A 57671-nucleotide genomic window follows, 5' to 3' on the forward strand; every position below is an offset into this window, starting at 1 on the left:
CCTGCTTCTCGCCGGGCGAGGCGAAGTGCACCTACGGCACCGGCAGCTTCCTGGTGATGAACACCGGCACCGACGTCGTACGCTCCGAACACGGGCTGCTGACGACCGTCGCGTACAAGATCGGGGACCAGCCCACCATCTACGCGCTGGAGGGCCCGATCGCCGTCACCGGGTCGCTGGTGCAGTGGTTCCGCGACCGGCTGGGCCTGATCCACAGCGCCCCCGAGATCGAGACGCTGGCCCGCACCGTCGAGGACAACGGCGGCTGCTACATCGTCCCCGCGTTCTCGGGACTGTTCGCACCGCACTGGCGCAGCGACGCCCGTGGCGTGATCGTCGGCCTCACGTCGTACATCACCAAGGGCCACCTGGCCCGTGCCGTCCTGGAGGCCACCGGCTGGCAGACCCGGGAGGTCGTCGACGCCATGAACGCCGACTCCGCGCTCGCCCTGAAGCAGCTCAAGGTCGACGGCGGCATGACGTCCGACCACCTGCTGATGCAGATCCTGGCCGATGTGCTCGACGTTCCCGTCGTACGGCCCCTCGTCGCCGAGACGGTGTCCCTCGGCGCCGCCTACGCGGCCGGTCTGGCGGCCGGCTACTGGCCGGACCTCCAGGTCCTGCGTCGCAACTGGCACCGGGCCGCGCAGTGGCTGCCGGACATGGACGCCGAGCGGCGGGAGTGGGAGTACGAGTGCTGGAAGCGGGCCGTCGAGCGGTCGCTGGGGTGGATCCAGCCGCCCAAGCGCCCGTGACCCGCAGGGCCGACGGGTCTGCCCAGCGGGTCCGCCACCGTCCGCGGACCCGCTGGGTGTCCGACCCCCGGGCCGGTCGTGGTGCCGCCCCTCAGCGGGTGACCAGCAGACCCCGGCCGCGCAGCACGCGCCGCTCCAGCGGGCTGAAGATCAGCAGGTCGATGGCGATACCGACGAGCAGGATCAGGAAGATGGCCAGGAAGACCTGGGACATGCTGCTGTTGTTGCGGCCGTTCTCCAGCAACTGGCCCAGGCCGACACCGAGATCGGGCGAGGACGCGATGATCTCCGCCGCCATCAGCGAACGCCACGAGAACGCCCAGCCCTGCTTCAGACCCGCCAGATAGCCGGGCAGCGCCGCCGGCATCACCACGTGCCGGGCCTCGCGCAGACCGGTCGCGCCCAGGGTCCGCCCGGCCCGCAGGAACAGCGGCGGGATCTGGTCGATGCCCGCGACGAGGCCGTTGGCGATCGAGGGGACCGCGCCGAGCAGGATCACCGCGTACATCATCGAGTTGTTCAGCCCCAGCCACAGCACGGCCGGCGGCACCCAGGCCACCGACGGCAGCGACTGGAGTCCGGACAGGATCGGCCCGATCGCCGCGCGCACGAACCTCACCCGCGCCACCAGCAGACCGAGCGGCGTACCGATCGCGAGCGCCAGCAGGAAGCCGAGCAGTCCGCGTGAGACGGATGTCCAGATGTAGTCGAGCAGCGTGCCCTGGAGCCAGGCATCGCGCACCTCGCCCCAGACGTCGGACGGCGAGGGCAGCTTGTACGCGGGGACGACCTCCGCCCACACGAGCACCTGCCAGACCACCAGCACCAGCGCGACCGCGGTGACGGGCGGCAGCACCTTGCGGGTCAGGGTCTCGCGCAGCGACGCACGGCGGACCTGTACCGAGTCCAGGGCGTCGAGCCCGGCCTCCAGCCCGGCCAGGTCCTCGCCGCCGTTCTTCCTCGCGTCGACCTTGATGTCGCCCGTGATGTCGTCGTGGGCATCGCCCTTGACGTCGACGCCCTTGTCAGTGCCGGCCATGGCGGCGGATCTCCCCACGCAGTTCTTCGGTGATCTCGGCGGACAGTTCGGCCACCGCCGCGTCCTCGATGCGACGCGGCTGCGGAATGCCGACCGTCCATTCCCGGGCGATACGGCCCGGGCGCGAGGACAGCAGGACGACGCGCTGCGCCAGCCGTACCGCCTCGCGCACGTTGTGCGTCACGAACAGCACCGACACGCCCGTCTCCCGCCAGATGCGGGTGAGTTCGTCGTGCAGCACGTCCCGCGTGATCGCGTCGAGCGCGGCGAACGGCTCGTCCATCAGCAGCAGCCGGCTGTCCTGGGCGAGCGCCCGCGCCAGCGCGACCCGCTGCCGCATACCGCCCGACAGCTCGTGCACCCGCTTGCCGTACGAGCCCTTCAGCCGGACCAGTTCGAGCAGTTCCTCGGCCCGCGCGCGCCGCTCGGGCTTGGCGACCCCGCTGAGTTTCAGGGCCAGTTCGATGTTCTTGCCCGCGGTCAGCCACGGGAACAGGGCGTGCTCCTGGAACATCAGGGCGGGCCTGCCGTCCGTGCCGATCGAACCGGCGGACGGCAGGTCCAGCCCCGCGACCAGGTTGAGCAGGGTGGACTTGCCGCAGCCCGAGGCCCCCAGGAGGGTGACGAACTCACCCGGCGCGACATCGAGGGTGATGTCGTCGAGGACGAGTTGCTGCCCGGCGGGGCCGGCGAAGGACTTCGAGACGTGCTCGATCCGGGCGGCGAACTGCACCGCCGTGGTGTCCTCGGCGACCTTCGCGGTCGTGGCCGTGGTGGCCATGGTCGTCACCTCCTGGGAATCTCGGGACCGTGCTTACTTGACGCCGAGACCGGCGTCGTCGACCTCGTCCTGGCCCTCGGCCTTCAGGACCTTGTTGAGCGGCGCGAGGTCGTAGATGCCCTTCAGGTCGGGCTGTTCCAGCAGGCCGGCCTTGACCGCGTGCTCCGCTTCGGTGTCGAGGGTCGCGGCCAGCGGGTCGTCGAGGAAGGTGACCGACTTCCAGGCCGGGTCGAGGACCTCGGCGGGCAGTGCCTTGCCGGAGAGCTCCTCCAGGGCCTTGTTGGCGGAGGCCTTGGCCTTGTCCGGGTTGGCGTTGATCCACTTGTTGGTCTTCACCGAACCGCGCAGCACGGCCTCGACGACGTCCGGGTGGTCCTTCAGGAAGCTCTGCGACACGATGATGTTCGTGATCACGAACTTCTTGTCGGGCCACAGGTCGCCCTCGTCGAGGAGTACCTTGCCGCCCTCGGCGACCAGCTTGGACGCGGTCGGCTCCGGCACCCACGCGCCGTCGATCGAGCCGGACTTGTAGGCGTCCGGGGTCACCTTGTTGTCGGTGCGGACGACGGAGACGTCGCCCTTGCCGCTCTCGGCGTCGACCTTCCAGCCCTGCTCGGAGATCCAGTTGAGCAGCGCCACGTCCTGGGTGTTGCCGAGCTGCGGGGTGGCGATCTTCTTGCCCTTGACGTCCTTGAGGGACTTGATCTTCTCCGGGTTGACGACGAGCTTCACGCCGCCGGAGGCGGAACCGGAGATGATCCGCAGGTTCTTGCCGGCCGCCTTGGTGTAGCCGTTGATGGCGGGGGAGGGACCGATCCAGCCGATGTCGATGGAGCCGGAGTTCAGTGCCTCGATCTCCGACGGGCCGGCGTTGAAGGTCGACGTCTTGATCTTGGTGCCGCCGAGCTCCTTCTGGAGCAGACCCTCCTGGACGCCGACCAGTGCGGTGGCGTGGGTGAGGTTGGGGAAGTAGCCGATCTTCACCTCGTCGACGGAGAGCTTCTCGGCGTCCGCCGCGACCTCGGCCTGCTTGCCGTCGTCGGTGGACTCGGCGCCGTAGCCGCAGGCGGTCAGCAGCAGGGGGAGCGCCGCGATGACGGCGAAGGTGCGCAGGGTGTTGAGCGGTCTTGCGGCAGACACGGAGGTGTCCTCTCGGGGAGAGCGGTCAGGAAAGGTGAGCAAGGGCTGCGGCACGGGCGTCGCACCCGTCGGCGTGCACCGGCACACCACTCGCCCGCCATCCGGTAGGGACAGCAGGGAGCGCAGCGGTGTGGGGGGATACGTGGGGGGGTCCGCGGAGAGTCTCAGACGCGGCGACAGATGGCGCTGGACGTGCGCCCGAAGTCGATGTGGCGACGCGAGGTCAGTAGCGGCAGCAACTGGACCGCGTGATCGCGCGTGCTCATGCCCACCCCACCCCCACCGATTCCTAGTTTTCCTACCTGGTTGATGGGGATCGTGGCAGAAGGTTGCTCTCACCCCAAGGGGTTGTTCATATATTGGACGCCACGATCTCACTGATTGGGAAACGTGAGCTCAGGGCCCGGAGCAGGGTGCGGGCAACCGCGTCATTCTGCCGGAAAGCGGGCGCATTGGTGCGAGGTCTGGCGAAAGCGGCGACGGCTCTGCTGTTCGTCGGCGCGCCGAGGGCGATGCGCCGAGGGTGGTCGCCGCCCAGGGACGGGTCGATGACGTGGCCGTCCGTGGGGGAGACGGCGAGCAGGCCGGAGCGGTGGGTGTGGGTGGGATCGGCGATGACCTCCTCGGACAGGGCGCCGGCCCGGTGCAGTTCGCGCAGCAGCGGATCCTCGGTACGGTCGAGCGAGGGGGTGGGCAGATACGCCTCGATCAGGGCCGTGGCGTGGACGGTGTGACCGGGGACGGTGGTACCGGTCGCGGTGAAGGTGCCCGTGCCCTCGTCGGTGCCGATTCGGACACCCGCGCCCAGGAAGTGGACGATCCCGGCCCGGGACAGGGCCAGCAGCTGGCGCAGCCGGAAACCGGGCGGGCCCGAGGCCAGGAAGCTGAAGAACCCGTGCCACCAGCCGTCCAGGTGCTCGGCGACGGACCGCGCGGTCAGCCGTCCCCCGGCGACCAGGCCGGGGAGCTGCCCGTATACCGAGAGCAGGGCGAGAAACGCCCCGAGATCGGCGCTGAACTCCGGGTCCTCGCGACGGGCCACGTCCCGGGCGATGTGGTCGCGCAGGTGGTCCTGGAAGGCGTCGGGCGTGGCGAGGGCCAGGCCGTCCAGAGGGTGGTCCAGCGTCTCGAAGTCCAGGCGGTCCGCCGGATCGGGCACGGCCGCGGCGACGAGGGCGGCCATCTCCTCGCCGTACCAGTCCAGACGGTCGTAGGCCGCCACGAAGCCGGACCAGGGCAGGGCGGTGCGCTCGGGGTGGGCGTGGAAGAGCTCGTGGTAGTGGCCGAAGCCGATCTCCTTGGCCATCAGCGGCCATACGTCGCGCCGCAGATCCAGCGGTCGTCCCTCGGCGAGCAGCGCGTCGACCTGAGCGGGCCCGAAGTGACGCGGCAGCGGCGGCCGCGGGCCCTGGAGCCGGTAGCGCGTCTTGGAGTGGTACGGCACGCCCCGCCGCGATCCGACGTGGAGCACGGGTTCGCGACCGGACGGGAGGTAGGTGAGGCTGCCGTCGGCCTCGGTGCGGAAGGTGCCGCCGCGGCCCTCGGTGAGCAGGGACATCAGGTCGATGAAGGCGAGCCCGAAGCCGCGCAGGATGACGTCCTCGCCGGGCCGCAGCGCGGACAGGTCGGCGTCGGCGGAGAACTCCGGCGGGAGGTGGAACCGGCCGTGGCGGCGGGCGAAGCCGGCGTGTGTACCGTGCTCGGCGGCGGGCGTGGAGCCGAGGTGCCCCTGCGCCAGGATCACCAGGTCCGCGGTGAGCGGGGTCGCGCGGTCGGCCAGGTGCACGTGCTGCGGGCCGTCCGGGGGACCGGTGACGGAGGTCGCCGTGGTGCGGTGCCACTCGACCGTGACGGTGGGCGGCAGCTGGGCCAGCGCCCTGCGGAAAACCCAGTCCAGATAGGCGCTCTGGGCTCGGCGGGTGGGGAAGTCGGCGCCGTCGAGCGTGCGCAGTTCGGCGAGCACCTCCGGGTCGGCGGGCTCGGCGAAGGGTGCGTGGCGGGGGCCCTTGCCCGAGAACTGTGCGGCCCACTCGGCGAGGGAGGGCCCCGGTCGCACGGGGCCCTCGATGGTGGACGACTCGTCGGTGAACATGGTGACGTCCTCGGCCATGGAGTTCATCCGCAGCAGCGCTGACTGCTCCCGCCGCCAGACGCGCCCCGGGCCGGGCGGGTGCGGGTCGACCAGATGGATGCGCAACTCCCGTGTGTCGTCCCACAGTTCGGGGGCGTTGGCGGCGATGCGCTCCAGAAGGCCCGTGGCGCGCGGGCCCGCGCCGACGACGACCAGTACGGCCGTGGCAGGGATGTCGCTCATCGGTCACCGCCGGTCACCGGACGGGCGTCGGCGGCCGTCGCGGCGCTCAACCTGAGTCGCACGGTGGTGAGTCGGCCGCGCAGCCGCTGGAGGGGCGTGGGCGGCAGGGTGCGGGAGTCGCCGCGCGCGTAGTGCCGCTCGACGTAGAACTGCCCGACGCCGAGCACCGTGGTGACCGCGATGTACCACAGGGTGGCGACCATCAGCAGCGGGATGATCTGGTACGTCTGGTTGTAGATCAGCTGCACCGAGTACAGCAGGTCGTGCACGGCGAGCACACTGACGATGCTGGTGCCCTTGAGCGTGCCGATCAGCATGTTCCCGGCCGTCGGCACGATCGAGCGCATCGCCTGCGGTACGACGATCCGGCGCAGGGTGCGGCGTCTGCTCAGCCCGAGCGCCTGGGCGGCCTCGGTCTGCCCGGAGTCCACGGAGAGGATGCCGCCGCGCACCACCTCGGCCGCGTAGGCGGTCTCGTGCAGGGTCAGTCCGATGACGGCGGTGAGGGTCGGCCCGAGCAGATTGACCGTCTTGACGGTGAGGAACTGCGGGCCGAACGGGACGCCGAGGCCGAGCGTCGGGTACAGCGCGCCGATGTTGAACCAGAACAGCAGCTGCACCAGCAGCGGTGTGGACCTGAAGATCCACACGTAGCCCCAACTCAGCGTGCGCAGCACGGGGTTGGCGGACAGCCGCATGACCGCGAGCAGCGTGCCGAGCAGGAAGCCGAGCACCATCACCACGGCCGTCAGCCACAGGGACAGCAGCAGTCCGTCGAGCACGGCGGACGTGGTGAAGTACCGGCCCACCACGTCCCACTGGAAGGCGTCGTTGCGGATCACGGAATTCAGCACCATCGCGAAGACGAGCAGCGCGACGGCCGCGGTCAGCCAGCGGCCGGCGTGCCGGCGCGGCACGATCCGCGGCGGATCCTCTTCGGAGGCGCCGGGTGGCCGAAGGGATTTCGGGGCCGGGGCAGGGGTGGACGTGACATCGGACGGCGTGACCATGGGGAGGCTCTCCGAGGGGAGGGACGGCATACGTGGATGACCACCCGGCGGCACTCGTGGGCGCACGCGGCGCGGGTACGGTGCGGTCGGGCGGGGCGTCGTCACGGAGCCGCGTCCCTCAACGCGGCCGGAGGGCCCGCCGCACAGGGCGGGGCCGGTCCGTCATCGATCGTATGTGCCCACAGCGCGGATGTGTCAACAACGGGTGAGAGGCGCTGGTCGAGGCGTTCCGGCATCCGGGCCCTGCTTGACGGGAAGCACGATGTACTGCTCAATTAATCGCATGAATGCCCAGCGGCGCTTGGTCTCGCGCGGTCACATCGACTTCTGTCGGGTGTGGTCCGCGGCGTGTTGCGTCTGACTCGGCAGCGGGCCGTCTGACCGGCCCTTCCCTCCCTCGGTGACCCCGTCGCGGGCCGAGCTCTCTTCTCACGCGCGCTGCCGCAGCACTGCCTTCTCGTCCTCACCGACGCCCGGCGTCGTCACTCCCGTACCGAACCCCATCGGCCCTCGCCCGATGGACCGTCATTCATGCCTGTGCGCACGGCAGTCGAATCATGCCTGCCCGCGCTCCGCATTGCCCGAAAGGTCACCTCCATGCCCGTGGAGTTCCTCGGCATCGCCGCCACCAACGACGGCTCCGAAACCACGCCGCGCTCCGGCGCCGCCTTCGACAAGGACTACACGCTCCGGCTCGCCCGGGCGCACGAGGACCACGGCTGGGACCGGGTGCTGTTCGCCTACGGCTCCGGCTCGCCGGACCCCGCACCGGCCGCCGCGTACATCGCGAGCAGGCTGGACCGGCTGCAGATCCTGCTCGCCCACCGCCCCAACGTCTCCTACCCGACCTTCGCCGCAAAGACGTTCGCCACCCTGGACCGGATCAGCGACGGCCGGCTGACCGTGCACTTCATCACCGGCGGCAACGACCACGAACAGGGCCGCGAGGGCGACACCCTCACCAAGGACGAGCGCTACGCCCGCACCCTCGAGTACATCCGCATCGTCAAGAAGATCTGGACCACCCACGAGCCCTTCGACCACGAGGGCGAGCACTACCGCTTCCACGACTTCGTCAGCGACGTCCTCCCCGTCCAACAGCCCCGCCCCGGCGTCTCGTTCGGCGGCTCGTCGCCCGCCGCGTACGCCGCAGGCGGCGCCGAGGCCGACATCTACTGCCTGTGGGGCGAGCCGCTGGCGAAGACCGCCGAGCAGATCGAGCACGTGAAGGCCGCCGCGAAGGCCGCGGGCCGCACCGACGTCCCCCGCATCCAGGTCGCCTTCCGCCCGATCATCGCCCCCACCGAGGAACTGGCCTGGGAGAAGGCCCATCGCACGGTCGGCGCGATCAAGGCACGCAAGGAGAAGGGCGAGGCGATCACCAAGCGGCACAACGGGCACGCCCGGCCGCAGAACACCGGCTCGCAGCGGCTGCTCGCCATCGCCGAGGCCGGCGAGCGCTACGACCGCGCCCTGTGGACCCCGACCGCCGCGGCGACCGGCGGCGCCGGCAACTCCAACGCCCTGGTCGGGACCCCCGAGACCGTGGCGCAGGCACTCCTCGACTACTACGACCTCGGCGTCGACATCCTCTCCGCACGCGGCTACGACCTGTTGGGCGACGCCATCGACTTCGGCCGGCAGGTGATCCCGATCGTCCGCGAGGAGGTCGCCAAGCGCGACGCCCAGCGCGCCGCACGCGGGACGCAGACCCTCACGGCGGTGAACGGATGACCTCCGCACCGGAGTTGACGGTCGTCGAGGTGCCCGTCTCCGACACCCGAGTCGAGCCATTGCTGCGCGAACTCGGCGACGAGTACTCCAGACGCTACGGCAAGGACGCCCACGCCGAACTCGCCCGCTATCCCGACGAGGAGTTCACCGCACCGCACGGCGGTGTCCTGCTGCTGCTCATCGAGGACGGGGAGCCGGTCGCCGGCGGCGCGTTCCGGCGGTACGACGAATCGACCGCCGAACTCAAGCGGATCTGGACCCACTCCGCCCACCGCAGGCGCGGCCTCGCCCGCCGTGTCGTCGCCGAGCTGGAGCGCGAGGCGGGCGCCTGCGGCTACCGGCGCCTCTATCTGACCACCGGCCCCCGCCAGCCGGAGGCCCGCGGCCTCTACCTGGCGGCCGGCTACACCGCCCTGTTCGACACCGAGGCCGACCCGGAAACCATCGGCCCGCTGCCCTTCGAGAAGCACCTCGTCGAACCGGAACACACGGGAAAGGCCTCCACCCTGTGAACACCCGCACGATCAGCGGCCGCCTGCGCGGCGCCGCCGCCCTCGCGCTGCTGCCCCTGCTCGCGCTGACCGCCTGCGGCTCCGGCGACACCGGCGGCACGGCGGCGGTGGGCGCCCAGGCGTCTCCCGTGCCGACCGACGACCCGGTCGCCGCCGTGCGCAAGGTGGACTCCGCCGCGGCCCTGCTGCCCGCCGAAGTGCGCGAGGCGGGCAAACTCAAGGTCGGCAGTTCGATCGGGTTCCCGCCCGGGGCGTACTACCCGAACGGCACCGACAAGGCGCCCGCCGGCCAGGACATCGACCTCGCCGACGCCGTCGCCAAGGTGCTCGGCGTCGAACTGGAGCGTCAGGACGCCTCCTTCGAGACGATCCTGCCCGCCCTGGGCAGCGGCAAGTACGATTTCGGCACCGGCAACTTCGGCGTGACCGCCGAGCGCCTGAAGACCATCGACTTCGTCACCTACATCAACGACGGCCAGGGCTTCGCGGTGAAGCAGGGCAACACCGAACTGAAGGGGAAGGTCACCGATCTCACCCAGCTGTGCGGGCTGACCATCGGCACCGGCGCCGGCACCACCTTCGAGGCGACCCTCACCGCGCAGAAGGGGGTGTGCGCGAAGGCCGGCAAGAAGCCGTACGACGTGAAGGTCTACTCGGAGAACGCGGCCACGCTCACCGCACTCCAGCAGGGCCGTATCGACGTGATCATGTCGACCATCAACGGCCTGCGTTACCAGGCGGCCCAGCCCGCGTCGCAGACCGCCTTCCTCGGCGAGTTCCACCGCCTCGACGTCGGCTTCGCCTTCAAGAAGGGCTCCCCGCTCACCAAGGCGTTCCAGGCGGCCGTCGACGAACTGATCAAGGACGGCACCTACACCCGGATCCTCAAGAAGTGGGGCACCTCCGCCTCCGCGATCGACGCCTCGCGGATCAACCCGCCCGAGCACACATGAGTGCCGTCATGGTCGACGTCCACGGTGTCCACAAGACCTTCGGCCCCCTCGAAGTGCTGCGCGGCGTCGACCTGAGAGTCCGCGAGGGCGAGGTCACGGTGATCCTCGGCCCGTCCGGCTCCGGGAAGTCCACGCTGCTGCGCACCATCAACCACCTGGAGAAGGTCGACCGCGGCTGGATCAGCGTCGACGGCGAACTCATCGGCTACCGCCGCTCGGGGAACAAGCTGCACGAGCTGAAGGAGAAGGAGGTGGCGAAGCAGCGCACCAACATCGGCTTCGTCTTCCAGAACTTCCACCTCTTCCCCCATCTCACCGTGCTGGAGAACCTCGTCGAGGCACCCGTCTCCGCGCTGCGCCGCCCCCGCGGGCAGGCGGAGGAGACGGCACGCCGGCTGCTCGCCCGGGTCGGCCTGGCGGACAAGGCCGACGTGTATCCGCGCCGGCTCTCCGGCGGGCAGCAGCAGCGGGTGGCCATCGCCCGCGCGCTCGCCCTCGAACCGAAGGTGCTGCTGTTCGACGAACCCACCTCGGCCCTGGACCCGGAGCTCGTAGGTGAAGTCCTCGACGTCATAAAGGACTTGGCCGGCACGGGCACCACCATGATCGTCGTGACCCATGAGATCGGCTTCGCCCGCGAGGTCGCCGACTCCGTGGTGTTCATGGACGGCGGCGTAGTGGTGGAGCAAGGGCCGCCCGCGGACGTTCTGGACAACCCGCGCCAGGAGCGCACCCGCGCCTTCCTGTCGAAGGTTCTCTGATGTGCGGCCGCACCGTGCTCTTCCTCCGCGCGGCAGCCGATGCCCACTCCACCCGTGTGCAGTCTCCCCACCGATGAAGAGGACCGCCATGTCCGCCCCACCCGTGCCGACGCCCCGTCTCCGGACCCGCCTCGACGAGAGCGCCTACGACCGTCGCAGACTGCGCCAGTGGCTCGCCGGGGAAGCCAGAGCGGACGGAGTCAGCCGCCGCCGGCTGCTCACCCTGCTCGCCGCCGCGGGCGCCGCGACGGTGCTCCCCGCGCCGGGTCCGGCCCGCGCGGCCGACACCCCGATCGTCAAACCGCTTCCGGCCGACTGGTTCATCCAGCGCGGCACCAACGCCGAGACCCGCTGGGAGGCCCTGCGCGGAACCGGCCACCACACGCCCAACGAACTGTTCTTCGTACGCAACCACACCACCACCCCGATCCTGGACGCCCACGACTGGCGGCTGCGGCTGTGGGGCAGCGGACTGCGGGGCGCACCCGGCGAGGACAGGCCGGTCGAGTTCGGCTACGACGACCTGCGCGCCCTGCCCGCGGTCACCCGGACCGCGTTCGTGGAGTGCGCCGGAAACGGCCGCAGCCACTACACGACCCAGCAGGGCGAGACGGTCACCGGCACCGCCTGGACGCTGGGCGCGATCGGCGTCGCCCGCTGGCGCGGCGTGCGTCTGGCCGACGTACTGCGTAGGGCGGGGCTGTCCCCGTACGCCGTGGACGTGCAGCCGCGCGGCCTGGACGCCGAGTACGTCAGCGGCGGCGAGAACCTCGGCAGGGTGCGCCGGCCGCTGCCCCTGGCCAAGGCCCTGGACGACGTCCTCCTCGCCTACGAGATGAACGGCGAGCCACTGCCGCACGACCACGGACACCCCGTGCGGGTGCTCGTGCCGTCGTGGGTGGGGATCTCGTCGATCAAGTGGGTCGGCGACATCGAGGTGTCCGCGCAACCGCTGTTCTCCCCCTGGAACACCACCTTCTACCGGCTGTTCGGCCCCGGCCACCCCGAGGAGGGCAGCGCGCCGCTGACCCGGCAGACGCTCAAGAGCGCCTTCGAGCTGGCGAGCGGCGCCACCTTCACCGCGGGGGAGGGCCGGTTGCTGCACGGCCGGTCCTGGTCGGGCGCGGGCGCGATCGCCCGGGTCGACGTCAGCACCGACGGCGGAACGAGCTGGCGCCGGGCCCGGCTGCACGACCGGCCCCGCGCCGACACCTGGACCCGCTGGTCAGTCGCCTGGAAACCCGACACCCCCGGCGCCACCCACCTCCTGGCCCGAGCCACCGACACGGCCGGCCGCCGCCAGCCGGACGTCGCCGTACCCAACACCCAGGGCTATCTGTTCGACGCGGTGGTCCGGCATCCGGTGACGGTGACCTGAATCCGAACACCCCGCCCCGTCACACGGGCGCCCCTTCGCATGAGCAGGCTCACCGGCGAACTGCCGCAGCCCACCCGGTACTTCTGAAAGGTCCTCCCATGGCCACCATCCTCTCCGTCTCCGGCAGTCCCTCCGCCACCTCCCGCACGGCCCGGCTGCTGCGTCACCTGGACGACCGGCTCACCGCCCACGGGCACGACGTGATCCCGCTCGACGTCCGCACGCTCCCGGCCGAGGCCCTGCTGCACGCCGACTTCCGGCACCCGGCGATCGTCGGGGCCACCGCCCTGTTCGAGGGCGCCGACGGCATCGTGATCGGCACCCCGGTCTACAAGGCCGCCTACTCCGGCCTGTTGAAGTCGCTCCTCGACCTGCTGCCGCAGTACGCGCTGGCGGGCAAGACCGTCCTGCCGCTGGCCACCGGCGGCACCACCGCGCACGTCCTGGCCATCGACTACGCCCTGCGCCCCGTACTGAACTCCATGGGCCCCGCCCACATCACGCCGGGCTGGTTCACCCTCGACAAGGACATCAGCGTCGGCGACGACGGCAGCCTGGCCCTCGCGCCGGGCCCCGCCGAGGCCCTGGCCCAGGTCACCGACCAGTTCTCGCTCGCGCTCGGTGGCCGTCCGACCCTGCTGGCGGCCACCGGCTGAGCGCCGACGCCGCCTGAACCCTCTCGGCGCTCGATTCCGCGGACCCGCACCGCCCTCGGCACGACGCACGACCTCGATCGGAGACCCCCATGACCCTCACCTTTCACTGGTTCCTGCCCACCAACGGCGACAGCCGCGACGTCGTCGGTGGTGGCCACGGCAGTCCGGCCACCGTGTCCGGGCGGGACCGGCCGCCGACGGTGGCCTACTTGAGCCAGATCGCCCGCGCCGCCGAGGACCTGGGGTTCGTGGGCGCGCTCACCCCCACCGGCGCCTGGTGCGAGGACGCCTGGCTGACCACCGCGATGGTCAGCCAGAACACCGAGCGGCTGAAGTTCCTGGTCGCCTTCCGGCCCGGCTTCGTCTCACCGACCCTCGCCGCGCAGATGGCGTCCACCTTCCAGCGGCAGAGCGGCGGACGGCTGCTGCTGAACGTGGTGACGGGCGGGGAGAGCCAGGAGCAGCGGGCCTACGGCGACTTCCTCGACAAGGACGACCGCTATCGCCGTACCGGTGAATTCCTCCAGGTCGTAAGGGGGTTGTGGGAGGGGCAGACCGTCGATCTGGTCGGTGAGCACCTCCAGGTCGAGGGGGCGAAGCTGGCCCGGGTGCCGGACCCGGTCCCCGAGGTCTACTTCGGGGGTTCCTCGCCCATCGCCGGGAAGATCGCCGCCCGGCATGCCGACGTCTATCTCACCTGGGGCGAGCCGCCGGCCGCCGTCGCCGAGAAGATCGCCTGGATCCGGGGGCTGGCCGAGAAGGAGGGCCGCAGCGTCCGCTTCGGCATCCGGCTGCACGTCATCACCCGGGACACCGGCGAGCAGGCGTGGGCGGAGGCCCGGCGGCTGCTGGACGGCTTCGACCCCGAGACCGTACGAGCCGTGCAGGCCGGGCTCGCCCGCAGCGAGTCCGAGGGGCAGCGGCGCATGCTCGCGCTGCACGGTGGCGGCTCCGACGGACTGGAGATCCACCCGAACCTCTGGGCGGGCATCGGGCTGGTGCGGGGCGGCGCGGGCACGGCACTGGTCGGCAGCCACGACGAGGTCGCCGAGCGGATCGCCGAGTACCACCGGCTCGGCATCGACGAGTTCGTGCTCTCCGGCTACCCGCACCTGGAGGAGGCGTACTGGTTCGGCGAGGGCGTCCTGCCCAGGCTCCGGACGCAGGACCTGTGGCAGCACCCCTTCGACACGCGGGCGATCTCCTCGGCCCAGGTCCCCTTCGCCGGTGCCGCAACCGCGCGATGACCCACACCGGGCGGGGCCGGACGCTGTCGCGAACTCGCCAGACAGGCGTACGAATCAGCCAGAGCGGACAAGTATCCCTAGCTTTCCTATCGAATTACTAGGGAAGTGTTGACCCCCGCTGACGGAGCGAGTGAGGATGACGCCATGACGATCGCCCCTCCGGCCCCGGCCGCTCCGTTCGGTGACCCCGGGCGGGACGCCCTTGTCCCGTCGGCGGACGGGCCGGCCGACTGGCTGCACATCGCCCGCGAACTCGCGGACGACCTCGCCACGGACGCGGCCCTGCGCGAGGAGGCCGGCAAGCCCCCGCTCGACGAGGTGGCACGGCTGCGCGAGTCGGGTCTGCTGACGCTGCTGGTGCCGGCCGTGCACGGCGGGGCGGGCGCGGACTGGCGTGCCGCGTACGCCGTCGTACGGACCGTCGCCGCGGCCGACGGGGCCGTCGGTCATCTCCTGGGCAGCCACTACTTCCTGTCGTACAGCGCCCGGTTCTTCGCCGCGCCCGACCGTGCCGCACGCGTCGAGCGGGCGTCCGCCGCTGGCCAGTGGTACTGGGGCGGCGGCATCGCCTCGCAGGAGCCGCCGCTGATGCTGACCCCGGCGGCGCACGGCTACCTGCTGGACGGTCATCAGCGCTACGGCTCCGGAGTCGGTGTCGCCGACCGGCTGCTGGTCCGCGCCGCTGTGCCCGGCACCGGCGAACCCCTCGCCGTCCTCGTCGACCCGGCCCACCCCGGACTGGTGAGCGGCTCAGGCGGTGACACCTTCGGCCAGCGGCTCGCCGCCGCGGGTGCCGTCACCTTCGACTCGGTGCCGGTCGGGCGTCAGGACGTACTCGGCTCCCTGTCCTCCGACGACGGAGCCCTGTCGCCCTTCGCGGGCCTCGCCGCGCCCACCGCACGACTGGTCTCCGCCCAGTTCTGTCTCGGCGTCGCGGAGGGGCTGCTCGGCGAGGTCCGCGAGCACGGACGGACCGCGCACTCGCCCTGGCCCTCGCTCGCACCCCAGCCCTGGCAGGGCAACCCGCCGCAGGATCCGTACGTCCTCACCGCCTACGGCGAACTCGCCGTCGCAGCCCGCGCCGCGTCCGCCCTCGCCGACCAGGCGGTGGACGCCCTCACCCGCGGCCTCGACCGGGGCGAGGACCTCGACGACGAGGAGTGCGCGGAGATCGCCGTCCTCGCCAGCGCGGCCGAGGCCGCCGCGTCCAGGGCCGCGCAGGAGATCACCAGCCGTGCGCTGGAGGCCGTCGGCGCGCCCGCAGCCCTCACCCGGCACGGGCTCGACCGCTTCTGGCGCGACACGCGCACCCACACCCTGCGCGAGCCGGTCGCCCACAGGCTGCGCGAGGTGGGGGACTACTTCCTGAACGGCGCGCATCCGCCGTTCAGCCTCCCCGCCTGACCCGGGCGGCCTGCCGGTGAGGACCGCCGCGGGCGTGAGGGATAATCTCAGCATGCGGATCTCGGCCAGAGCGGACTATGCGGTGCGGGCGGCGTTGGAGCTGGCCGCGGCAGGAGACGACACGTCACTGAAGGCCGAAGCCATCGCCGAGGCGCAAGGCATCCCGCACAAGTTCCTGGAGGGCATCCTCGGCGATCTGCGCCGGGGCGGCCTCGTGGTCAGCCAGCGCGGCGGCAAGGGCGGTTACCGGCTGGCCCGGCCGGCGGAGTCGATCGCCATCGCCGAGGTGATCCGCGTGGCCGACGGCCCCCTGGTCTCGGTGCGCGGCGTCCGCCCGCCCGACCTCTCCTACATCGGTCCCGCGGAGTCCCTGCTGCCCCTGTGGATCGCCGTACGCGCCAACGTCCGCAAGATCCTCGGCGAGGTCACCCTGGCGCACGTCGCCGCGGCGAAGCTGCCCGACGACGTGCTGAGCCTCGCGGACGACCCCGAGGCGTGGACGAACCCCTGACCCGCGGTCCTCAGCCGGCCGGCTTCTCCCACACCGACACGTGCTTGCCGCTCTCGGCGGTGAACGGCTCGCGCGTCCAGTCGCCCCACCGGTCCCGCAGCCTGAGGCCGGCCAGCCGGGCCATCAGGTCCAGTTCGGCCGGCCACACATAGCGGAACGGGATGGACCAGTACTCGGCACGGCCGTCGGTGATGGTGACGTAGTTCGAGCTCATCGCCTGCGTGGCGACGTCATAGGTGTCGAACGCCCAGTCCGTGTCACTGATGTGGAACGGTACGGCGGTCTGGCCGGGCGGCAGCCGCCGCAGGTCGGGCACGACCACCTCGATCACGAAGCAGCCGCCGGGCCGCAGATGGGCGGCGGCGTTGGCGAAGCAGTCGACCTGGGCGTCCTGGGTGGTCAGATTGCCGATCGTGTTGAAGACGAGGTACGCGAGGGCGAACTCGCCCGGCACCCGGGTCGTCGCGAAGTCCCCGATCGTCACCCCGACGGCGTCACCGCCGGGCTTCGCGCGCAGCCGCTCCACCATCGCCCGTGACATGTCGACGCCGTGGACCGGGACTCCGCGGGCGGTCAGCGGCAGCGCGATCCGGCCGGTGCCGACGCCGAGTTCGAGCGCCGGGCCGTCGCCCGCGAGTTCGGTCAGCAGGTCCACCGCCGGGTCCACCACGTCCGCGCGGAACATGTCCGCCGCCGAATCGTCGTACCCGGCCGCGATGTTCTCTCCGAAGTAGCCGTCGTCATCGCTCACGCCGGGACGGTACTGCCGGCGGTCGCACCGGGGCACCCGAATTTCCGGGCGCCCCGGTGCTCACGTCCTCACGTCCTCACGTCCTCACGTCCTCACGCGAGCGTGACCTTGACCGGCAGCTTCTTGATGCCGTTGACGAAGTTGGAGCGCACCCGCGGCACTTCGCCGGCCAGCTCGATGTCGGCGAGGCGCGGGATCAGCTCCTCGAACATGATGCGGATCTCGGTGCGGGCGAGCAGGTTGCCCAGGCACAGGTGCGGGCTGCCCTTGCCGAAGGTGACGTGGTCGTTGTCGGCTCGGGCGACGTCGAAGTCGTACGGATTGCCGAAGACCTCCTCGTCGCGGTTGCCGGAGGCGAACCACATGACGACCTTGTCGCCCTCCTTGAGCTGTTTGCCGCCGAGCTCGACGTCCCGGGTGGCGGTGCGCCGGAAGTGGTAGACGGGGGAGGCCCAGCGCAGGAACTCCTCGACCGCCACGGGGATCAGCGAGGGGTCCTCCTGGAGGCGGGCCAGCTGCTCGGGGTGCTGGAGCAGGGCCAGCATGGAGTGGGTGATGGTGTGCCGGGTGGTCTCGTTGCCGGCCACCACCAGCAGCAGGAAGTAGTTGTCGAAGTCCTGCGCGGACAGCGGGACGCCGTCGCGCGGGACGGTGTTGACCAGCTTCGACACCAGGTCCGACCCGTCGCCGCCGCGGCGCTGCCGGGCCAGCTCACGGCCGTACTCGAAGACCTCGACCGACGCGGGGGAGCGGAACGGCAGATCGCGGTACTTCTCGCTCTCCGCGCTGTGCAGCAGCACGTCCGCGTAGTCGGGGTCGGTGTTGCCGATGATGCGGTTGCCCCAGTCGATGAGCTGCTGGTTGTCCTCCGGCGGCACGTCGAGCAGCCGCGCCAGGACGTTGATCGGGAAGTCCGCGGAGACATCGGCGACGAAGTCGAACGTGCCCTTCGCGAGCGCCGCGTCCAGTGTCGTCGCGGTCAGGCCGCGCAGGAAGTCGGCGTAGCTGTTGATGACGCTCGCGCCGAACTGCCGCTGGATGACGCTGCGCAGCGCGCGGTGCCGGACACCGTCCAGCTCCAGGATGGACGCGCGCTTCTTGATCTGGTCGTCGTCGACCTCCTCCAGGTTGACGAACCTCGTGGAGGTGAAGGTCTCCGGGTCGCGGTCGACGCGAGCTATGTCGGCGTGCCGGGTCACCGCCCAGAAGCCGGAGTTGGGGGCGTCCTCCGGCTGCCAGTGCACCGGGTCCTCGTGGCGCAGGGTGTGGAACATGCGCCAGGGCGTCACCCCGTCGGTGAACTTGTCGAGGTCGGTCAGGTTCACGTCGGCGAGCGGCATCGGCTCGGATGCGGAAGCGGAAGTCATCGATGGCTCCTGGGTGTCACGGGACTGCGGGGTCACAGGTGATAGGCGTACTCGGTGAACTCCCAGTCGGTGACGTGCCGTTGGAAGCGTTCGACCTCGTTGCGTTTGTAGGTGAGGTAGGAGGTGGTGAAGTCCTTGCCGAGCAGGTCGGCCAGGTCGGTGTCCGCCTCCAGCGCGTCGAGCGCGGCGGACAGGTCGGTGGGCAGCAGCGCGGACCGCGCGGTGTCGTAGCCGTAGCCCTCCAGCGGGGGCGGGGGCTCCTCGCCGGCGCGGATTCCGAGGAGGGCGGCGGCGAGAGTGGCCGCGATCGCCAGGTAGGGGTTGGCGCTCGCGTCGCCGAGACGCAGCTCAAGGCGGGCGCCGGCGCCGCGCTCGGGCGGGATGCGGACCATGGCGCTGCGGTTGTCCAGGCCCCAGTCGATCAGCCAGGGCGCGAGGGTGTCCGGGCCGAAGCGCTTGTAGGAGTTCACGGTCGGGTTGAGCAGCGCGGCGAGCGCGGGCGCGTGGGCGACGATGCCGGCGATCGCGTGCCGGGCGACGGCCGACAGCCCGTGGGCGCCCGCGGGGTCGTCGAAGGCGTTGCGGCCCTCGGCGTCGTCGCAGGACAGATGCAGATGGAAGCCCGAGCCGCCGGCGTCGCCGAACGGCTTGGCCATGAAGGTGGCCAGCAGGCCGTCCCGGCGGGCCAGTTCCTTGACGGCGGCCTTGAAGCGGAAGGAGCGGTCGGCCGCGTCCAGCGCGTCGGAGTGGGTGAGGTTGATCTCGTACTGGCCGCCGTCGAACTCGTGGTTGCCGGTGATCACACCGATGCCCAGGTCACGCAGGTGGCGCAGGGTGCGCAGCAGATGGTTCGAGGGGTCGGCGCGCAGGCCCGCCGTGTAGACGGCGCCGGTCGTCCCGGGGTGCCGTCGCCAGCCGGCGGCGGTCTGCTCCAGCAGGAAGTACTCCAGCTCCGGGCCGACGATCGGACGCAGGCCCTGCTCGGCGCAGTGGGCCAGGACCGTGCGCAGCAGGTCGCGGGGTGACTCGGGGGCGGGGGCGCCGGTCGCGGGGTCGGTGACCTCGCCGAGACAGGTGGCGACGCCGGGCTCCCAGGGGAGCGCGGTCAGGGTGGACAGGTCGGGGCGCACGGTGACGTCGGGCAGGCCGGCGTCGAGACCGCCCGCGACCGGGACCACGTCGCCCTGCGGGGTGGTGTGGTAGACGGCCCGGCAGAACGCCAGACCGTGTTCGCAGGCCGCCGGCAGATGGTCCACCAGCACGTCACGGGCGCGGTCGGTGCCGATGAGGTCGGGATAGGTCACCCGGACCACGTCGACACCCTCGGCGGTGAGCCGCTCCATGTGCCGGCGGATGTCTGGTTTGTCGTGAGCGCTCACCGATGTCTCCTCGGGCGGATGGGGAAGGGTGGCGTGCGGACGACCTGAGCAGGGGGTGCGAGATGGGGGTGGGGCGACCCCGGGTCGTCGTTTGAACCCGAACGGTATGGAGAGGATTCGTCGTCCCGCAAGGGGGCGGCCTCAAAAATTTATCCACCTGGACAGGTATTGACCAGGGTCGAGCGGCTTCCTATGTTGTTTGAAGCCAAACGAGTCAGGGGTGCGGCTCCCGCACCCCTTTGGCCAAGGGGCCCGGCCGCACAGCCGGCCGGGCCCCGCATCCCTTCACTCCGCTCCGACGCCCTCACCTCCAGGAGGACCGGCCATGAAGGTCGTAGTCGACATGAACAAGTGCCAGGACCACGGCCAGTGCGTCTTCGCGGCCCCCGACGTCTTCTCGATGGACGACGACGGACATCTCGTATTCGTCTCCGAGCCCGACGACGCGCTGCGCGACGAGGTCGAGGAAGCCGCCGACGTCTGCCCGCTCCAGGCCATCCGGATCGAGGGCTGAGCCCCATGACCGGACGCGTAGTCGTCGCCGGCGCCTCGATGGGCGGCCTGCGCGCGGCCGAGCAGCTGCGTGCGGCCGGCTGGACCGGCACGATCACGGTGGTGGGCGACGAGCCCCACATGCCCTACAACCGGCCCCCGCTGTCCAAGGAGGTCCTCGCGGGCAAGGCGCCCTTCGAGTCGCTGGCCTTCACCCCGAAGGCGGCCGCCGCCGACGTGGACTGGCGCCTCGGCACCCGGGTCGCCGCCGCCCGCCTGGCCGAGCGCACCGTCGCCCTCGACGACGGCTCCGAGATCCCGTACGACGGACTCGTCGTCGCCACCGGTATGCGCCCCCGGCGGCTGCGCTGCCCCGGCCCGCTCGCCGGCCGCCACACCGTCCGCACCATCGACGACGCCCAGGGCCTGCGCGAGGAGCTGACACGCCCCGGCGCGCGGGTGGTCGTGGTCGGCGCCGGTTTCATCGGCTGCGAGGTCGCCGCGACCGCCGTCGCGCTCGGCGTCACCGAGGTGACCGTCGTCGACCCGCTGCCCCTGCCCATGGTCGGGCCGCTCGGCGAGCTACTCGCCCGGGCCCTGCTGAAGCGGCACGAGGAGCGCGGGGTCCGCTTCGCGCTCGGCACCGGGGTCGCCGGGTTCGAGGGCGAGGACCGGGTGACGGGCGTCGTCCTGACCGACGGCACGGTCCTGCCCGCCGACGTGGTCGTCGAGTCGGTCGGCTCGGTCGCCAACACCGAATGGCTGGCCGGCAACGGGCTCGACCTCACCGACGGCGTACTGACCGACGGGCAGCTGAGGGTCGGCGGCAGGCCGGAGGTCGTGGCCGTCGGCGACGTCGCCCGCTTCCCCAACGCCCGCTACGACGGCGCGTCCCGCCGCGTCGAGCACTGGTCCATCCCGACCGACACCGCCAAGCACGCGGCCCGGACACTGGCCGCCCATCTGGCGGGCGGCCAGGCCGAATCGGCCCCCTTCGCGCCCCTGCCCACCTTCTGGAGCGACCAGCACGACTTCCGTCTCCAGTCGTTCGGCGCGCCCGTCCTCGGCCTCGGCGACGTGCGCGTCCTGGACGGCGACCCCGAAGGCGACGTCCTGGTGGGCTATCACGCCGACGACCGGCTGGTCGGCGTCGTCGCGCTCGGCGGCCACAGCGCCGCCATGGGTGCCGCCCGCTACCGCGCCCAGCTGCTGAAGCAGCCCGCCCTCACCGCGTAAGGAACCCCGTCATGTCCCCAGTCCGTGGTTACTTCCACCCCAAGACCGGCAGCGGTGCCTCGTCGCTGATCCCGTCTCCGCCGTGGCACTACTCCGGCGACCTGCTGACCGTCGAGTACCGCACGGACCCGGCGCGAGTGCGGGAACTGCTGCCCGAGCCGCTGGAGTTGGCCGACGAGGATCCCGGGGCCGTCGCCCTGATCTGGGCCGACTGGCAGTCCTGCTCGCAGTCCGGCGCGGAGCTGCTCGATCCCGTGCTCTCGCAGTACAAGGAGGCCTTCGCGGTCGTCCGGTGCAAGTACCGCGGGCAGACCTACTCGCGGTGCGTGTACATCTGGGTCGACAAGGACTTCGCCATCGCGCGCGGGCTGCACCAGGGGTATCCGAAGAAGCTCGGCTCCATCCACCAGACGCGGCCGCATCCGTACGGGCCCGCTCCGCGGATCGAGGCGGGGGCACGGTTCGGGGCGACGCTGGCCGCCGCGGACCGCAGGCTGGCGCAGGCCGTGGTCACCCTGCGGGAGCCGGCCGAGTCGAACGGGTTCGTGAACGCGTATCCGATGGCCCATCACCGGTGGCTGCCCTCGATCGAGAAGGGCAAGGGGCTCGCGCTCGACGAGCTGGTCGAGACGGGCGCGGCGTCCTTCGAGGCGGGTCGACCGTGGGTCGGGGACGCCGAGTTGCAGCTGTTCGAGGCGCCTACCGAGGAGCTTGCCCGGCTGGAGGTCCGTGAGCCGATCGCCGCGTACTACCGGCAGGTCGGGGTGGTCTGGGACGGGGGGCGGTTGTTGGAGGCCGGTACGTCGGAGGCGGCTGCCGAGTGAGGTTCGTGGTCGGGTGCGGGCGCGTCGTGGTTGATCGCGCAGTTCCCCGCGCCCCTGGTTGGTGTCGTCATCCCTCGTTCATATGGAGCCCTAGTCATGCCTGACAAGATCGTCGTCGCCGGAGTTGCCGTCGACACCCGGCACTGGATCGGTGGCGAGCGTGTCGCCTCCGGCGACACCTTCACCGACACCTCTCCCATCGACGGCGGCGTCATCGGCAAGATCGCCCGCGGCGGTCCCGCCGAGGCCGAGGCCGCCGTCGCCGCCGCCCGTGAGGCGTTCCCCGCCTGGGCCGCCACCCCCCGTGCCGAGCGCGCTCGCATCCTGCACGCCATCGCCGACGGGGTCGAGAAGCGGATCGAGGAGCTCGCCGTCGTCGAGACCACCGACAACGGCGCCCTGCTCCGCTCGCACCGCCGGGGCGTGATGCCCCGCGTCGCCCACAACTTCCGCTTCTTCGCGGACTGGTTGCTCACCCTCGGCCACGAGGACTTCGAGACGCGCGGGCACACCAACCACGTCTCCTGGGACCCGGCCGGGCCCTGCGTGCTGATCACCCCGTGGAACGCCCCGCTCATGCTGGCCAGCTGGAAGGTCGCCCCGGCGCTCGCGGCCGGCGACACCGTCGTCCTCAAGCCCGCCGAGTGGTCCCCGCTCACCGCCTCCCTGCTCGCCGACATCGCCGCCGAGGCGGGGCTGCCCGCCGGTGTCCTCAACGTCGTCCAGGGCTACGGCTCCGAGATCGGCGACACCCTCACCTCGCACCCCGACGTGCGCCGGATCAGCTTCACCGGCTCGGTCCCCACCGCCAAGCGGATCGCCGCGTCCGCCGCCGTGAACCTCACCCCGCTCAGCCTCGAACTCGGCGGCAAGTCACCGCTGCTGGTGTTCGCCGATGCCGACCTGGAGCTCGCGGTCGACCTCGCCGTGGAGCAGTACGACAACGCCGGGCAGGTCTGCCTCGCCGCCACCCGCATCCTGGTGGAGGAGTCCGTCGCGGAGGAGTTCACCCGGCGCTTCGCCGACAAGGCTCGTGCGCTGACGCAGGGCGACCCGCGCGACGAGGCCACCGACATCGGGCCCAACATCCACCCCCGCCAGCTGGAGAAGATCGACGGGTTCGTGCGGCGGGCCGTCGCGGCCGGGGCCCGTGCGGTCGTCGGCGGAGAGCGCCGGGACGGGCAGTTCTACGCGCCGACCCTGCTCACCGACGTCGCCCAGGACTCCGAGATCGTGCAGGAGGAGGTCTTCGGGCCGGTCCTCACCCTCCAGACCTTCGCCGACGAGGACGAGGCCGTACGCCTCGCCAACGACACCCGCTTCGGGCTCGCCGCCACCCTCGCCACCGGCGACCCCGAGCGCGCCGAACGCGTCACCGCGCGGCTCGTCGCCGGCACCGTCTGGGTCAACTGCTTCTTCGTACGCGACCTCCAGGCCCCCTTCGGCGGCTCCCGTCAGTCCGGCGTCGGACGCGAGGGCGGCACCTGGAGCTTCGACTTCTACTGCGACCTGAAGAACACCGTCACCGCCCCGAAGGGATGGAGCCACAGCCATGGGTGAGATCGTCGGAGCCGGGCTGCTCGCCCACGTCCCCACCGTCGTACTGCCGGAGGCCGACCGGCTGGAGCTGAACGAGGGCAAGGAGATCACCCTCGTCACCGGCCTGAAGGAGCTCCGCGCGGAGGTCTTCGAGCGGGACGACTACGACACCGTCGTCGTCCTCGACTCGCACTGGGCGACGACGGTCGAGTTCGTCGTCACCGCGCAGCAGCGCCGCGCCGGTCTCTTCACCTCCGAGGAGCTGCCGCGCGGCATGTGCCGGATGCCGTACGACTTCCCGGGCGATCCCGAACTCGCCCACAACATCGCGAGGTTCGCCGACAGGCACGGCACCTGGATCACCGCGATCGAGGACGACCACCTGCCGATCTACTACGCCACCATCAACCTCTGGAAGTTCCTCGGGGAGGGGCTGCCGGACAAGCGGTGGGTCACCATCGGCGTCTGCCAGACCGGCGACATGGAGGACCATCTGCGGCTCGGCCGGGCCCTGGCCGACGGCATCGCGGCCACCCCGGGCCGCCGCGTCCTGCTCATCGCCTCCGGCGCCCTGTCGCACACCTTCTGGCCGCTGCGCGAGCTGCGCGACCACGAGTCCAGCGACCCGGCGCACATCTTCACCCCCGAGGCCCGCGCGGCCGACCACGAGCGCATCGCCTGGTTCAAGGAGGGCCGCCACGACAAGGTCCTCGACACCATGGACGAGTTCTGGAAGTACAAGCCCGAGGCGAAGTTCTTCCACTACCTGATGATGGCCGGCGCGCTCGGCGAACAGTCCTGCGTCGCCAGGGCCCGCCAGTACGGCGAGTACGAGAACTCCATCGGCACCGGTCAGGTCCATCTGTGGTTCGACCGTCCCGCCGACGGCTGGACCGGCACGGAAGCTTCCGTATCCGTGCCCGCCGCGCCCCACAACCCGCACCGTCGCTTCTAGGAAGGCCGTCATGCCCGAATACCGCCGCATCCTCCTCGACGGCGCCGCCGTCCAGGTCACCGTCGACGGCGACGAACTCGTCGCCGGCGACGGCCGCCGCGTCAAGACCGAGGACGCCCAGCACCTGCCCCCGGTCGTCCCGTCCAAGGTCGTCGCCGTCCACCTCAACCACCGCAGCCGGGTCGAGGAGTTCCGGATCGACCTGCCGGACACCCCGACCTACTTCCACAAGCCGACCTCGTCCCTCAACGCCCACAAGGGCGCGATCGTCCGCCCCGACGGCTGCAAGTGGCTCAACTACGAGGGCGAGGTCGCCATCGTGATCGGGCGGACCGCGCGCAACATCTCCCCGGCCGAGGCGGGGGAGTACATCGCCGGCTACACGATCGCCAACGACTACGGGCTGCACGACTTCCGCGACACCGACGCGGGCTCCATGCTCCGGGTCAAGGGCTCCGACACCCTGTGCCCGCTCGGACCCGGCCTGGTCACGGACTGGGACTTCCACGGCAAGCGGCTGCGGACGTACGTCAACGGCGAGGTCGTGCAGGACGGTTCGACCGACGAGATGAAGTGGGACATGCACTACCTCGTCGCCGACATCGCCCGCACCATCACCCTGTACCCGGGCGACGTGCTCCTGTCCGGTACCCCGGCCAACTCCCGGCCCGTCCGGCCCGGCGACGTCGTCGAGGTCGAGGTCGAGGGCCTCGGCCGGCTCACCAACCACATCGTCACCGGCCCGACCCCGGTCCGCACCGACGTGGGCGCCCAGCCGACCGAGTCCGAGGAGGTGCTGTCCACCGCGCTCGGCGGGGACTGGGAGTTCCGCGGCATCCGGCCGCCCAGGCGTTAACCGTGCGTACGGCCGTGCCGGACCCGGCGGGTAAGGTCGCGAACATGACCGCATCCGCCGAGGGACCCGGGCGATCCGCCAGGTCGACGGGTTCCGAGGACCCGCAGAGGGACCGCACGCCACGCAAGCGCATGAACTACGGCGAGGGCCGCGCGGCCCTGCTCAACGCCGCGGTGCGGGTCGTGGCGCGCGGCGGGCTGCGCAAGCTCACCTACCGGGCGGTGGCCCAGGAGGCCGGCACCACGCACGGCCTGGTCGTCCACCACTTCGGCTCGCGTGACGCGCTGATCGAGGAGGCCCTCGCCCACGCGATCCGCACCTCGCTCAACACCAGCGCGCTCGAACCGGGCACCGGCAAGGTCGCCGACTTCTCGGTGGGCGTCTCCGACATGGTCATCGCCGACCCGGACATCCAGGCCTTCCAGTACGAGCTGCTGCTGGAGGCCCGGCGCCGCCCGGAGCTGCTGCCGCAGATCCGTGCCCTGTACGACGACTACTTCGACGCCACCCGGCGCGAGCTGTCCCGGATGCTCCCCGAGGACGCCGGGCAACCGCTGACCCGGCTGATCTTCGCCGCTCTGGACGGGCTCGTTCTGCACCAGCTCGTCTTCGGTGAACCCGGGACCACCGACGCCGCGATCGAGGAGCTGCGCGGGCTGCTCCGACTGCTCTCGGCCGACGGCCACGAGGCGCCGGAGAACGACGGCTGACCTGCACCTTCAAGGACCCCGGGCACCCGTGGCCCGGGGTCCTTCCACGTTGTCGCGGCAATTCTCGGCGCCACCCCTTGCCAAACGGATAGTTCCAGCCCACCATAGGGCAACTCGTTTGGCCTGAAACGAAATCCTCCTTTCCCCTGGCAGGTGATCCGAGTGGACAGTCAGACGGCGGTCCCGAACCAGACCGCGCCCGACGCCTCCACCGCAGGCAAGCTCAAGCCCAACTCTCTCGGCGTGCTGGGCATCCTCTTCTTCGTCCTCTCCGCCCAGGCGCCGCTCACCGGCGTCGCGGGCGCCGTCCCCATCGCCGTGGCCATCGGAAACGGTGCCGGGGCACCGGCCGCCTATCTCGCGGCCGGTCTGATCACCCTGCTGTTCTCGGTCGGCTTCGTCGCCATGGGCCGGCACGTGGTGGACGCCGGTGCCTTCTACCGGTACATCGGCAAAGGGCTCGGCCGGGACCTCGGCAACGGCAGCGCGGGCATCGCCCTCTTCGCGTACTGCGCGGTCCAGGCCGCCATGTACGGCCTGTACGGCGCCACCGTGAACGGGCTGCTGGCGCACTACGCCGGCATCGACGTGCCCTGGTGGGTGTGTGCCCTGGTCACGATGGCGATCGTGCAAGTCCTCGGTGCCCTGGGCATCGAGATGGGCGCGAAGGTGCTGGCCGTGTTCGTACTGGCCGAGTTCAGCATCCTCAGCGCCTTCGCCGTCGTCACCTTCGCCAAGGGCGGCGGCCCCGAGGGCCTCGGTTTCGCGGACACCTTCTCGCCGGGCGCGGCCCTGGAGGGGGCGCCGGGCGTGGCCCTGATGTTCGCCGTCGCGTCCATGATCGGCTTCGAGGCTACCGCGATCTACGGCGAGGAGGCCCGCGAGCCCCGCAGAACGGTGCCCCGTGCGACGTACGCGGCCGTCGCCCTCGTCACCGGCTTCTTCGCCTTCGCCTCCTGGATGCTGATCTCCTCCTACGGCGCCTCGAAGGCGGCCGGCGCGGCGGGCAAGGCGCTTCAGGGCGGTGACTCGACGGCGTTCGTCTTCGCGCCGATCGCCGCCCAGTTCGGCACCTGGGTCAACGACGTGCTGCCGATCCTGCTGGCCACCTCGCTCTTCGCCGGCATCCTGGCCTTCCACAACTCGGCCAACCGCTATCTGTTCTCGCTCAGCCGTGAGGGGCTCCTGCCGCGGAGGGTGTCGGCGGTCAACAACCGGCACTCGCCCGGTGTCGCCGGCTTCGTGCAGACGTCGATCGCCGTCCTGCTGGTGATCCCGTTCGCCCTGGCCGGCAAGGACCCGGTGCTCACCCTGTTCTCGTGGGGCAGCGGGATCGCCGTACTGGCGATCATGCTCCTGTACTTCCTGACCTCGGTCTCGGTCGTCGCCTTCTTCCGGCGCGAGCGCCTCGACACACGGCCGTGGAACACGCTGGTCGCCCCGCTGCTGGGTGCCGTGGGGATCGCCGGGGCGATCTGGCTGATCGTCGAGAACTTCACGACGCTCATCGGCGGCGACCGGGCCACCGCCCTGTGGCTCCAGGCGGCGGTCCCGGCCGTCCTGGTGCTCGGCGTCGTCACCGGCCGCCTGACGCGCCCGGCGCGCGCATAGGCCCGTGGGCCACGCCTGTCGTCCGGCCGGGGCCGAGGAGCCGCCGGCCGGACGGCGGTGAGCGCCCGGCCGATACCCGGCGTCGCCCGGCCCCGACCGTCTTCTTCTTCGAGATCGCACGTCATCTGGAGGTCCTCGCATGCCGGCCGTCACCCACGAAGAGTGGCTGCGTCGCGCCAAGTCCCTGCATCTGTCCGGCGCCCATCACATCGACGGCGCCGCCGAGCCGGGCGGGGGAGCGGCCTTCGCGGCCGTCTCGCCCCGGGACGGGCAGGTCCTCGCACAGGTCGCCGACGGGGGCGCCGCCGAGGTGGACGCGGCCGTCGCCGCCGCCCGGCGCGCCTTCGACACCGGGCCCTGGCCCCGCCTCGCACCCGCCGAGCGCGGCCGTGTGCTGCTGCGGATCGCCGACCTGCTTCAGGAGCGGCGCGCCGAACTGGCCCTGACCGTCAGCCTGGAGATGGGCAAACCCATCACGGACGCCCACGACATCGAGCTGCGCGCCGCCGTCAACACCTTCCGCTGGTACGGCCAGCTCGCCGACAAGCTCACCGACGAGTCCCCGCACACCGCCCCTGACGCCCTCGCCCTGGTCACCCGGGAACCGGCCGGGGTCGTCGGCGCGGTCGTGCCCTGGAACTTCCCCCTGACGCTCGCCGGCTGGAAGGTCGCCCCGGCGCTCGCCGCCGGCTGCACGGTCGTACTGAAGCCGTCGGAGAACTCCCCGCTGTCCGCCCTCCTGCTCGGCCGGCTGGCCACCGAGGCGGGACTGCCGCCGGGTGTGCTCAACGTGGTGAACGGCGAGGGCCCCGTCGCCGGACGTGCCCTGGGGCTCCACCCCGACGTCGACGTGCTGGCCTTCACCGGCTCCACCGCCGTCGGCCGGCACTTCCTGCACTACGCGGCCGACTCCAACCTCAAGCGGGTCTGGCTCGAACTCGGCGGCAAGTCACCGAACATCGTCCTGCCCGACGCCCCCGACCTGGACCGGGCCGCCGCCACCGCGGCCTGGGGCATCTTCTTCAACCAGGGCGAGATGTGCACGGCACCCTCCAGGCTCCTCGTGCACTCCTCCGTCGCCGAACGCGTCACCGAGGCCGTCGTACGCCGGGCCCGCGAGCTGCGGATCGGCGACCCCCTGGACCCGGGCACCGAGATGGGCGCCCTGGTCGGTGAGGCCCACCTCGGTCGCGTCCTCGGCCATATCGGGACCGGCCGTGAGCAGGGCGCACGGCTGCGGACCGGTGGTGAGCGGATCCTCGCCGAGACCGGCGGCACCTACCTGGAGCCGACCGTCTTCGACGAGGTCGCGCCGACCATGCGACTGGCCCGCGAGGAGATCTTCGGCCCCGTCCTGTCCGTCCTCGCCTTCGACGACCTGGACGAGGCGGTACGGCTGGCCAACGCCACCGAGTACGGCCTCGCCGCCGGCCTGTGGACCTCGGACCTGTCCACCGCCCACCGTGTCTCGCGCGCGCTGAAGGCCGGCACGGTCTGGGTCAACTGCTACGAGGAGGGCGACCTGACCGTCCCCTTCGGCGGGATGAAGCAGTCCGGGAACGGCCGCGACAAGTCCGCGCACGCCCTGGAGAAGTACACCGAGCTCAAGACGACCTGGATCCAGCTGTGACCCGTCCCCTGATCGCCGTCCCCGCCCGCTTCTCCGCCACCACCTCGGCCCTGCGGTACGCCGCCGAGGTCAACGCCCGCGCCCTGATCGAGGCGGTGTGGCGAGCGGGCGGCGAACCGGCGGGCATCCACCCGGCCGACCCCGCGGAAGCCGATGCGGCGGAGCGCCTCGCCCGCTTCGACGGGGTCCTGCTCCCCGGCGGCGGCGACCTCGCCCCGCACCGCTACGGCGCCGCCGACACCCACGCGGCCGTCTACGACGTCGACGACCTCCAGGACACCTTCGACCTCGAAGTCGCCCGGCGCGCACTGGACCTGGGCATCCCCCTGCTGGCGATCTGCCGCGGCCTGCAGACCGTGAACGTCGCCCTCGGCGGCACGCTGGAGCAGGACATGGGCGGTCCCGAACGCGAACACCGGCACCTCGTGCACCCGGTGGCCGTCGAGCGCGGCACCCTGCTGGAACGTGCCCTCGGCGCGGAGAAGGCGGAGGCCTCCTGCTACCACCACCAGCGCGTGGACCGCCTCGGCAGCGGCCTCACCGTCACCGCCCGAGCCGCCGACGGAACGGTGGAGGGGCTCGAACTCCCCGGCGCGCAGGGGTGGTTCGCGGCGGTGCAGTGGCACCCCGAGGACACGGCCGACCGCGACCCGGCACAGCAGGCGCTCTTCGACGCCCTGGTGGGGGCGGCACGCGAGCGGCGCTGAGCGAGGAGGCCCTCAGCCGTCGGTCCTGGCCCGCCGTCCGCTGCGGCGAGGTGCCGGCTCGGCTCCGTCGAGCAGGGCGAGGCGGCGTTCCTCGCCCTGCTCCTCGACCTGGATCACCACCCGCCGCAGCCCCTCCGCGACGCTGCGGCACTCCTCCTCGCTGAGCTGCCCCGCGACGAACGCCTCCTCCTCGTTGAACGCCGGGAACAGCCGGCGCATCAGCTCCTCGCCCTCCTCGGTGAGGCTGAGCAGCACGAGCCTGCCGTCACTCGGATGCCCGGCCCGCTTCACCAGCCCGCGCCCCTCCAGCGTCCGCGCCACGCCCGTGAGCGTGCCCTTGGAGATCCCGGCCTCCTCCGCGACATGCCGGGTCTCCGACTCGCCCCACACCCAGACCACCCAGAGCACCACGAACGCCGTCCAGGTCAGATCGGCGCCGCGCAGCACGGAGTTCTCCAGGTGCTGCCGGACCGTCGAGGCCGCGCGATAGATGTTGGCGACCACGGCCATCTGCTCCCGGTGCAGCGGGATACCGCCGAGCTTGGCCTCGGCCAGCTTCTCGGCGGCGGTGATCGATCGTTGGCCGGGCATGGAACTCTCCTTTGGCCGCGACGTCGGACAGGCGGTGTCGGACGGGGAACAGGCGATTTTCGTTCGGGTTCAAATTGTACGGAAGGGGCCGCCGCTTCCCGGACCCTGGACGCCCTCTTGACGTGGGCCGCGGGTGGACCGACACTCGAGCATATTCCTAGTGAATTGGTAGGGAAGCATGGGGCGCCTTGAGTCGATCACCGGTCGAGTGATCCGTACGCCCCTTCTCACGTCCCGCCGTCACATCGACCTGCTCCGCGTATGCAGCGCGATCAGCCCCCTGGGCTGAACCCCCACGTCGCCTTTGCCGACCGCGCACGTCCACACGCCTGCCCCGGGGAGAGTCATGTCCGTCACACCGTTGGCCGCCCACACGTCCACCCGGCCCGCCCCCGCCTTCAGGGGCCGTATCGGAAGGGACGCGCGCAGCGGCCACTACGCCGTGCCGCGCCGCTACCGCCTCCATCTGTCGACCGCCTGCCCGGACGGCCTGCGCATCGCCGTCGCCCACGCCCTGCTGGGCCTCGACGACATCTGTCCCGCGACCTTCCTGGCCCCGATCCCCGACTCCGCCGACGACGGACACTCCGTGCTGCGTCCGCTGTACGACGCCAGCGCCCACCGCTACTCGGGACCGGCCCTCGCGCCGGTCCTCAGCGACGACTGGTCCGGGCGCATCGTGAGCAACCACGCCCCCGACATCACCCGTGACCTCGCCCGGCGCTTCGGCCACGGGCGCCTGGAGCTCTACCCGTGCGGCGCGGAGTCGGAGATCGAGGCCGTCGAGGACATGTGCGCCGAGGGCATCGAGGAGGCCGCGCAGCGAGCGGGCGCGGCCGGCGCCGGGCCCGCGGAGCGCGACGAGGCGCTCGGAACCCTGCTGCGTTCCCTCGGCGCGCTGGACCGGTGGCTCGACGGGCGCACCTACATGATCCGCAATCAGATCACCGCCGCGGACGTCGAGTTGTGGGTCACCCTGGTCCAGCTCGACACCGTCCACCGGCACCACCTGGACGCGACGGCGGTGCAGCGCATCGCCGCCCACCCCGCCCTGTGGGACTACGCCCGCAGGGTCGCCGCCCACCCGGCGTTCGGCGCGCACCTCGACCTCGACGCCATCGCCCGTCGCCATCACGCCCGTTGCCAGGGACTGGAAGCCGCCGGTGCCGCCGTCCAGATCCTGGACTGGGCCACCCACGCGGCGGCCGGGACCGGCGCCCGACCGCAGGTCGAGGGGCCCTGAGCCGTTCCGCACCGTGGACCGGCGTTGACATTCGTTCGGGCAACTGTCTTAACTTACGGCCCAGAACGGTCATGAGCGTCAGCGACAAGCCCTGGCTCGCTGACCGGCAACCCTCGCGTCGCGGTGGGGTGCCCCAGGTGACGACCGGACCGGATGACATTCGGTAAGCGCGAGGCCCACAAGGGCCGGAAAAGCGAGTGACGACATGGACGCAGCTCCCAGGACGGCCGAACGCCGCTCCCAGAGCCGCGTCCTGTCGTTCACGAACCTGCTCGTCGCCGACCGCACCGTCGATCTGCTCCGAGTCAACAGCGCACTGTGTACCGCACCGGGCTGCGCCCGCTGTCGTGGCTGACGCCTTCTCCTTCTCTCTGCCACGCACTCCCTGACGACCACCGCCGGAGCGGTGTGCCGTCGCCCGCCCAGCCCCAGGTACCCGCGCCTCCCGTGAGACGTCACGCCGCCCCGCGGCCGTCGTCGCCGCACCCTGCGCCGGGTCCGGGGAATTCCGACTCCTGCCGGAGCCCTCCATGAGTGAACCCCCAGGCGCCGCCGTGTCCCTCGCCGAGGCACCGCCGCCCACCGACACCCCGTCAAGACCCCTCGCGGCACAACGAGTTCTGCCGCTGCGACGACCCGGTCGCTGGATCGCCACCGCCGTGGTCCTGGTCCTCGCCGCCCAGTTCGTCCACGGCCTGGTGACCAACCCCTTCTACCAGTGGGACCGCTTCGGCTACTGGTTCCTGCGGCCGACCATCCTCGACGGACTGCTCGTCACCCTCGAAGTCACCGCCTACAGCGCGGTATTGGGGCTCCTCGGCGGCATCCTGCTGGCGCTGGCCCGGCTCTCGCGGAGCCCGGTGCTGCGGGCGGTCAGCTGGATCTACGTCTGGGCGTTCCGCTCCATCCCGCTCATCGTGGTGCTGCTGTTCCTCTACAACTTCAGCGCCCTGTACAGAACGCTGAGCGTGGGCGTGCCCTTCGGCCCCGCCTTCTTCTCCTTCGACGAGTCGAAGCTCGCCACCGACATCGTCATCGCGGTCGTCGGCATCAGCCTCCACGAGTCCGCGTACGCCGCCGAGGTCGTCCGCGGCGGCATCCTCTCCGTCGACCAGGGCCAGCACGAGGCGGCCGCGGCCCTCGGCCTGCCGAAGGGCTACCAGTTCAAGCGGATCGTGTTCCCGCAGGCACTGCGCTCCATCATCCCGAACTACGTCAACCAGCTCATCGGCCTGATCAAGGGCACCTCGCTGGTCTTCTACGTGTCCCTGCTCGACCTGTTCGGCGCCGCGCAGTCCATGGGCTCCACCTACCCCGGCGACATCGTGCCGCTGCTGATGGTCGCCACCGTCTGGTACCTGATCCTCACCAGCGTCGTCTCCGTCGTCCAGTTCTACGTCGAGCGCTACTACGCCCGCGGCGCCACGCGTTCCCTGCCGCCGACCCCGCTGCAGAAGCTGCGCATCGCCATCACCGACCTCAGGGCCCGCGTCCGCAGGGAGGCCGCCGTATGACCGCCGAGACCCTCCTGAGCGCGGGCGCCACCGTGGAGGTGCACGACGTGCACAAGTGGTACGGCGCCCACCGGGTGCTCAACGGCGTCGACCTGACCGTACGGCCCGGCGAGGTCACCGTGATCCTCGGCCCGTCCGGCTCCGGCAAGTCCACCCTGCTCAGGGTCGTCAACCACCTGGAGAAGCCCGAGATCGGCCACGTCAGCCTCGACGGCGAGCTCATCGGCGTGCGCCGGCAGGGCGACCGGCTCAAGGAGCTGAGCGAGCGGGCCATCCTCGCCCAGCGCGGCAGGATCGGCTTCGTCTTCCAGAACTTCAACCTCTTCCCGCATCTGACGGTCCTCGACAACGTGGCCGCCGCCCCGGTGGCGACCGGCAGACTCGGCAAGCCCGCCGCCCTGGAACTCGCCCGCGACCTCCTCGACCGGGTCGGCCTCGCCGACAAGGCCGGCGCCTACCCACGGCAGCTGTCGGGCGGCCAGCAGCAACGCGTGGCCATCGCCCGCGCCCTCGCGCTGCGCCCCGGCGTCATCCTCTTCGACGAGCCGACCTCCGCTCTCGACCCGGAACTCGTCGGTGAGGTCCTCTCCGTCATCAAGGACCTGGCGACCAGCGGCACCACCCTCGTCATCGTCACGCACGAGATCGGCTTCGCCCGCGAGATCGCCGACCGGGTCGTGTTCATCGACGGCGGCCGGATCGTCGAGCAGGGCCCGCCCTCCGAAGTCCTCGACAAGCCACGGCACGAGCGGACCAGGGACTTCCTGAGCAAGGTCCTCTGAGCCCACCGCTCCCCACGAACTCCCCCCACGCCTCCACCTCACCACCCTCTCGAACACCAAGGACAGCCATGCCCACGCACCTCACCCGACGCAGCCTGATACGCGGCATCACCGCGGCGACCGCCGTCGCCACCCTCGCCACCGGGCTCGCCGCCTGCGGTGGTGACAGCGACGCAGCCACCCGGACGAACGACAGTGCCGGCACGGTCACCGTCGGCACCCTGTCCAACGGCGCCGCCAAGGAGGCCACCCTCAAGGTCTCCGAGGTGAAGTCCATCAGCGCCCAGCTGCCCGACGACGTCAGGAAGAGCGGCAAGCTGGTGATCGGCTCCGGCACCCTGCCCTCCGGCGCCCCGCCGCTGGGCTTCGTGGGCAGCGACCAGAAGACCCTCACCGGCTCCGAGGTCGACCTGGCCCGGCTGGTCGCGGCCGTCCTCGGCCTGGAACCCGAGGTCAAGCGGTTCACCTGGGAGAACCTCTTCGTCGGCATCGACAGCGGCAAGGTGAACGTCGGCTTCTCGAACATCACCGACACCGAGGAGCGCAAGCAGAAGTACGAGTTCGCCTCCTACCGCAAGGACGACCTCGCCTTCGAGGCGCTCAAGGACTCCGAGTTCGCCTTCGACGGCGACTACGAGGTGCTCGCGGGCAAGACCGTTTCCGTCGGCGCCGGCACCAACCAGGAACGCATTCTGCTGGAGTGGAAGAGCAGGCTGGAGAAGGAGGGCAAGAAGCTGACCGTCAAGTACTTCCAGGACAACAACAGCACCTACCTGGCCCTCAACAGCGGCAAGATCGACGCCTACTTCGGCCCGAGCCCCAACCTCTCGTACCACGTCACGCAGACCGCGAGCACGCCCACCCCGACCAAGGTCGCCGGCCAGTTCTCCGGCGCCGGGGCGAGTCTGCAAGGCCTGATCGCCGCGACCGCCAAGAAGGACAGCGGCCTCGCCGAACCCCTCGCCGCCGCGATCAACCACCTGATCGAGAACGGCCAGTACGCGAAGTGGCTCGCCGCCTGGAACCTCTCCAACGAGGCCGTCTCCAAGTCGGAGGTCAACCCGCCCGGACTGCCGCTCGACAACTCCTGACCGACCGTCGTCCGCTGCTCGTCACGGACCTCCAGGAAGGCACCGACCCGTGTCCCCGACCCCTTCTTCCGCCCTGCATCTCGCCGTCGCCCTGGACGGCACCGGCTGGCACCCCGCCTCCTGGCGGGAGCCGGTGGCCCGGCCACGCGACCTGTTCACCGCCGCCTACTGGGCCGACCTGGTCACCGAGGCCGAGCGAGGACTCCTCGACTTCGTGACCATCGAGGACGGCCTCGGCCTCCAGTCCTCCCACTTCCTGGACCCGGACGAGCGCACCGACCAGGTACGCGGCCGCCTCGACGCCGTCCTCGTCGCCTCCCGAGTGGCCCCACTGACCCGGCACATAGGTCTGGTGCCGACAGTGGTCTCCACGCACACGGAGCCGTTCCACATATCCAAGGCCATCGCCACCCTCGACTACGTCAGCACCGGCCGCGCCGGCCTGCGGGTGCAGCTGACCGCCCGCCCCAACGAGGCCGCGCACTTCGGCCGCCGCACCATCGCCCGCATCGAGGCCTACGACAGCCCCGCCACGCAGGACGTGGTGACCGACCTGTTCGACGAGACCGCCGACCATGTGGAAGCGGTCCGCCGGCTCTGGGACAGCTGGGAGGACGACGCCGAGATCCGGGACACCGCCACCGGCCGCTTCATCGACCGCGACAAGCTGCACCACATCGACTTCGAGGGCAGGCACTTCAGCGTCAAGGGCCCGTCCATCACGCCCCGCCCGCCGCAGGGCCAGCCGATCGTCAGCGCCCTCGCCCACGACACCGTCCCCTACCGGCTCGTAGCCCGCGCCGCCGACATCGGCTACGTCACCCCGTACGACGCCGACGAGGCGCGCGCGATCGTCGCACAGATCCGGGCCGAGCAGAACGCGGCCGGGCGGGCCGCCGAACCCCTCCACGTCTTCGGTGACCTGCTCGTCCTCCTCGACGACGACCCGGGTGCCGCGACCGCACGCCGGGAGCGGCTCGACGAGCTCGCGGGACAGCCGTACACGAGTGATGCCCTGACCTTCGCCGGTACGCCCGCCCAACTCGCAGACCTGCTCCAGGAGTTGCAGGGCGCGGGGCTCTCCGGGTTCCGGCTCCGGCCCGCCGTCGCGGGACATGACCTGCCGGCGATCACCAGGGGACTCGTACCCGAACTCCAGCGCCGGGGCGCCTTCCGCCGCGCCTACGAGGCCGACACCCTGCGCGGTCTGCTGGGCCTGGCCCGCCCCGCCAACCGATACACCGCAGCCTGAGCCGGAAAGGACCGCAGCCATGACAAAACCGCTGAAGCAGATCCACCTGGCCGCCCACTTCCCCGGCGTCAACAACACCACCGTGTGGAGCGACCCGCGGGCCGGAAGCCATATCGAGTTCAGCTCGTTCGCCCACTTCGCGCGGACCGCCGAACGCGCCAAGTTCGACTTCCTGTTCCTCGCCGAAGGACTCAGACTCCGTGAACAGGGCGGACACATCTACGACTTGGACGTCGTGGGCCGCCCGGACACCTTCACCGTCCTCGCCGCGCTGGCCGCCGTCACCGAACATCTCGGACTGACCGGCACCATCAACTCCACCTTCAACGAGCCCTACGAGGTCGCCCGCCAGTTCGCCAGCCTCGACCACCTCTCCGGCGGCCGCTCCGCCTGGAACGTCGTCACCTCCTGGGATGCGTTCACCGGCGAGAACTTCCGCCGCGGCGGCTTCCTGCCGCAGGACGAGCGCTATTCCCGCGCCAAGGAGTTCCTCGCCACGGCGGGCGAACTCTTCGACTCCTGGCACGGCGACGAGATCATCGCTGACCAGGAGACCGGCACCTTCCTGCGGGACGCCAAAGCCGGAGCCTTCGTCCACACCGGGCAGCACTTCGACATCCACGGACAGTTCAACGTCCCGCGTTCGCCGCAGGGCCGCCCGGTCGTCTTCCAGGCAGGCGACTCCGAGGAGGGCCGTGAGTTCGCCGCCGCGGAGGCCGACGCCATCTTCAGCCGGCACGGCACCCTGGAGGCGGGCCGTGCCTTCTACACGGACGTGAAGTCCCGCCTGGCCAAGTACGGCCGCCGCTCCGACCAGTTGCTCATCCTGCCCGCCGCGACCTTCGCACTCGCCGACACCGACGCCGAGGCCGAGGAACTCGCCCGTGAGGTGCGCCGTCAGCAGGTCAGCGGAGCCACCGCACTCAAGCACCTGGAGTTCCTCTGGAACCGGGACCTGTCGGCGTACGACCCGGAGGGGCCCCTTCCCGACATCGACCCGGACGTCGGCGACGACCACATCTCCAAGGGACGCGCCCAGGTCCGCATGTACCGGGACCCCATCGCCACCGCCCGCGAGTGGCGCGAACTGGCCGCGGCCAACAAGTGGTCCATCCGCGACCTGGTCATCAACACCGGCAACCGGCAGAACTTCGTCGGCTCCCCGGCCACCCTCGCCACGACCATCGACGACTTCGTGCAGGCCGACGCCAGTGACGGCTTCATCCTCGTCCCGCACATCACGCCGACGGGCCTCGACGAGTTCGCCGACAAGGTCGTCCCGCTGCTCCAGGAACGGGGCGTGTTCCGCACCGAGTACGAGGGCACGACCCTGCGCGACCACCTCGGCCTGGCACACCCGGACGAGACACCGGCCGGACGGATCGCGTCGTGAAGTGACGGGCATGTGGACGCCGGCGTGGCCGGGAATCGTCACCCTCCCCCGAAGGTGGCGTTTCCCGGCCACTTCCCCGGCGCCGGACTGTGGACTACCCGTCCGCGCACGTCAGCGGATCCGTGCCGTCACCAGCACATGACCGCTGTCTCCCCCGACCCCCAGCCGGTATAGAGGCGTACCCGGACGAAATAGCGGCGGCCCTTGACGAGGCGCGCCTTGAGCGTGGCGTTGTGCGGGGTGCCGCCGTCGTCCTGGGCGGTGAGGTAGCGCGGCTCCCCGTCGCGCTCCTCGAAGACCACGACGACGGCGTCGCTGTCGCCGAACGTGCCCACCGTGTACTCGCGCGTCTCCGGCGGCTCGACGACGAAGTCGGCCTGCTCCGCCGGGCCCAGCCGCAGCGGAACCGAACGGAAGGGCACCAGCTCGCGCGGTCCGGACGTCTCGGCCTGCGGGTACCAGCGGCGGACGAACTCCTTGTCGGCCCTGGACAGCACACCCGGCGGATTCAGTCCCGCGCGGAACTGCTCCGGCTCCAGGATCAGCCCGCCCGAGAAGGGATACTCCATGATCGACTGAGGGTCCCAGACGGATCCGTTGACCTCGTTCGCGTCGAGCTTGCGCAGGATGTTGAAGAACGTCTTGTCCCGGCTCCAGAAGTTCGGCGGGCCGGCCAGATCGGCGTACACGGCCTCGTCGTCCCAGTGGATCCCGGCGAACGGGCTCTGGTGCTCGTGCAGCATGCCGAGCGCGTGCCCGATCTCGTGCAGGGCCGTCCCGCGCTCCCCGGGCACCGTCAGGTCCCAGCCGAAGTTCATGGTGCGCTCGTTCAGGCCGACCTGGAGCGCGTCCTTGCCGACGGTCGACCAGGAGCCGTCGCCGAGCTGGAACCCGATGCGCAGCTCGGCCTCGGACCGGTCGCCCACTTCCACGAACGACAGCCCGATGCCGAGCCCCTGCCACTCCTGGAAGCACTCGCGCACGACATCGCGCTGCTCCTTGCTGCCGACCCACGAGACGTGCCGGCTCTCGCCGGTCTCCGGGGCCGGTATCGAGGAGCCGTCGGAGTCCCGGTCGAAGAAGTGGTAGTGCAGCACGGTTTTGTTGACCCACATACGGCGTCCGCCGATGAGCGCACTGAGCCGCTCGGCGGCCAGGCCCGGCGCGAAGGCGGGGGCCGGCTGCTGCGCGAGGGAGCAGTAGCGAGCGGTCATGCGGACAGGTTGCCGTGAGCCCGCCGCGGGCGCCTGAGTCGAGGGCTACTCAAGTACCCGTGTATCAGAAGTGAGTCACCACGCTCCTATTTCCGTGACGACCTACGTACGCGACGCGAAGACCCTGGAACTGCCCTGGCCGTTCACCGGCCGGGAGGACGAACTGGAGCTGGTCCGCGGGGCCTTGGCCGCGGGCCGGCACGGCATCGTGATCACGGGCCCCGCGGGCAGCGGCAAGACCCGCCTCGTCACCGAGGCCGCCCGCGGCGCCGAGTTCGCCCGGGTGGCCGGCACCCCCGAGACCCGCCGTATCCGCTTCGCCGCGTTCGCGCACCTCGTCCCCGAGACGGCCTCCCTGTACGGCGCCTGCCGGCATCTGTCCGGCGTACGACTGCTGCTGGTCGACGACGCCCATCTGCTCGACGACGCCTCGGCCGCCCTCGTCCACCAGCTGGCCGTGCACGGACGCACCCGGCTCCTGGTCGTCACCACCGACGGCGCCCCCGCACCCGGCGCGATCTCCCGGCTGTGGACCGGCGAACTCCTGCCCCGCCTCACCCTGCAGCCGCTGCCCCGCGAGGACACCGCCCGGCTGCTGGCCGCCGAAGCGGCGGGCGCCGGCCTCGAACCGCTCACGGTCAACCGGCTGCACCACCTGTGCCGGGGCGACCTGCGGCTGATGCGCGACCTGACAACAGCGATACGCGAACGCGGGTTGCTCACCCGAGTCGAGGACACGCGGGAGTGGGCGTGGCGCGGCCCGGTGCCGATGACCGCGACCGTGCGCGAACGCACCGCGCAGGTCCTCGACCGCGCCTGCCCCGAACAGGGCGAGATCCTCGAACGCCTCGCCTTCGCCGAGCCGTTGCCGCTGGACCTGGAGGCGGACCGGCTCGATCTGCGCGCCCTGGAGCACTTGGAGGCCGACGCGCTGGTCCATGCCGACGACCAGGGCGCCGTCCGTCTCGCCCACCCCCTGCACGGCCCGGTGCTGCGGGCCGCGGCCGGCAGGCTGCGGGCGAGGCGCCTGTCCCGTACGCCCGAACAGTGCGGCCCCGCCCTCGACGCCGAGCGGGCCGCGCTGAGCCGCTGTATCGAGCGGGCGGACGTACGGGTGGCTCCGGCGCCGGTGGGGGAGTGGCTGGTCGCGGAGGGCGCACCGTTGCCGGCCGGATACGCGGCCGTACGTGCCCGGTTCGCGCGACTGCGCGGCGAGCTGCGGGAGGCGGCGGCCTGGGCGCGGGAAGGGCTGCTGCACGCCGCCGACGAGCCGTCCTGCCGACGCGAACTCGTCCTCGCCGAGGCGCAGTCGGGCGATGCGACGGCCGCGCACGAGATCCTGGGTGGCCGCCCCCACGGGGGTGGGGCGGTCACCCGGCCGAACGCTGTCGGTGACGCCGGTGAGGTGGCTGACGCCGGCGTCGCCGGTGCGGTGGCCGGGCCTGACGGCGGGATGGTCGGTGGAACGGCCGGGGCTGACGGCGGGGCGGCAGGTGGAACGGCCGGGGCGGTCGGCGGCGACGCGTACGACGCCGTCCGCCTCGGCGATCCCGAGCGCGCCGCGGGCCGGCTGACGGGTGTCTTCGCGGAGCACGCCGACGCGCTCGCGCGTGCCGACGGTCCCGCGCTGGACCAGGTGGCCCGACAGCTCCAGGAGCGCGGCTTCCTGCTCTTCGCGGCCGAGGCGCACGCCCAGGCCGTACGGGCGCACCGCGACCCGCGCGCCGCCCGCACCTCACGCACGCGTGCCGTGGCGCTGGCCCGCCGCTGCCAGGGCGCCCGCACCCCTGCACTGTCCGGCCTGGTCCTCGGCGAACTGACCGCCCGGCAAAGGCAGATCGTCACCCTGGCCGCCACGGGTCTGAGCAACCGGCAGATCGCCGAGAAACTCACCCTGTCCGTGCGCACGGTCGGCAACCACCTCTACAGCGCCTACGCCCGGCTGGGCGCCGGCGACCGCGGAGCCCTGCCGTGGCTGGTGGAACAGCCGGCGTGAGCGACAGCGCGCCGCAGGGGGCGTGGGACCGCAATCGATCCGCCGCTGCCGCCGCGTGGGCGCGACCGGCCACAATGAGCCCGCGGACGACCGGCGGCAGGTCGCGGCACTTCCGTCGCGGCGTCACCGGCGCAGCGTCACGCCGCCCCGAATGCCGAGAACGCCCACCCCGTCGCCCGATGCAGCGCGTCGCCCGGCAGCGCCGCCCGCGCGTCGCGCAGGGCCTCGGCGAGGGACAGACCCTCGCTGAGTCCCTTGTGCAGCGCGAGCATCAGCGGCACCACGGCGGCATCGTTGACGGGCGCCGTGCACGCCACGACCCCCGCCGTGCCGAGCGGCAGCAGCGCGGTGACCAGGCCGAGCAGTTCGTCGGCGCCGACGGAGGCGAAGCGGGCGGTGTCGCAGCAGGACAGGATGATGCGGTACGGGCTGCGGTCCAGGCGCTCGAAGTCGTGCACGATCAGCGGGCCGTCGGCCATCCGCAGCGACGAGAAGAGCGGGCCGTCCGCGCGGAACGTGCCATGGGCGGCGATATGGGCCAGCGCGGCACCGTCGAGTTCCTCCAGCACCCGTGGCGCCCGCGCGTCGGCGTGTTCCAGCACGACGGCACCGCCGTACCGGCCCGCCAGATGCGGCACTTCAGCGCCACCGGTCGCCAGGCCGGGCCCGCGCACCAGCACCTGGCGGCCGCCCGGCGGCGGCTCGGTCTCCCGGGCGCGCAGCCAGCCGCTCGCCGACGGCGACACGCTGAGCACCCGCTCCCGCAGCGACGGCAGCAGCGCCCAGGGCACCCGGTGCAGCCGGGCGGGCGGTACGACCACCACGGGACCGTCCCCGAGATGCGCGGCCGCAGGACCGAGCAGCAGCTCCTCCAGCCGCCGGCCGGCGGCCTCCACCACCGGAAGCCGCGCCTCCGCGCCCGGGTGGGCCAGCCGTCGCAGCCCGGCCTGGACGTGCTCGGCCTCGGTCTCCGCCTCGGCCAGCAGTCCGGCCTCGAAGCGACGCACCCGCCCCTGCCCGCACAGCAGCACCTGCACGCGCCCGTCCAGCACGGCGAGTTCGACCAGCCGCACGTCGTCGCCCAGCCGCTCCAGCAGCCGGGCCGGGTCGAAGCGGTGGCCGTCGCCGGGTGTGTCGCCGCGCAGATGCAGCGTCCGGGAGCGGATCTCCCGCTCCAGGCGCCGCTGTTCGCGCTCCAGTACCGGCACCGGACGCGCGTCGCGCCGGGCCTCCTCGGCACGTGCCGCGATCTCCCGGAACGCGGTCAGGTCGCTCAGCAGCTCCGGGTCGGCCGGCGGCCGGGTCGGTGGCGTCGACAGCGCGGTGGCCCGCCAGCGTTCACTCCACACCAGCAGCCGGCGCGGGCTGCCGGAGTCCAGGCTGGCCTGCTGGGCCAGCGCGGCCAGTTCGGCGCCCTGGGCGGTGGCGCGAGCCCTGAGCTCCGAGGCGCCCAGCGTCATCCGGTGGGCATCGAGCACGTCGAGGCCGCGTCGGCACGCCTCCAGGACCCCGCGCCCGGACCCGGCGGCCTGTGCCCGCAGGGCCTGCGCCGCCCAGCCCGTCATCCGCGCCAGCGGCGGCCCGTTGTGCCGGCTGCGGGCGGCGACGCCCAGATGCCGCTCGGCGTCAGCCCGCCAGCCAAGGTCGAGCGCGATCCGGCCCGCGAGCAGAGAGGCCTCCGGCGCGGCCGGCGCGCCGAAGGAGGCCAGCCGGTCGGCGACCGCCGCCGTGTCGGCCACCAGCCGCCCGGAACTGCGCCCGGCGGCCACCCGTGCCTCGATCAGCACCAGCCGGGCGTGCGTCTCCCACCAGCTGCGCCGCTGCCCGGCGAACAGCCGGACGGCCATGTCGGCACGCGCGATCGCGGTGTGTGCGTCGCCCGCCAGCCGCGCGGCACTCGCCGCCGCCAGCAGCAGCTCGGCCTTGCGGGTGGACTGGCCGCCGATGCCGTCGAGCACGGCGATCGCCGCGTCCGCCTCGGCCAGCGCCTCCGGGGCCAGCCCGGCCGCCATCAGCACCTCGCAGCGACGGATGTTCAGCATGAACGTCGGCGTGCCGAGCTTGGCGTAGCGCTCCTCGGCCTCATCGAGCAGCCGCAGCGCCACCGGGATGTCGCCCGACCGGAATGCCGCCAGGCCCCGGCTCTCCACCGCGTCCGCCTTGTCGTGCTCCTGGCCCGTGGTGTCCCACAGCGCCTCCGCCGCCGTGAAGTCGGCGTCCGCCCGGTCCACCGCGCCGACCGCCAGATGCACGGTCGCGCGCAGCGTCAGGGCACGGGCCGTCCAGATGACGTCGTCCACCTGCCGCAGCACCGGAATCGCCCGGCGCACGTCCTCCAGCGCCTCCCGATGGTGGCCGAGGACCCAGCGGGCGTAGGCGCGCCGGAACAGCACGCGGGCGCGCGTGTGTCCGCTGCCGCGCTCGATCCCGCGCTCCAGCGCGGCCAGCCCCTGCTGTGTGCGCCCCGCATGCACCAACGCGACCCCGAGCGCCGCCAGGACATCCGCCTCCCGGTCGGCGGAATCCGCGCGTGCCGCGAGATCCCGGGCACGCCGCAGATGGTGCAGGGCGATGCGCATGTCGCCCCAGTCCCGCTGCCAGATGCCGATCACCTGGTGGGCGACGGAGGCGTGCAGGGGCGAGGGATCGGCGTCGAGCAGCCCCTCCGCCCTCGCCAGCGCGTCGTTCGGGGCGGCGAACACCATCGGCAGCAGTTCGAGAACCGATTCGCTTCCCGCTGTCACTCCACGGATGGTAGTTGCCCCGGAACCGTGCCACACGGGTTTGGCGCTGTATCAATCAGCGGCCACGTGGCTCAATTTGACGACCGTCGCCTCAGCGGGAGGACACGCCATGGCACCACAGCGATTCCACGAGCAGTTCGAGCAGATCCAGCGCTCCATGCCCGACGTCCCCCTCGCGATGGGACCGGACGACTCTGCCGAGTTCATCTACGAGAAGGGCTACGTCCTGGTCCGTGACGGCGAGGACGCCCGCGTCGTCGAGGACACCGTACGCGCGCACTTCACCGCCGAGCCCGACCTGATGCAGGACCATGTGCGCCGGGCGAGCCCGCAGACCAACCGCTCCGGCATCACCCGTATCCAGGTGGGCGACCCCGGAGAGGGCGACCGCGCGGGCGACCGCCCCGTGGCGCACGCCCTGCGTGCCCTGCGGGAGTCGGAGGGCCGGGCCGGGCGCCGGCTGGTCAGCCGCAACCACCTGGTCTCGATCGCCGTCAACTCCTGTCCCGGCGACGAGCCCGCGCCCGTAGCGTCCGCCGACGGACTCAACCCGGCCCCGGCCGAGGGCACTTACGACGCGGAGAGCGCGATCGGCGTCCTGGTCGTCGACACCGGGCTGATGCGCGACTTCCGGTCCTCCCCGCTGCTGGCCCACACCGACGGCGACGCGCAGATCAAGGAGTGCGACGACGACGGCGTGCTCCAGCAGTACGTCGGCCACGGCACGTTCATCGCCGGGCTCGTCGCCGCCGTGGCACCCAACACGGGCATCACCGTCCGCAACTCCCTGAACGACGCGGGCGCCATCCTGGAGTCGGAGTTCGGCGAGAAGCTCTTCGAGGCCGTTGACGCGGGCGGCTGGCCCGACATCCTCAGCCTCTCCGCCGGCACCTCCAACGGCCGCACCGACGGCCTGCTCGGCATCGAGGCCTTCATGCGGGAGCTGCGCGACCAGCGCACCCTGCTCGTCGCCGCGGCCGGCAACAACGGCAGCGCCACACCCTTCTGGCCCGCCGCCTACGCCGATCTGCCCGACTACCAGGACGTCGTGCTGTCGGTCGGCGCGCTGCGCGGCGACGGCGAGTTCGGCGCCTGCTTCAGCAACCACGGCCCCTGGGTGAAGGTGTACGCGCCCGGCGAGCGCCTCACCGGCGTCCTCACCGGCTTCGACGCACCGATGCCGTACATCTACCAGCACTCCACCTACGACACCTGCCGCTACGGCTTCGGCTACGCCTGCACCTGCGTGTCCCCGCGCCACACCGGCGTGCTGAGCGAGCAGGGCGGCTCCACCAAGCCCGACCAGGTGATGTTCGAGGGGCTCGCGCACTGGAGCGGCACCTCGTTCGCCACCCCGCTGGTGGCGGGTCTGATCGCGTCCCACATGAGCGCGCAGCAGGAGGGCGACCCGAGGGTCGCCCGGTACAAGATGCTCGCCGCGAACTCCGGTTACGCGGAGGTGCGGGGGGCGCACGTGGCGGCGCTGCGCCCCGGGACCTGGCGTCCTGTGCCCGTCCTGCCCCCGGCTCCTCGGTCATGAGGGTCGGAACCATCCCCTCCGCGGCGTACGATGACTTGCCGTACACGAGGGGTGGGGCTGTGGACCGTGCAGATGTCGGCGCGTTGGTCCAGTCCGCCGTCGACGGCGACGCGGCGGCCTGGAAGGCGCTCGTGGAAGGGCTGAGCCCACTGGTGTGGTCCGTCGTGCGCGCTCACCGCCTGAGCGACGCCGACGCCCATGAGGTCTACCAGACCGTCTGGTTCCGTTTCGCGCAGCACCTGGGACGCATCAGGGAACCCGAGAAGGCCGGGTCATGGCTGGCGAGCACCGCACGGCACGAGTGTCTGAAGGTGCTCAAGAGCTTAAGGCGACTGACCGTCACGAACGATCCTCAGCTGCTCGACCGGATCAGCGAGGACCGTACGCCCGAACAGTCGGTGCTGGACTCGGAGGAGGCCGCCGCCGAGTCCGAGCGCATCCGCTGGATGTGGCAGGAGTTCGAGGAACTCGGGGAGCGCTGCCGCCAGTTGCTGCGTGTGCTGATGGCTTCGCCGCCGCCCAGCTACCAGGAGGTGTCCGCCGCACTGGGCATCGCCGTGGGCAGCATCGGACCGCTGCGGCAGCGCTGCCTGCGCCGGCTGCGGGCCCGACTCGACGCGCGGGGGGCGCAGTGAACGACGACATGCACGACGACGTGACGGGCGAGGGATCCCCCTGCGACGACGGTTTCGACATCGAGCTGCTGGAGGAGGAACTCCGCCAGGCCGCGAGCATCCTGGACCCGGTACCGGCCCAGTTGTGCCAGCTCGCTGTCGAGGCGTTCGCGCTGCACGACCTGGACGCCCGGATCGCGGAGCTGACCTTCGACTCCGTCGAGGACGCCATTCCGGTCAGGGGCGCGACCGATGTGCCGCGGATGCTGACCTTCCGCGCGGGTGAGGTGACAGTCGACGTGGAGGTCACCGCGCAGGGGCTGATGGGGCAGGTGCTGCCCCCGCAGCAGGCGCGGATCGAGGTCCTCGGCGGCCCGCAGACGGCCACCCCGGTCGACGCCGACGACATGGGCCGCTTCGCCAGTGACGCCCCGCCCAGCGGACCGTTCGCCCTGCGGCTGCGGACCGGCGGGGAGGTCGTCGTCACGGAGTGGCTGCGGGCCTGATCAGCGTGCGGCGGCGTCCACCAGCGCCGCCAACGCCCGCGTGAGCCGGGTGAGTCCGGGACCGACCGGACCGCCCGGCTCCGCCATGTACGTGTCCCGGCGGATCTCGATCATCAAGGCGGAGACGCGGGGCTCGGTGCCGTGGAACTCCAGCGGCACGTAGGTGCCGCTGAACGGGCTGTCCAGCCCGACCTCCCCGCACTCGGCGAACGCCACGCGCGCCGCGGCGAGCAGCTTCGCGGGCGTGTGGAAGGAGTCGGTGCCCAGGCAGACCGGGGGCCGCGGGCCCTCGCCGTGCAGCTCGTAGGGGAGCCGTTCGGTCGGATACGAGTGCACGTCGATGATCACGGCCCGGCCGGTGGCGGCGAGCCGGCCGGCCACGGCATCCGCCATGGCCCGCGCGTACGGCCGGAAGTACCGCTCGATGAGCGGCTCCGGGTCAGAATCGGCGGCCCGCAGCTCCGCGAGATGCGTGGTCCGCGTGTACACGGCGCCCATCCCCACCGCGAGCATCTCCTCGCGCTCGTCGGGAAACCGCTCCGGATCGACGACCAGCCGGGCCAGCCGATTCACGAACCGCCACGGCCGGCTCTCCGCCACCCCGGCCGCCGCCTCCGCCAGCTCCGCGGTGTGCGCGTCGACGATGTGATCCAACTCCCGCTCCAGCGCCGGGTCGTCCAGCAGGATCCCGGCACGAACCGCAGGCGGGATCTCCCGCGCGGAGTGCGGCACGTGCAGGATGACGGGGGAGTCCTCGGCGCCGGTGAGAAGTTCGAAGGACGGCGCGGCGAAGGTCATGACGGCTGCTCCCGGGGCGTTGTCAGTGGCGTGGTGCACCATCACAGCATGAGCATCAGCAACGAGCAGGTGAGCGCGCACCCCTTCCTCAAGGCGCTGTACAGGGACGACTACTACCCCGACGCGGTGGTGGACCGGGGCAGGGGCATCCTGCTGCGGCTGTGCGAGCGCATCGAGGCCGAGCGGCCCGCCGGCCTGGCCGAGCTGTACCCGCTCACCCACGCCGCCACCGACGAGTTCAACGCCCTCCAGGACGAGTTCTGGGCCGCCGGCAGTGAGATCGAGACCGTGGCCCGCGAGGAGATAGCCGAGGACTTCTGGTTCGTGGCCGGAGCCTACGGCTTCGCGGCCGCCGACATCGAAGAACTGATCGCCACCCGGGACTGGTGACATCCGATGACCGTCCACGAGCTCTCGCGGACCGACGCCCGCCGGATCGCCGTGCGCGCCCAACTCCTGGACGCCACCCGGCCGTACGGGCTGTCGGACGTCGTACGGCGGCTGACCCTGCTCCAGATCGACCCCACCGCAGCCGTCGCGCCCAGCGCCGACCTCGTGGCCTGGAGCCGGCTCGGCGCCTCGGGATACGCACCGGCCGACCTGACCGCCGCGCTGGCGGACCGGACGCTGCTGGAGCTGCGGGCGATGATCCGGCCCGCCGAGGATCTCGCGCTCTACCGCGCCGAGATGGCCGAGTGGCCGGAGCGAGGGACGCCGACGTCCTGGAGCGAGTACCACGGCACGTGGGTCGCCGCCAACGACGCCTGCCGCCGGGACATCCTCGACCGGCTCGGCACGGCGGGGCCGCTGCCCTCCCGCGAACTGCCGGACACCTGCGAGCTGCCGTGGCGGTCCAGTGGATGGAGCAACAACCGCAATGTCACCAAGCTGCTGGAGCTGATGGTGCAGCGCGGTGAGGTCGCCGTGGCGGGACGAAGCGGTGGTGACCGGCTCTGGGACCTGGCCGAGCGGGTCTATCCCGACACCCCCGCGATCCCCGTGGCGGAGGCGCTGCGCACCCGGGACGAGCGCCGGTTGCGGGCTCTGGGCATCGCGCGGGCCCGGGGCCCGGAGTGCCAGGTCGAGCCGGCGGACGTGGGGGAGGCGGGGGAGCCGGCCGTCGTCGAGGGCGTGCGGGGCAGGTGGCGGGTCGACCCGGCTCAGCTGGGACAGCCGTTCGCCGGACGCGCCGCCCTGCTCTCGCCGTTCGACCGGCTGATCCACGACCGCAGACGGACCACCGAGCTCTTCGGCTTCGACTACCAGCTGGAGATGTACAAGCCGGCCGCCAAGCGCCGCTGGGGGTACTTCGCGCTGCCGATCCTGTACGGCGAGCGTCTGGTGGGCAAGCTCGACGCCACGGCCGACCGCAGGGCCGGGGTGCTGCGGGTCGACGCGATCCACGAGGACGAGGAGTTCGACAGGGCCGTGACCGAGGCGGTCGGTCGTGAGATCGAGGACCTGGCGCGCTTCCTCGGACTGGAGCTCTTGCCGCCCCGGTAGCCCGTGCATATGGCTCCGCCCCGGCCGGGTTGCTCGGCCGGGGCGGCGGTTCGCTCAAGAGGTCCTGTCGGGCCTCCGGGCCCCTGTCAGGGGCAGCCGCGTCAGCTCAGGGACGCGAGTGCCTCGTTCCAGGTGGCCGAAGGGCGCATGACCGCAGCGGCCTTGGCCGGGTCGGGCTGGTAGTAGCCGCCGATCTCGGCAGGCTTGCCCTGGACGGCGTTCAGCTCGCCGACGATCTTCTGCTCGTTCGCCGTGAGCGACTCGGCGAGCGGCGCGAAGGCCTTCGCCAGCTCGGCGTCGTCGGTCTGCTTGGCCAGCTCCTGCGCCCAGTACGTCGACAGGTAGAAGTGGCTGCCGCGGTTGTCGATGCCGCCGACGCGACGGGTCGGGGACTTGTCCTCGTTGAGGAAGGTCGCCGTGGCGCGGTCCAGCGTGTCGGCGAGGACCTTCGCGCGGGTGTTGCCGGTCGCGGTCGCGTACTGCTCCAGGGACGGCACCAGCGCGAAGAACTCACCGAGGGAGTCCCAGCGCAGGTAGTCCTCCTTGACCAGCTGCTGGACGTGCTTCGGCGCGGAACCGCCGGCGCCCGTCTCGAACAGGCCGCCGCCCGCCATCAGCGGGACGACCGAAAGCATCTTGGCGCTGGTGCCCAGCTCCAGGATCGGGAAGAGGTCGGTGAGGTAGTCGCGCAGGACGTTGCCGGTCACCGAGATCGTGTTCTCGCCGCGGCGGATGCGCTCCACCGACAGCTTGGTGGCGTCGACCGGGGCGAGGATGCGGATGTCCAGGCCCTCGGTGTCGTGCTCCGGCAGGTACGCGTTGACCTTGGCGATCAGGTTGGCGTCGTGCGCGCGGGTCTCGTCCAGCCAGAACACGGCCGGGTCGCCGGTGGCGCGGGCGCGGGTGACGGCCAGCTTCACCCAGTCCTTGATCGGCGCGTCCTTGGTCTGGCAGGCGCGGAAGATGTCGCCCTCGGCGACCGGCTGCTCGATGACGACGTTCCCTGCCTGGTCGACCAGACGGACCGTACCGGCCGCCTTGATCTCGAAGGTCTTGTCGTGGGAGCCGTACTCCTCGGCCTTCTGCGCCATCAGACCGACGTTCGGGACCGAGCCCATGGTCGACGGGTCGTAGGCGCCGTTGGCACGGCAGTCGTCGACGACGACCTGGTAGACACCGGCGTACGACGAGTCCGGGAGCACCGCGAGGGTGTCCGCCTCCTGGCCGTCCGGGCCCCACATGTGACCGGAGGTGCGGATCATGGCCGGCATCGAGGCGTCGACGATCACGTCGGACGGCACGTGCAGGTTGGTGATGCCCTTGTCGGAGTCGACCATCGCCAGGGCCGGGCCCTCGGCGAGCTCCGCGTCGAACGACGCCTTGATCTCGGCGCCCTCGGGCAGGGCCTCCAGGCCCTTGTAGATGCCACCCAGACCGTCGTTCGGGGACAGGCCGGCGGCGGCGAGCGTGGCGCCGTACCGCTCGAAGGTCTTCGGGAAGAAGGCGCGCACCACGTGACCGAAGATGATCGGGTCCGAGACCTTCATCATCGTCGCCTTGAGGTGCACCGAGAACAGCACGCCCTGGGCCTTGGCCTCGGCGATCTGTGCGGTGAGGAACTCACGCAGCTGGGCCACGTGCAGCACGGACGCGTCGACGACCTCACCCGCGAGGACCGGTACCGACTCGCGCAGCACCGTGGTCGCGCCGTCCGCGGCGACGTGCTCGATCCTCAGCGCGCCGGCCTCGGAGATCACGACGGACTTCTCGGTGGAGCGGAAGTCGTTCTGGCCCATCGTCGCCACGTTGGTCTTGGACTCGGTGGTCCAGGCGCCCATGCGGTGCGGGTGGGTCTTGGCGTAGTTCTTGACCGAGGCGGGGGCGCGGCGGTCCGAGTTGCCCTCACGCAGGACAGGGTTCACGGCGGAGCCCTTGACCTTGTCGTAGCGGGCCTGGATCTCCCGCTCCTCGTCGGTCTTCGGGTCGTCCGGGTAGTTCGGCAGCGCGTAGCCCTGGCCCTGGAGCTCGGCGACGGCCGCCTTGAGCTGCGGGATCGACGCCGAGATGTTCGGCAGCTTGATGATGTTCGCGGCCGGCGTCTTGGCGAGCTCGCCGAGCTCGGCGAGGGCGTCCGGGATGCGCTGGTCCTCGGTCAGGTACTCCGGGAACACCGCGATGATGCGGCCGGCCAGCGAGATGTCGCGCGTCTCCACGGCGACACCCGCCTGCGAGGCGTACGCCTGGACCACCGGCAGGAAGGAATACGTCGCCAGGGCCGGGGCCTCGTCAGTGTGCGTATAGATGATGGTCGAGTCAGTCACCGGGTGCTCCGCTCCACGTCTGCAACATTGCTCGACATCAAGATATCTCGTGAGCGACCCGTACTCGACAGGGGTCCGCACACCGGTGCGGTATGTCTGCCGAGATCGTGAATCCGCGCAAACGGATGCAGGGCCTCCGTGCAACCGGATCAGCTGATCGAACAGTCATGTAGGGAGATCAACACCGATCCGGAGGCCGGTCCTGACCACCCGGCCGCCCCAGCGAAAGCGGACCATGAGATATCGCAGCAGAGTGACGGCCCCCGCGGCCGCCCTGATCGGCACCGCGGCGGCCCTGGCCGCCGCCCCCTCCGCCCACGCGGTACCGACACGCACGGGGACGTCGGCCGCCAAAACCGCCGGCACGCCCGGCTCCGAGACCCTCGGTGACAGCGTCTACCCGGCCCTCGGCAATGACGGCTACCGCGTCTTCGCCTACCACCTCGACTTCTCCTACGACGCCACGACGCGGCTGGTCGACGCCACCGCGACCCTGAAGATCCGCACCACCCAGGCGCTGTCCCGCTTCTCCCTCGACTCTCTCGGCCTCGACATCCGCTCCGTCCGCGTCGGCGGCCGCACGGCGACGTTCGAGCAGGTGGCCGAGAAGCTGCGCATCACGCCGGCACGGACGCTGCCGAACAAGTCCTGGGTGACCGTGTGCGTCGAGTACTCGGCGGACCCGCGCCGTTTCCCGCAGCCGAACACCGGCTGGGTCGACACGCTGGACGGGTTCGCGGTCTGCTGCCAGCCGAACTGGGCCCACACCGTCTTCCCGTGCAACGACCACCCCTCCGACAAGGCCGACTTCACGTTCCGCATAACCGTCCCCGGCGGCCTGCGCGGCGTGGCCTCCGGCCTGCTCGAACGCACCGAGAGCCTCTCCGGCGGACGTACCGCGTACACGTACCGCTCTCGCGAGCCCATGGCCACCGAGCTGGTGCAGATCACGGTCGGCGACTACGTGATCAAGGAGCGGCAGGGCCCGCACGGCCTCCCGCTGCGCGACGTCGTCCCGGTCGCGCGCGCCGAGGCGCTGGAGCCGGCGCTCGCGCTGACGCCGAACCTGGTCGAGTGGCTGGAGGCGCGGCTCGGGGCCTACCCCTTCGAGACGTACGGCCTGCTGCCCTGCAACTCGGACGCCTCGAACGCCTTCGACTTCACCGGTCTGGAGAGCCAGACCCTGACCATCTACAAGCCGAACTATCTGCTCCAGCCTGAGCCGAAGATCGGCTCGCACATGATGCACGAGCTGGTCCACTCCTACTTCGGCAACAGCGTCAGCCCCGCCAACTGGGCCGACCTGTGGATCAACGAGGGCCACGCCGACTTCTACGGGCTGCTGTACCGCTACGAGCGCGGCTGGGCGGACTCCCTGGGCCTGACCACCATGGAAGCCCGGATGAAGAACACCTACGCCCAGGGCGACCAGTGGCGTCACGACTGGGGGCCGGTCGCCGCGCCGACCCAGGCGAACCTGTTCGAGGGGCAGCGCTACCTGGGCGGCGTACTGGTCCTCTACGCGCTGCGCAACCTCGTCGGCGAGAGCGCCTTCAACGCGCTGGAGCGCGCCTTCCTCGACCGGTACCGCAACTCCTCGGCGTCGACGGCCGACTACATCGCCGTCGCCTCGGAGGTCTCCGGTCAGGATCTGTCCGGATTCCTCCAGGACTGGCTGTACGGCACGAAGACGCCGCGGATGCCGGGGCACCCGGACTGGACGGTCACGCCGGTGAACCCGGCGCTCGCCGCGCCGCACAGCCGCAGGCGCAGCCGCTCCCACGACAACTCGGCCACCCTGTAGGGACGTCCGGGCAGGTCAGTCGAGGCGGACGGGGGGCACCTCGTCCGCCACGGCGGGAATGCGCTGCTGCGGGATCGACACCGCGCCCTGCTGGATCGCGACCGTGCGGGTGGGCGCCGGGATGCTGATGCCCTCCCTGCGGTAGCGCCGGTGCAGGCGCTTGATGAACTCGTGCTTGATCCGGTACTGGTCGCTGAACTCGCCGACGCCCAGGATCACGGTGAAGCCGATCCGGGAGTCGCCGAAGGTGTGGAAGCGGATGATCGGCTCGTGGTCCGGGAGGGCGCCCTCGACCTCGGCCATCACCTCGCCGATGACCTCGTTCGTCACACGCTCGACGTGGTCCAGGTCGCTGTCGTAGGCGACGCCGACCTGGACGAGGATCGTCAACTCCTGCTCGGGACGCATGAAGTTGGTCATGTTCGACTTCGCCAGCTCGCCGTTGGGGATGACGATCAGGTTGTTGGAGAGGGCCCGCACGGTCGTCTGGCGCCAGTTGATGTCCTCGACGTAGCCCTCCTCGCCGCTGCTCAGCCGGATGTAGTCGCCGGGCTGGACGGTCTTGGAGGCGAGGATGTGGATGCCCGCGAAGAGGTTGGCGAGCGTGTCCTGGAGCGCGAGCGCGACCGCCAGACCGCCGACGCCCAGGGCGGTGAGCAGGGGCGCTATGGAGATGCCCAGCGTCTGGAGCACCACCAGGAAACCGATGGCCAGGACCAGGATCCGGGTGATGTTCACGAAGATCGTGGCCGAACCGGCGACACCGGGACGGGACTGCGTGACCGAACGCATCACCCCGGCGATCCCGCGGGCCGCCGCCAGCGTCACGACGAAGATGAGCAGCACGGTCAGCGTCTGGTTGACGTTGTGCTGGACCGTCCTCGTCAGCGGCAGCGCCGCGCCCGCGGAGGCCGCGCCACCGAGGAACGCCGACCACGGCACCACGGTCCGCAGCACGTCCACGATGAGGTCGTCGCCGCTCCAGCGGGTGCGGTCGGCGTGCCCCCGCAGCCAGCGCATCAGCATCCGCAGCAGGAACGCCGCGAGCAGGCCCGCGGCCAGCGCGATCCCGGCGATGACCAGGTCGTCCACGGTGAGCGCTCGGTTCACCGGTCACCTCCGGGGAGAAGAACTGCGGCGAATCCATCCGCCGACGGCCGGATGTGAAGTCTCGTCACGTTGTCACCTGCTCGATTTCCGCGATGTGCCGTCGTGCCGGTCACCCATCCCCCGTGACCGGCACGAGGGCTCATCCTGCCGTATCGGGTACACGTGTTCGTACCGGGAGCGTCGGCCGGATGGTCCCGGCGACCGCTTTCGGGCATTCTCTCCCGGACCGCCGTCTCCTCGGAGGGCCGAACGGCCGCACGCCGGGGCTCGCTTGATGCGCGGGGGCAGCACACGGGTCGCACACGGCGGTGCGCGCCCCGCCGGGCGGGGCGCCGGCGGTGCCGGTCCGCGCGGCCCCGTCACATGTCCGTGAACGAACCGTGCCGTCCGGCGCCGGAGGCGAAGCGGGCCGCACCCTCCATGCTCTCGGCCAGCACGCCCATGCCGTGCGCCAGTTCACCGCGCATCGCCGCCTGCTCGTCCAGTCCGTCCTGCTCCAGCACGGAGGCGCGGTCGGCCCGCAGACACGCCTGCGGGAACCCGGCGATCGCGGCGGCCAGTTCCTCCGCCTCGGCGCGGGCGCGTCCGCTCGGCACGACCCGGTTGGCGAGCCCCATGTCGTGGGCCTCGCGGGCGGTGACCGGCCGCCCCGTGAGGATCATGTCCAGGGCGCGGCTCGTACCGATCAGCCGGGGCAGCCGTACCGTGCCGCCGTCGATCAGCGGCACGCCCCAGCGCCGGCAGAACACCCCGAACACGGCGTCCTCCTCGGCGACCCGCAGATCGCACCAGAGGGCGAGTTCCAGGCCGCCCGCCACCGCGTGCCCGGCGATCGCCGCGACGACCGGCTTCGACAGCCGCAGCCGCGTCGGCCCCATCGGGCCGTCGCCGTCCTCGGCCACCCGGTTGCCCCGCTCGGTGCCGAGCGCCTTGAGGTCGGCACCCGCGCAGAAGGTGCCGCCCTCGCCCCACAGCACCGCCACCCTGGCCTCTTCGTCCGCCTCGAACTCCCGGAAGGCGTCGACGAGTTCGGCGGCCGTCGGCCCGTCGACCGCGTTGCGGACCTCGGGGCGGGAGAGGACGACGGTGGTGACGTGTCCCTTGCGCTCGATACGGACCGGCATGGCGGGGCCCTCCTCAGGTCGGACCTCGTACGTTACTTGCCGGTCACTTGGCCTTCCAACGGAAGCGCCCCTCAGATGACCTTGAAGCGCACCAGCGCCCCCAGCGTCAGCGCCCCGGGCAGCAGCGGCAGCCACACCGTGATGATCCGGTACGCCAGCACCACCGCGGTCGCCACCGCGACCGGGCCGCCGACCGCCACCAGCGCCACGATCAGCGCAGCCTCGACCGAGCCGAGGCCGCCGGGAGTCGGCACGAGGGCGACGGCCACGGTCGCCGCGAGATACGCGAGGGCCATGTGCGCCGGCGGCACGTCCAGGCCCAGTGCCATCCCGACCAGCACCAGCCCGGACGCCTGGAGCGTCGGAAAGGCGATCGAGCCGCCCCACAGGGCCAGCGCGCGGGAGGGGCGGGTGTGCACCGAGCGTGCCTCGCCCAGCGCGGTGCGCAGGAACGACAGCACGGCGGTGCGCAGCCTCCGGACCAGGGCGAAGAGGGCGACGACCACGACCACCACCGCGCCGATGACCAGCAGCAGCGGACCCCACGCCCCGTCCGGCAGCAGCGGCCCCGGCCGGAGCGCGTGCGGGAAGGCGATGAGCAGCGCGGCCAGCAGGCCGACCCGGGCCACGCTCTCCGCCAGCAGATACAGCGCCAGCGCGGCCGAGGAGCGCGCGAGCGGCAGCCCGCACACCGTCATGAAGCGCAGGTTCACCGCGCTCGCACCGAGCCCGGTGGGCAGCAGATGGTTGGCCGAGCCCGCCGCGAACTGCGTGACGAGCAGCCGCAGCCTGGGCAGCCGGTCGACCACGGCGCCCTGCCGGGTCACCGCCGCCGCCACCCACGTCAGGCAGGTGGCTCCGGCCGCGGCGAGGAGCCACGGCCACTTGGCCGTCGCCAGATGGCCGATGCCCTCGGCGAGCACGGTCCGGTGCCGCACCGCGACCAGGACGACCAGGGCGAGCGGAAGCAGGACCAGTATCTGGCGGATCGGGACGCGCCGGAGCAGGCGTCCCGCGTGGAGTCGTACTGCGGTCACATCGGGAGAGGTTTTCCGTGCCGCGACAACGGCGGGTTGCGGAAGCGGAGACGGCGGCTTACGGACCGGCTGCGGACGGACACCGATCTTCGCGAAGTCGGCGATATTGACCTCAACGTTGCTTGAGGTCCTACGTTTCCTCCCATGAGCATGGAGACCACAGCCTGGACGCAGCTGCACAGCGTCATGAACGCGGAGCGGGAGCGCCGCCCGTTCGCCCGCGCCACACTGCGCCGCATCGGCGCCTTCGCCCGCCCGCACCGCCGCAGGATCGCGCTCTTCGTCGTGCTGGGGGTGGTGACCGCACTGCTCGCCGTCGCGACCCCCGTCCTGGCCGGACACATCGTCGACGCGATCGTGACGCGGGGCGACCAGCGCACCGTCGTCCGCCTCGCCCTGCTGATCGCCCTGATCGCGGTCGCCGAGGCGGCGCTCGGGATCCTCGCGCGGCGCCTGTCGGCGGCCCTCGGCGAGGGTCTCATCCTCGATCTGCGGACGGCTGTGTTCGATCATGTGCAGCGCATGCCGGTCGCGTTCTTCACACGTACTCGTACGGGAGCGCTGGTCTCCCGTCTCAACAACGACGTGATCGGCGCCCAGCGCGCCTTCAGCAACACCCTATCCGGCGTGGTCAGCAACCTCGTCACGCTGGTGCTCACCCTCGCCGTCATGTTCACCCTGTCCTGGCAGATCACCCTGCTCGCCCTCGTCCTGCTGCCGGTGTTCGTGATCCCGGCCCGGCGCATGGGGCACCGCATGGCCGGGATGCAGCGGGAGGCGGCCGCGCTCAACGCGGCGATGGGCACCCGTATGACGGAGCGCTTCTCGGCCCCCGGCGCCACGCTGGTCAAGCTCTTCGGGCGCCCGCAGGAGGAGTCGGAGGAGTTCGCGGACCGTGCCCGGCGTGTCGCGGACATCGGTGTGCGGACCGCCACCGCCCAGTCGGTGTTCATCACCGCGCTCACCCTGGTGTCCGCCCTGGCCCTCGCCCTTGTCTACGGCCTCGGCGGCTGGTTCGCCCTGCGCGGCACCCTGGAGCCGGGCGACGTCGTCGCGCTGGCGCTGCTGCTGACCCGCATGTACGCGCCGCTCACCGCGCTCGCCGGTGCTCGCGTCGAGGTCATGAGCGCCCTCGTCAGCTTCGAGCGCGTCTTCGAGGTGCTCGACCTGCGGCCCCTCATCGAGGAGAAACCGGATGCCGGGAAGGTCCCCGAGGGCCCGGTGGCGGTGGAGTTCGACAAC

Annotated in this window: 51 protein-coding genes and 1 riboswitch (2 of these 52 running past the window's edge); of the genes, 35 read left to right on the top strand and 16 right to left on the bottom strand. The window is 71.6% G+C overall.

Annotated elements, in window-relative coordinates; all coding sequences use genetic code 11:
* A protein-coding gene (glpK, locus tag PGH47_RS37150) for a glycerol kinase GlpK (protein ID WP_271667078.1) crosses the window boundary here: on the top strand, positions 1-755 show its 3' portion. 760 nt of this gene lie to the left of the window's left edge; only the last 755 of its 1515 coding nucleotides appear in the window; the start codon falls outside the window, past its left edge; its stop codon occupies positions 753-755.
* A gap of 91 nt (positions 756-846) precedes the next feature.
* Here the strand turns inward: glpK and PGH47_RS37155 are convergent, their stop codons facing one another.
* The 5 genes from PGH47_RS37155 to PGH47_RS37175 form a co-directional block, all read right to left on the bottom strand.
* Positions 847-1794, bottom strand: coding sequence for an ABC transporter permease (locus PGH47_RS37155; protein ID WP_271667079.1), 948 nt, complete (start codon positions 1792-1794; stop codon positions 847-849).
* Positions 1781-2575: an ABC transporter ATP-binding protein gene (locus PGH47_RS37160; RefSeq protein WP_271667080.1), complete on the bottom strand. Its 795-nt coding sequence runs from the start codon at positions 2573-2575 to the stop codon at positions 1781-1783. Before PGH47_RS37160 ends, PGH47_RS37155 begins: the two co-directional genes overlap by 14 nt.
* Positions 2576-2608: 33 nt before the next feature.
* Positions 2609-3715 (bottom strand): aliphatic sulfonate ABC transporter substrate-binding protein, encoded by a 1107-nt coding sequence (locus PGH47_RS37165; RefSeq protein ID WP_271667081.1) that lies wholly within the window; start codon positions 3713-3715, stop codon positions 2609-2611.
* A 352-nt stretch (positions 3716-4067) separates the two neighbouring features.
* The gene (locus tag PGH47_RS37170) at positions 4068-6029 is read right to left on the bottom strand and encodes an FAD/NAD(P)-binding protein (protein ID WP_271667082.1); all 1962 of its coding nucleotides are present in this window, start codon (positions 6027-6029) and stop codon (positions 4068-4070) included.
* A complete protein-coding gene (locus PGH47_RS37175) occupies positions 6026-7039 on the bottom strand; it encodes an amino acid ABC transporter permease (RefSeq protein WP_271668239.1) in 1014 nt (337 codons plus the stop codon). The genes PGH47_RS37170 and PGH47_RS37175 overlap by 4 nt, the downstream gene beginning before the upstream one ends.
* A gap of 597 nt (positions 7040-7636) precedes the next feature.
* Here PGH47_RS37175 and PGH47_RS37180 point away from each other — a divergent pair.
* From PGH47_RS37180 to PGH47_RS37220, 9 genes are all read left to right on the top strand, one after another.
* Entirely contained in the window at positions 7637-8773 is a 1137-nt protein-coding gene (locus tag PGH47_RS37180) for an LLM class flavin-dependent oxidoreductase (protein ID WP_271667083.1), read from the top strand.
* Positions 8770-9285, top strand: coding sequence for a GNAT family N-acetyltransferase (locus PGH47_RS37185; protein ID WP_271667084.1), 516 nt, complete (start codon positions 8770-8772; stop codon positions 9283-9285). Before PGH47_RS37180 ends, PGH47_RS37185 begins: the two co-directional genes overlap by 4 nt.
* Entirely contained in the window at positions 9282-10238 is a 957-nt protein-coding gene (locus PGH47_RS37190; protein ID WP_271667085.1) for an ABC transporter substrate-binding protein, read from the top strand. Before PGH47_RS37185 ends, PGH47_RS37190 begins: the two co-directional genes overlap by 4 nt.
* Positions 10235-10999 (top strand): amino acid ABC transporter ATP-binding protein, encoded by a 765-nt coding sequence (locus PGH47_RS37195; RefSeq protein ID WP_271667086.1) that lies wholly within the window; start codon positions 10235-10237, stop codon positions 10997-10999. The genes PGH47_RS37190 and PGH47_RS37195 overlap by 4 nt, the downstream gene beginning before the upstream one ends.
* An 88-nt stretch (positions 11000-11087) precedes the next feature.
* Positions 11088-12377, top strand: a complete 1290-nt coding sequence (locus PGH47_RS37200; protein ID WP_271667087.1) for a sulfite oxidase — start codon at positions 11088-11090, stop codon at positions 12375-12377.
* Between the two features lie 98 nt (positions 12378-12475).
* A complete protein-coding gene (gene ssuE, locus PGH47_RS37205) occupies positions 12476-13033 on the top strand; it encodes an NADPH-dependent FMN reductase (protein WP_271667088.1) in 558 nt (185 codons plus the stop codon).
* Positions 13034-13122: 89 nt separating this feature from the next.
* Positions 13123-14280 carry an LLM class flavin-dependent oxidoreductase gene (locus PGH47_RS37210; protein WP_271667089.1) on the top strand — a complete coding sequence of 386 codons (1158 nt, stop codon included), beginning with the start codon at positions 13123-13125 and terminating at the stop codon, positions 14278-14280.
* Between the two features lie 144 nt (positions 14281-14424).
* On the top strand, positions 14425-15684 hold the full coding sequence (locus tag PGH47_RS37215; RefSeq protein WP_271667090.1) for an acyl-CoA dehydrogenase family protein: 1260 nt from the start codon (positions 14425-14427) through the stop codon (positions 15682-15684).
* Positions 15685-15736: 52 nt separating this feature from the next.
* Complete coding sequence (locus tag PGH47_RS37220; protein ID WP_125526273.1) at positions 15737-16195, top strand: RrF2 family transcriptional regulator; 459 nt, start codon at positions 15737-15739, stop codon at positions 16193-16195.
* Positions 16196-16205: 10 nt separating this feature from the next.
* On the opposite strand, the gene PGH47_RS37225 is transcribed toward PGH47_RS37220, so the two are convergent.
* From PGH47_RS37225 to PGH47_RS37235, 3 genes are all read right to left on the bottom strand, one after another.
* Positions 16206-16946, bottom strand: coding sequence for a class I SAM-dependent DNA methyltransferase (locus PGH47_RS37225; protein WP_271667091.1), 741 nt, complete (start codon positions 16944-16946; stop codon positions 16206-16208).
* Between the two features lie 92 nt (positions 16947-17038).
* The gene (locus PGH47_RS37230) at positions 17039-18313 is read right to left on the bottom strand and encodes a cytochrome P450 (RefSeq protein WP_271667092.1); all 1275 of its coding nucleotides are present in this window, start codon (positions 18311-18313) and stop codon (positions 17039-17041) included.
* A gap of 32 nt (positions 18314-18345) precedes the next feature.
* Positions 18346-19692 carry a glutamine synthetase family protein gene (locus tag PGH47_RS37235; protein WP_271667093.1) on the bottom strand — a complete coding sequence of 449 codons (1347 nt, stop codon included), beginning with the start codon at positions 19690-19692 and terminating at the stop codon, positions 18346-18348.
* Positions 19693-20017: 325 nt separating this feature from the next.
* Here PGH47_RS37235 and PGH47_RS37240 point away from each other — a divergent pair, with 325 nt between their 5' ends.
* From PGH47_RS37240 to PGH47_RS37285, 10 genes are all read left to right on the top strand, one after another.
* Positions 20018-20206 carry a ferredoxin gene (locus PGH47_RS37240; protein ID WP_030950801.1) on the top strand — a complete coding sequence of 63 codons (189 nt, stop codon included), beginning with the start codon at positions 20018-20020 and terminating at the stop codon, positions 20204-20206.
* A 5-nt stretch (positions 20207-20211) separates the two neighbouring features.
* A complete protein-coding gene (locus tag PGH47_RS37245) occupies positions 20212-21420 on the top strand; it encodes an NAD(P)/FAD-dependent oxidoreductase (protein WP_271667094.1) in 1209 nt (402 codons plus the stop codon).
* A gap of 11 nt (positions 21421-21431) precedes the next feature.
* Positions 21432-22244 (top strand): acetoacetate decarboxylase family protein, encoded by an 813-nt coding sequence (locus PGH47_RS37250; protein ID WP_271667095.1) that lies wholly within the window; start codon positions 21432-21434, stop codon positions 22242-22244.
* A 96-nt stretch (positions 22245-22340) separates the two neighbouring features.
* Complete coding sequence (locus PGH47_RS37255; protein ID WP_271667096.1) at positions 22341-23804, top strand: aldehyde dehydrogenase; 1464 nt, start codon at positions 22341-22343, stop codon at positions 23802-23804.
* Positions 23797-24738: a 3,4-dihydroxyphenylacetate 2,3-dioxygenase gene (locus PGH47_RS37260; RefSeq protein WP_271667097.1), complete on the top strand. Its 942-nt coding sequence runs from the start codon at positions 23797-23799 to the stop codon at positions 24736-24738. The genes PGH47_RS37255 and PGH47_RS37260 overlap by 8 nt, the downstream gene beginning before the upstream one ends.
* 10 nt (positions 24739-24748) lie before the next feature.
* Positions 24749-25594, top strand: a complete 846-nt coding sequence (locus PGH47_RS37265; protein ID WP_271667098.1) for a fumarylacetoacetate hydrolase family protein — start codon at positions 24749-24751, stop codon at positions 25592-25594.
* A 44-nt stretch (positions 25595-25638) separates the two neighbouring features.
* Positions 25639-26304, top strand: coding sequence for a TetR/AcrR family transcriptional regulator (locus PGH47_RS37270; protein WP_376052145.1), 666 nt, complete (start codon positions 25639-25641; stop codon positions 26302-26304).
* A 162-nt stretch (positions 26305-26466) separates the two neighbouring features.
* A complete protein-coding gene (locus tag PGH47_RS37275) occupies positions 26467-27915 on the top strand; it encodes an APC family permease (RefSeq protein ID WP_271667099.1) in 1449 nt (482 codons plus the stop codon).
* Positions 27916-28054: 139 nt separating this feature from the next.
* On the top strand, positions 28055-29545 hold the full coding sequence (locus PGH47_RS37280; protein WP_271667100.1) for an aldehyde dehydrogenase: 1491 nt from the start codon (positions 28055-28057) through the stop codon (positions 29543-29545).
* Entirely contained in the window at positions 29542-30252 is a 711-nt protein-coding gene (locus PGH47_RS37285; RefSeq protein ID WP_271667101.1) for a gamma-glutamyl-gamma-aminobutyrate hydrolase family protein, read from the top strand. Before PGH47_RS37280 ends, PGH47_RS37285 begins: the two co-directional genes overlap by 4 nt.
* 12 nt (positions 30253-30264) lie before the next feature.
* Here PGH47_RS37285 and PGH47_RS37290 read toward each other — a convergent pair whose 3' ends face one another.
* On the bottom strand, positions 30265-30843 hold the full coding sequence (locus PGH47_RS37290) for a MarR family winged helix-turn-helix transcriptional regulator (RefSeq protein ID WP_030949281.1): 579 nt from the start codon (positions 30841-30843) through the stop codon (positions 30265-30267).
* A 178-nt stretch (positions 30844-31021) separates the two neighbouring features.
* Here PGH47_RS37290 and PGH47_RS43140 point away from each other — a divergent pair, with 178 nt between their 5' ends.
* From PGH47_RS43140 to PGH47_RS37320, 7 genes are all read left to right on the top strand, one after another.
* Positions 31022-31132 carry a putative leader peptide gene (locus PGH47_RS43140; RefSeq protein ID WP_312847717.1) on the top strand — a complete coding sequence of 37 codons (111 nt, stop codon included), beginning with the start codon at positions 31022-31024 and terminating at the stop codon, positions 31130-31132.
* Between the two features lie 57 nt (positions 31133-31189).
* Complete coding sequence (locus tag PGH47_RS37295) at positions 31190-32086, top strand: glutathione S-transferase C-terminal domain-containing protein (RefSeq protein WP_271667102.1); 897 nt, start codon at positions 31190-31192, stop codon at positions 32084-32086.
* 67 nt (positions 32087-32153) lie between these two features.
* Positions 32154-32262: riboswitch (SAM riboswitch) on the top strand.
* 354 nt (positions 32263-32616) lie between these two features.
* Positions 32617-33600 carry an amino acid ABC transporter permease gene (locus tag PGH47_RS37300; RefSeq protein WP_271667103.1) on the top strand — a complete coding sequence of 328 codons (984 nt, stop codon included), beginning with the start codon at positions 32617-32619 and terminating at the stop codon, positions 33598-33600.
* On the top strand, positions 33597-34382 hold the full coding sequence (locus PGH47_RS37305) for an amino acid ABC transporter ATP-binding protein (RefSeq protein WP_271667104.1): 786 nt from the start codon (positions 33597-33599) through the stop codon (positions 34380-34382). The genes PGH47_RS37300 and PGH47_RS37305 overlap by 4 nt, the downstream gene beginning before the upstream one ends.
* A gap of 68 nt (positions 34383-34450) precedes the next feature.
* The gene (locus PGH47_RS37310) at positions 34451-35473 is read left to right on the top strand and encodes an ABC transporter substrate-binding protein (protein WP_271667105.1); all 1023 of its coding nucleotides are present in this window, start codon (positions 34451-34453) and stop codon (positions 35471-35473) included.
* 49 nt (positions 35474-35522) lie between these two features.
* Positions 35523-36725 carry an LLM class flavin-dependent oxidoreductase gene (locus PGH47_RS37315; RefSeq protein ID WP_271667106.1) on the top strand — a complete coding sequence of 401 codons (1203 nt, stop codon included), beginning with the start codon at positions 35523-35525 and terminating at the stop codon, positions 36723-36725.
* Between the two features lie 19 nt (positions 36726-36744).
* Positions 36745-38118 (top strand): NtaA/DmoA family FMN-dependent monooxygenase, encoded by a 1374-nt coding sequence (locus PGH47_RS37320; RefSeq protein ID WP_271667107.1) that lies wholly within the window; start codon positions 36745-36747, stop codon positions 38116-38118.
* A gap of 128 nt (positions 38119-38246) precedes the next feature.
* On the opposite strand, the gene absR1 is transcribed toward PGH47_RS37320, so the two are convergent.
* Positions 38247-39332, bottom strand: a complete 1086-nt coding sequence (gene absR1, locus PGH47_RS37325; RefSeq protein WP_271667108.1) for a beta-glucuronidase AbsR1 — start codon at positions 39330-39332, stop codon at positions 38247-38249.
* A 94-nt stretch (positions 39333-39426) separates the two neighbouring features.
* On the opposite strand from absR1, the gene PGH47_RS37330 reads away from it, so the two are divergent.
* Positions 39427-41328, top strand: coding sequence for a LuxR family transcriptional regulator AbsR2 (locus PGH47_RS37330; RefSeq protein WP_271667109.1), 1902 nt, complete (start codon positions 39427-39429; stop codon positions 41326-41328).
* Positions 41329-41465: 137 nt separating this feature from the next.
* On the opposite strand, the gene PGH47_RS37335 is transcribed toward PGH47_RS37330, so the two are convergent.
* On the bottom strand, positions 41466-44033 hold the full coding sequence (locus PGH47_RS37335; protein WP_271668241.1) for a CHAT domain-containing protein: 2568 nt from the start codon (positions 44031-44033) through the stop codon (positions 41466-41468).
* A gap of 148 nt (positions 44034-44181) precedes the next feature.
* On the opposite strand from PGH47_RS37335, the gene PGH47_RS37340 reads away from it, so the two are divergent.
* Genes PGH47_RS37340 through PGH47_RS37350 form a run of 3 tightly spaced genes read left to right on the top strand, consistent with a single transcriptional unit; the run spans position 44182 to position 46732 of the window.
* The gene (locus tag PGH47_RS37340; protein ID WP_271667110.1) at positions 44182-45612 is read left to right on the top strand and encodes a S8/S53 family peptidase; all 1431 of its coding nucleotides are present in this window, start codon (positions 44182-44184) and stop codon (positions 45610-45612) included.
* A gap of 59 nt (positions 45613-45671) precedes the next feature.
* Positions 45672-46247: an RNA polymerase sigma factor gene (locus PGH47_RS37345; protein ID WP_269645279.1), complete on the top strand. Its 576-nt coding sequence runs from the start codon at positions 45672-45674 to the stop codon at positions 46245-46247.
* 8 nt (positions 46248-46255) lie between these two features.
* Complete coding sequence (locus PGH47_RS37350; RefSeq protein WP_271668242.1) at positions 46256-46732, top strand: hypothetical protein; 477 nt, start codon at positions 46256-46258, stop codon at positions 46730-46732.
* Here the strand turns inward: PGH47_RS37350 and PGH47_RS37355 are convergent, their stop codons facing one another.
* Complete coding sequence (locus PGH47_RS37355; RefSeq protein WP_271667111.1) at positions 46733-47530, bottom strand: N-formylglutamate amidohydrolase; 798 nt, start codon at positions 47528-47530, stop codon at positions 46733-46735.
* Between the two features lie 48 nt (positions 47531-47578).
* Between PGH47_RS37355 and PGH47_RS37360 the strand changes: the two genes are divergently transcribed.
* Complete coding sequence (locus PGH47_RS37360; protein ID WP_271667112.1) at positions 47579-47920, top strand: DUF5713 family protein; 342 nt, start codon at positions 47579-47581, stop codon at positions 47918-47920.
* A gap of 6 nt (positions 47921-47926) precedes the next feature.
* A complete protein-coding gene (locus tag PGH47_RS37365) occupies positions 47927-49033 on the top strand; it encodes a DNA glycosylase AlkZ-like family protein (RefSeq protein WP_271667113.1) in 1107 nt (368 codons plus the stop codon).
* A gap of 101 nt (positions 49034-49134) precedes the next feature.
* On the opposite strand, the gene PGH47_RS37370 is transcribed toward PGH47_RS37365, so the two are convergent.
* On the bottom strand, positions 49135-51354 hold the full coding sequence (locus PGH47_RS37370) for an NADP-dependent isocitrate dehydrogenase (RefSeq protein WP_271667114.1): 2220 nt from the start codon (positions 51352-51354) through the stop codon (positions 49135-49137).
* A gap of 235 nt (positions 51355-51589) precedes the next feature.
* On the opposite strand from PGH47_RS37370, the gene PGH47_RS37375 reads away from it, so the two are divergent.
* Positions 51590-53158 carry a M1 family metallopeptidase gene (locus PGH47_RS37375; protein ID WP_271667115.1) on the top strand — a complete coding sequence of 523 codons (1569 nt, stop codon included), beginning with the start codon at positions 51590-51592 and terminating at the stop codon, positions 53156-53158.
* A gap of 15 nt (positions 53159-53173) precedes the next feature.
* Here the strand turns inward: PGH47_RS37375 and PGH47_RS37380 are convergent, their stop codons facing one another.
* The 3 genes from PGH47_RS37380 to PGH47_RS37390 form a co-directional block, all read right to left on the bottom strand.
* Entirely contained in the window at positions 53174-54268 is a 1095-nt protein-coding gene (locus PGH47_RS37380; protein WP_271667116.1) for a mechanosensitive ion channel family protein, read from the bottom strand.
* A 359-nt stretch (positions 54269-54627) separates the two neighbouring features.
* Complete coding sequence (locus PGH47_RS37385) at positions 54628-55392, bottom strand: crotonase/enoyl-CoA hydratase family protein (protein ID WP_271667117.1); 765 nt, start codon at positions 55390-55392, stop codon at positions 54628-54630.
* Between the two features lie 71 nt (positions 55393-55463).
* Positions 55464-56429, bottom strand: a complete 966-nt coding sequence (locus PGH47_RS37390; protein ID WP_271667118.1) for a lysylphosphatidylglycerol synthase transmembrane domain-containing protein — start codon at positions 56427-56429, stop codon at positions 55464-55466.
* A 150-nt stretch (positions 56430-56579) separates the two neighbouring features.
* On the opposite strand from PGH47_RS37390, the gene PGH47_RS37395 reads away from it, so the two are divergent.
* Positions 56580-57671, top strand: the 5' portion of a protein-coding gene (locus tag PGH47_RS37395; protein ID WP_271668243.1) for an ABC transporter ATP-binding protein. It continues 798 nt past the right edge of the window; 1092 of the gene's 1890 nt are visible here — the first part of the coding sequence; its start codon is at positions 56580-56582; the stop codon falls past the right edge of the window.

Source organism: Streptomyces sp. HUAS 31 (assembly GCF_028198125.1).
Classification (GTDB): domain Bacteria; phylum Actinomycetota; class Actinomycetes; order Streptomycetales; family Streptomycetaceae; genus Streptomyces; species Streptomyces chartreusis.

Bases quoted from the DNA above. Each gene is read 5' to 3' on its own strand.
- PGH47_RS37295 (WP_271667102.1), top strand. From the start codon at position 31,190: ATGTCCGTCACACCGTTGGCCGCCCACACGTCCACCCGGCCCGCCCCC.
- PGH47_RS37185 (WP_271667084.1), top strand. From the start codon at position 8,770: ATGACCTCCGCACCGGAGTTGACGGTCGTCGAGGTGCCCGTCTCCGAC.
- PGH47_RS37280 (WP_271667100.1), top strand. From the start codon at position 28,055: ATGCCGGCCGTCACCCACGAAGAGTGGCTGCGTCGCGCCAAGTCCCTG.
- PGH47_RS37320 (WP_271667107.1), top strand. From the start codon at position 36,745: ATGACAAAACCGCTGAAGCAGATCCACCTGGCCGCCCACTTCCCCGGC.
- PGH47_RS37260 (WP_271667097.1), top strand. From the start codon at position 23,797: ATGGGTGAGATCGTCGGAGCCGGGCTGCTCGCCCACGTCCCCACCGTC.
- PGH47_RS37215 (WP_271667090.1), top strand. From the start codon at position 14,425: ATGACGATCGCCCCTCCGGCCCCGGCCGCTCCGTTCGGTGACCCCGGG.
- PGH47_RS37250 (WP_271667095.1), top strand. From the start codon at position 21,432: ATGTCCCCAGTCCGTGGTTACTTCCACCCCAAGACCGGCAGCGGTGCC.
- PGH47_RS37160 (WP_271667080.1), bottom strand. From the start codon at position 2,575: ATGGCCACCACGGCCACGACCGCGAAGGTCGCCGAGGACACCACGGCG.
- PGH47_RS37385 (WP_271667117.1), bottom strand. From the start codon at position 55,392: ATGCCGGTCCGTATCGAGCGCAAGGGACACGTCACCACCGTCGTCCTC.
- PGH47_RS37335 (WP_271668241.1), bottom strand. From the start codon at position 44,033: ATGGTGTTCGCCGCCCCGAACGACGCGCTGGCGAGGGCGGAGGGGCTG.
- PGH47_RS37155 (WP_271667079.1), bottom strand. From the start codon at position 1,794: ATGGCCGGCACTGACAAGGGCGTCGACGTCAAGGGCGATGCCCACGAC.
- PGH47_RS37170 (WP_271667082.1), bottom strand. From the start codon at position 6,029: ATGAGCGACATCCCTGCCACGGCCGTACTGGTCGTCGTCGGCGCGGGC.
- absR1 (WP_271667108.1), bottom strand. From the start codon at position 39,332: ATGACCGCTCGCTACTGCTCCCTCGCGCAGCAGCCGGCCCCCGCCTTC.
- PGH47_RS37180 (WP_271667083.1), top strand. From the start codon at position 7,637: ATGCCCGTGGAGTTCCTCGGCATCGCCGCCACCAACGACGGCTCCGAA.
- PGH47_RS37310 (WP_271667105.1), top strand. From the start codon at position 34,451: ATGCCCACGCACCTCACCCGACGCAGCCTGATACGCGGCATCACCGCG.
- PGH47_RS37220 (WP_125526273.1), top strand. From the start codon at position 15,737: ATGCGGATCTCGGCCAGAGCGGACTATGCGGTGCGGGCGGCGTTGGAG.
- PGH47_RS37210 (WP_271667089.1), top strand. From the start codon at position 13,123: ATGACCCTCACCTTTCACTGGTTCCTGCCCACCAACGGCGACAGCCGC.
- ssuE (WP_271667088.1), top strand. From the start codon at position 12,476: ATGGCCACCATCCTCTCCGTCTCCGGCAGTCCCTCCGCCACCTCCCGC.
- PGH47_RS37305 (WP_271667104.1), top strand. From the start codon at position 33,597: ATGACCGCCGAGACCCTCCTGAGCGCGGGCGCCACCGTGGAGGTGCAC.
- PGH47_RS37245 (WP_271667094.1), top strand. From the start codon at position 20,212: ATGACCGGACGCGTAGTCGTCGCCGGCGCCTCGATGGGCGGCCTGCGC.
- PGH47_RS37255 (WP_271667096.1), top strand. From the start codon at position 22,341: ATGCCTGACAAGATCGTCGTCGCCGGAGTTGCCGTCGACACCCGGCAC.
- PGH47_RS37195 (WP_271667086.1), top strand. From the start codon at position 10,235: ATGAGTGCCGTCATGGTCGACGTCCACGGTGTCCACAAGACCTTCGGC.
- PGH47_RS37355 (WP_271667111.1), bottom strand. From the start codon at position 47,530: ATGACCTTCGCCGCGCCGTCCTTCGAACTTCTCACCGGCGCCGAGGAC.
- PGH47_RS37175 (WP_271668239.1), bottom strand. From the start codon at position 7,039: ATGGTCACGCCGTCCGATGTCACGTCCACCCCTGCCCCGGCCCCGAAA.
- PGH47_RS37300 (WP_271667103.1), top strand. From the start codon at position 32,617: ATGAGTGAACCCCCAGGCGCCGCCGTGTCCCTCGCCGAGGCACCGCCG.
- PGH47_RS37365 (WP_271667113.1), top strand. From the start codon at position 47,927: ATGACCGTCCACGAGCTCTCGCGGACCGACGCCCGCCGGATCGCCGTG.
- PGH47_RS37290 (WP_030949281.1), bottom strand. From the start codon at position 30,843: ATGCCCGGCCAACGATCGATCACCGCCGCCGAGAAGCTGGCCGAGGCC.
- PGH47_RS37375 (WP_271667115.1), top strand. From the start codon at position 51,590: ATGAGATATCGCAGCAGAGTGACGGCCCCCGCGGCCGCCCTGATCGGC.
- PGH47_RS37270 (WP_376052145.1), top strand. From the start codon at position 25,639: ATGACCGCATCCGCCGAGGGACCCGGGCGATCCGCCAGGTCGACGGGT.
- PGH47_RS37340 (WP_271667110.1), top strand. From the start codon at position 44,182: ATGGCACCACAGCGATTCCACGAGCAGTTCGAGCAGATCCAGCGCTCC.
- PGH47_RS37240 (WP_030950801.1), top strand. From the start codon at position 20,018: ATGAAGGTCGTAGTCGACATGAACAAGTGCCAGGACCACGGCCAGTGC.
- PGH47_RS43140 (WP_312847717.1), top strand. From the start codon at position 31,022: ATGGGGCGCCTTGAGTCGATCACCGGTCGAGTGATCCGTACGCCCCTT.
- PGH47_RS37350 (WP_271668242.1), top strand. From the start codon at position 46,256: ATGCACGACGACGTGACGGGCGAGGGATCCCCCTGCGACGACGGTTTC.
- PGH47_RS37265 (WP_271667098.1), top strand. From the start codon at position 24,749: ATGCCCGAATACCGCCGCATCCTCCTCGACGGCGCCGCCGTCCAGGTC.
- PGH47_RS37200 (WP_271667087.1), top strand. From the start codon at position 11,088: ATGTCCGCCCCACCCGTGCCGACGCCCCGTCTCCGGACCCGCCTCGAC.
- PGH47_RS37360 (WP_271667112.1), top strand. From the start codon at position 47,579: ATGAGCATCAGCAACGAGCAGGTGAGCGCGCACCCCTTCCTCAAGGCG.
- PGH47_RS37230 (WP_271667092.1), bottom strand. From the start codon at position 18,313: ATGACTTCCGCTTCCGCATCCGAGCCGATGCCGCTCGCCGACGTGAAC.